Raw genomic sequence first — 47,936 nt, forward strand, 5'->3', positions numbered from 1 at the left:
CTTGCAGCAGCAACGGTATATGTCGAGGCACTCGTGCCTGTTTGAGCCAGGCGATTGCCATTCGCGTCGTACGTGTAACCGATCGTCGTGCTGGTCTTCGAGGCACTGGTGAGACGATCGAGATCGTCATAGCCGTAGGTCCAACTCAACGCGGAATTCGTCGTGTCGGTGATGCCGGTGATGCGGAAGGCATCATCGTAGGCATAGGTTTTCAGACCGCCGCTATCGAGCTGAGTGATCTTGCCGTCTTGATCGAACGTGCGCACGGCCAGTGAGCCATTCGCCCAGGTCCATTGCCGCACCGGGCCGAACGGGTCGTGGAGTATGTTGGAGATCAGCACGGTGCCATTTGCGCTGATGCTGGTCACTTTGCCGTTCGTGTAGCCGTATGTAATCACTTGGCCCGACGGTGTCGTCATGCTTTGGCGTAAGCCGCTCGCGTATGCGTAGCTCGTCGTCTTGCTGACGGCGCCAACAGCTTGCACGGCGGTGAGCACGCGACCTTGATCGTCGTATGTCCAGGACAAGGAATGGTTGGTGTCGGAGACGCCGGTGAGCTTGCCCTTGCCGTACGTGCCAGCGTCGTAGGTATAGGAGAGAGTTTGATCGGTGGTTGCGCCGATCGTGAATGCCGCCGTGGCTACGCGATTGAGCGCATCGTAGGTGTACGTCGTGACGGCGCTGCGAGCATTGGTGCTAGTTGAGAGGTTGCCGCCGGAGTCGTAGGTGTTGTTGGTCGTGCCGGTGTCCGGGCTCACCTGCTGCTCCAAATCACCCAAGCCGTTGAAGGTATAGGAGGTGACCAGATTTCGCGGATCAGTCACTGAGACCAGCTGATCCAGCGCGTCGTAGCCATATTGCGTAACGCCACTCAGCGGATCGGTGACCTGAGTCAGTCGGTTCAGCTGATCATAGACTTGAGCACTATTGCGACCAAGCGGAGCGGCAACGCTGGTTTGATTGCCGTTTTTATCGTACCCGTACGTCGTCGTGACGTTGGCGGTGCCCGCTGCACCTATCTGCTGCGACACGTGATTCAGCACGTTAATTACACGCTGCGAAGTCCTGGTCAGTGCCGACGACGGATCGAGCACGTCTTCTTTGGTGCGATTACCTAGCGCGTCCAATGTGTAGTGAATGTTGTTTCCTTCTGAGTCGACAACATCAGTCAGTCGATGGGCAACGTCATAGGTGTATTGCAGGTATGTCCCGTCCGGCAGCGTCGTCTTCTTCAACAAGCCAGTCGGCCAGTAGTTGAATGCAGTTTGCTCGGAGCCGACCGTCCTCGACGTAAGGCGATACCTTGAATCGTAACTGAGCGCGGTAACGACACCATTCGAGTCAGTGATGGTTAGTGGCTGTCCGTTCGCATTGTATGAGTTGTAAGTGGTGACGTGACCGAGCGCATTAGTCACGGTGTACAGATCACCCTTTCGATAGGTCTTCGGCGTCTGAGTATCGTCAGCGGCATAGTATGTGTACGCCACAGCGTCACTGACATCGGTGCGCGGACCATCGCTGGTGAGCACCTGCCCGCCGGCATTGTATGTGTACGTCCAGACACGTGCTGAGCCGACTAGCGTTGCTGCGAATCCGCTTTGGCCGGTTGTATCAGTGGTTGCCTGCCGCACCTGCTTGCATAGCACGGCGATCGGCTGACCATCGAGCAGCGCGCCACCCGGAGCACACGTGACTATGGTGTTGCCGTTAGTAGGATCTGGTTGACCGTTATAGATCGACCAGGTCATCCGCTTCGGCTCGGAAACCTTTATCGGCAAGCGCCAGTTTGGATGCCAATCGGTGTGCGTCCAGCGAGCGTTTGCCGTGCCGTACGCTTCGATTCGAACGATTTCGTAATTGCGTGTCGGGTCGTACTGAAAGCGGGTTTCGTAACCTTTGTAATCCTTCCGCAACGTCAGATTGCCAGCTGCGTCGTAGTCACGCTGTCGCTGGGCAGTACCGCCACCGGGTAACGGGATCTGCCACGTTTCGGGCAACTTGACCCTACTGGCAAGAGATCCGTCGGACGCGAGCTTGGTAATCGTCCGAGTTCCATAGGAAAACTGCCGACCAAGCGCATCCGTCACGGCCGCTGTCGACGGATTGATCGTGTACGAATCGGCGCCGCCAGCATGTGACGTACTCAGCGCGCTCCGATCGTTGCTGTAACCAAAACTGGCGTACCGAGCACTCACCTCGTCGGTAATCCCCGTCAGCGCCTGGGGTAAGTTAGCACTGCTAGTGAGGGAAGCCTCGTTGTAGTGATAGGTGCGCTCAGAAGCGTCGGCATACGTCACTCGAGTCAACGCGTCGTATCCAGGAAAGGTGCCGCTAGACGTCGCACCGTTGTACTGATAAGTCACCGCATTGCCAGCTGGATCGGTGACCGAAATCAAGTTGCCCGCCGAGTTATAAGCAAAGATCAGTTGACGACCGGTGGTGCTATCAGTCACACAACTAGGCTGCCCCGCACGCCCCGGGCCAGTGCTCAAGCCGGAACAAGATGGCGCCGTGGCCGGGATCTTCATTCCTGCCGACGTCAAGTAGGTGACAAGCACTCCACCCCCATGAAGTTGACTGCGCCGAATCAGGCGACCTTCGCGATCAAAGAATTCCACGGTGTCATTGCCGTCGTACACGACGAGCCCATCGAAAGCTCCGCCGTTAGTTGTCGTATGCGCCACCTCGCGAGCGCCCGCGTCGATTGCACGCTGCGACACGCTTGAGATTCCAACGGTGCGGCCATCACTCCTGTGCACGACCCAATCGGCTGCGCCAGTTCGACCCATGTCCGAGTTACTGGCGTATGGCAGACATACTCGCTCTTTCGGTGCAAACAGACTGACCGTTCCTAAGAAGCAGCCCGGTGATGCATTGCTGGCGAGATTCGCGAGACTATTTAGTTCGAGATTCCAAGCGTTGGTCGAAAAAGTGTGCCGCCACTCACCGGAATTGGATGTGTACACGCGCTCGAAACGCAGCGAGCCCACACCGATATCCAGTTCTTTTTGAACTTTGATCTGCGTGTCGACTTGTATTGGATTGCCAACACAGGCGCCATCGCAAACTGGCGGGGGCAACTGCTGCCGATCCCAAGGAGGGCGGCAATACTCTTTGTAATACACAATCGGCGGTCCCGACAGCATGATAGTGACATTGCTGGGAGCTTCTGCGGGGCATTCTCTTGTAGTGGAGAGAGCGCCGTACTCAGACCGACCCGGTATATCCCAGCACCACGTATGCGCAACGTTATTGCTGTAATAGGAAGCTGCGCATGGTCTGAAATTCGACGGAGTCGGAATCCCTAACCTCGCATACAGAGCCTTTACAGCCTCAAACGCATCCTCAGGAGTCTTATAGGCGCCTTGATCAACGTGATATCTGATGTCAGGCAGAATGCCTTGCTCGCTTGCCTGAGCGGAGATTGCGACAGTGAATAGCAGCAACAAGTGCAAGCAGTGATACAAGCCCCATGCCGAACATCCGTATCGATTCATTCTTCGTTCCTCTGGTCCATGCAGCCAGGGAATCGAGTTGCCTTTCCCTGGCTAAGTGAAGCTCTGATTGTGCTGCGACACTATCCTTAGCAACACAGTGAACTCAATCGGGGAAAGTATGAATGGCGGGAGCTAGACCAGACGCTGTTGTGAGTGCAACAGCAATTTGATGTTGAACAAGCGCCACTAAATCGCGCCGACCTAGTGAATCGAATCGCGGGCGACATTCCATCCCGAGCCCGCTCGTGATGATCTAACGCAACTCGAGTACGCGACGAGTCGACACTGACGGGCGGACTTTATGTGAGCGATGACCTTCAATCGCCACGTTCAGCCTTTCCCCGATTCATCTCACCCACGCTCATTGACACTTCCATGACAAATCCCGCCGGCGTACCCATTTCGGCGCGTGGTTGCGCTCACATGCACACCACGAGTGCATCAAGGGCGGTTCGGCGAATGCACGGGCCCTTATTTTTCGCCATTCTCAGTCCAAGTGGACCTGGCACGGCTCCTGCATTAATGAAACCGAGCGTCTTCGGACGCGAGTCTCTTCGGTTTTAACGTGCTTACGACGATGGTCAATTATCCCCCTGAGCCATCTCGGATGCCGGCGTGCGCGATGTGATGAACCTCGCGCACGCTATTTTTTCCCCCCAGCCAGTGCGGCACCAGTGGCCATAGCGTCTGAGCGAATTGCGGGCGGAAGAAGCCGAAGTGCCCGATGTGGCGTGCGCCGATTTCGCGAGGGGCGATGCGCCGATATTCGACGGGCGCATTTACATACAAACCATGTAGCGACTTGATGCCCTTGGCGGACATCATTTCATCGTCGGTGAAAGACAAGGACAGCATCGGAATTCGCACCGATGCATACGCAGCGCGCACTTGATCGCCTTCGGCGCCGACGACGTATTCGCGATTGAGGCACCAGCGGCGCCATTGCTTCATTACGCCGAACGGCAGGTTGCCGACCTTGCGCAAGCGCTTGCCGGGAAAATAGCCGGCAACACGCAACGCCAACGGCACCAAGAAAAACCACAGCCACCACACCATCGATTTAGTGCGCCAGGTATTCTCGAGCCAATAGCCGCTGCCGGTGGCGACGGTGATGACCCGATCGATGCGTTCGCGATTGGGAATGAGGCCGAGCAGTTGGCCGCCGAGGCTGTGACCGATCCAGTGCAGCGGCAGATCGGGGTACTGCGACTTCACCAGGTCGATGATGGCGGCACAGTCTTCGCGCGCCCAAGCAAACAGATCGACGGGATAGCCACGCAACGACCGCGGCGCTGAGAAACCAATGCCGCGATAGTCGAACGTGGTGACGTGATAACCCTGGCCGGCCAGCCATTCGGCGAACTGAGTGTAGAACTTCTGCGCCACGCCCATCGCAGAGGGAACGATCACGGCCGCACGCGGCGTGTCGGTAGCACGAAAGGTTCGAAACACCAGCGAAGTACCGCCGGGCATGTCGATGTTATCTTGAGCGGACTCCACCACGGACTTCTCCCTCGTCTATGAACATGACCGTCACGGCGGCCGTCGATAGCCGCATCAGCTGCCGCGCTTTTCTCGACAAGCCTGTGCCAAAAGAGACATTGCTGGCAATTCTGGAAAGCGCCAGGCGCGCGCCGTCGGGTGGCAATTTACAACCTTGGCTGGTGCACGTGTTGACCGGCCAGCCGCTGACGGAATTTCTCGCTGCGATCCGCGACAAGGCGTCGCAGCTGCCGATGGGAGAAGGCACGGAATACAACGTGTATCCACCGGAGCTGCAGGATCCTTATCGTGCCCGGCGCTTCAAATGCGGTGAAGACATGTACGCGACGATCGGCGTCACGCGCGACAACCGGCCGGCTCGCTTGCAGCAGTTCGCCAGAAACTTCCAGTTGTTTGGTGCGCCGGTGGGCTTGTTCTTTTGTATCGACCGGCACATGGGTCAGGCGCAATGGGCCGATCTGGGCATGTTCATGCAGACCGTAATGTTACTGGCCCGCGAGCACGGCCTGCACAGCTGCGCGCAGGAGGCCTGGTCGATGTGGCCCAAGACGGTGGCGGAATTTCTGCGACTGCCGGCAGCAACCATGCTCTTCAGCGGCATGGCGCTGGGCTACATGGATGAGAGCGCGCCGATCAATTCGTTACGCACCGAGCGCGCGCCGTTGGAGGAATTCGTGACCTTGCACGGTTGCTGAAATCAGAAGTCGGCGAACTTGGCTTCGAGGATTTCTGCCTCGGCGGCGCAGCCGATTTCGCGCACCGAGTTCGGTCCGGGGAAAAACTGCTCGCGAAGATCTTTGCCGCCCGCTGCTTTCCACCGCACGGTGGTGGCGATGGTCTTGAACGTATGTGAGTTCACCAACCACAAACGAGTGTTCTGCGCATCGCATGCGCCTTCGAGTTTGAGCGTCACGTAAGTGCTCGCCGCCGCTTCTTCCGCTGCTTGAACTGCAATCGTCGCCACTGTCGCCATCACGCCCAAGGCGAAGATGGCCGCGATCTTGGTCGCTTTGCCCACGAACCTATCCTCCCGGCGCCTGTGACCGACCGCGTCCTGCGGACATGCCCCCTGCGCCTCGTGTTGAACGCTTGATGCTCCGTGCCGGTCCTGGGCTTCTAGGGGCCCTGCTGACTCGTGGCCTGCGCAACGGAACGTGTGAAATATAGTCGCTCTCGCCGCGCTGCGCATGATCACTATTGACGGCACGGTAGGATTTCCTGCTGAACCCGGCCACCAGCTCGCAAGGTCCAATGAGCGAGACGTGAACTGATTCACAGTTCGCGCGACAACCGCAGCGACGCGCTTGAGCCACGCTGCCACCGCCACTGCAGGCCGGCCGGTGGTCAAGCGCCTGTCAGTGCAGGTATTCTCCGTTCCCGCCAACGCCCGGGGGCGCCCGGGAACTTCGCTTATCTGCGATACGTTGGCCAACTTATCCCCCTGTTTATCGCTAGCTGGAGCCCGCCATGGCCTTCGAATTGATGCCCTTGCCATTTGCCAAAGATTCCCTCGGCCCGACCATCTCGGCGCGCACCTTGGAGCATCACCACGGCAAGCACCATGCAACCTACGTGACCAAGCTGAATGAGTTCGTGGCCGGCACGCCGCTGGAAAAACAGGACCTGGAAAGCATCATCAAGGCGACTGCCAACAAGAGTGGCAAAGAGCGCAAGATCTTCAACAATGCCGCGCAGGTGTGGAACCACGACTTTTTCTGGAACTCGCTCGCGCCCAACGGCGGCAGCACTCCGCCGGAGCCGCTGAAGAAGCGCATCGAAGCGGCGTTCGACTCGGTCGACAACTTCCGCGACAAGTTCGTCGAAGCGGCCGTCGGTCAGTTCGGCAGCGGCTGGGCCTGGCTGGTGGCGAAGGACGGCAAGCTCGAGATCGCGACCACGCACGATGCTGACAGCCCGTTGATCACCGAAGGTCACGCGCTGTGGACTGTCGACGTGTGGGAACACGCCTATTACCTGGACCACCAGCAGAACCGCGCCGGCTTCGTCAAAGCCGTGGTGGAGAAGCTGGCCAACTGGCAGTTCGTCGGCAAGCGCCTCGACGAAGTCGACCGTTGATCCGACATCGGTAGCGGTGGCAGGGACAGATTTGAAATCTGTCCCTCGACCTCGTTTTGCTACCCGGCCGTTTCGTGACCGTCCGGCCGGGTAGGGATTTACCGCTCTCCCTCACAAGCCGGCTTCAGTATATGTGCCGGTTTTCCTGTGCTCTCGCCGCTCGCAACATGGCAGCTCGCGTGTCCCCATGGTTTTGCGGGACGAACGCATCGAGCAACATGCAGCGCCAGCACGACTCCAGGACCGAAGCCGCTCTGTATTGGGCGGCGGTCAGCCTCATCGTTTGTGAGGGGCTGTCCATTGAAAAGGCCGCGGACCGCCTTGGCGTCGATGGCGAGGACCTCACCCACATCCTCCATCGGCGCCAAAGCCTCCGCCCCACCTCGTTAGGCAGCCCCGCCTCAATGGGTCCCGCTGCCATGGGCCCCACCCAGTTGAGCCCCAGGGGCTTGGCCCAGCCCGCGCTAAGACTGACTCATTCTTAATTGCGAGTCATTCTCGATTGAGAATAAAATCAGGGCGTTCCCGCCGGTGGCGGGCCGCACCTTATTTCTACAAAGCGACCCCTTCTCATGCTTGGATCCGTTTTCAAGTCCGCCGCGGCGGCTACGGTCTGCCTGTCCCTGGCAGCCGGCTGCACTCGCACCCAACCTCCGGACACTCGGGTACCAGTGCTGGAGAACTACGCCGCTATCGTGCTGGCGACTTACGAGGACACCCTCGCCACCGCCCGCGCACTGGATACCGCCGTCGACGCGCTGCTGGCCAATCCCAGCGAGCAGACGCTGAATGCCGCCCGTGACAGCTGGAAGGCCGCGCGCATCCCCTATGGCTACTCCGAGGCGTTCCGCTTCTACGGCGGCCCCATCGACAGCGAGCACGGGCCGGAAGGCCAACTCAATGGCTGGCCGCTGGATGAGAATCACATCGACGCGGTGGCGTTGGACAAGTACAACGCCGCGCCCGGCTTGAACATCATCGGCAACCCCAAGCAGTTCCCGGAGATCACGCCGGAGCTGATCGCCGACCAAAACGAAAACGGCGGCGAGAAGAACATCGCCAGCGGCTATCACGCCGTGGAGTTTTTGTTGTGGGGTCAGGACTGGAACGACCCGCCCGAGTCGGCCGGCCAGCGGCCGCACACCGATTTCATCCCGCAAGGCGACCCGGCCACCGACGTGAATGCTCGCCGCGGCCAATATCTGAAGGCGGCATCGGCGCTGATCGTGAGCGATCTGGAATCGGTGGCCGCGCAGTGGCGCGAGTCCAAGGAAGCAAACTATCGCACCCAGTTCCTCACCGGCGACGTCTACACCAGCTTGAAGCGCATGCTCACCGGCATCGCGGCGCTGTCGGAAGTGGAAATGGCCGGCGAGCGCATGAACGTGCCGCTGCTGTCGTCCGATCAGGAAGAAGAGCAGTCCTGCTTCAGCGATCTGACGGCCGATGAGCTGCGCGCCAATGCGGCAGGCATCGAGAATGTTTACTTCGGCCGTTACAAGCGGCTCGACGGTTCGACCATCAGCGGCCCAAGCCTGGCCGACCTGATCAAAGCCAAAGATGCACGTGCCGCCGAAGAAATCGAAGCGCGCCTGGTGCGCACTCATGAGACGGTGGGCGCCATCAAGAATCCGTTCGATCGCGAAATTCTCGCCGAGAACGTCGAAGGCCGCGCTCGCATGCAGGCCGCTATCGATGCCTTGCGCGCACAAGCACTGTCGTTGTCTCGCGGTGCGCGCTCCATCGACATCTTCTTGTCCGATCTCGAAGGCTTGGGGGACTAGGCGCGTCGATGAAAGCTTTGTATCCAGAGCCCCGCTACGTTGCCAGGCTCACGTTCGTTACCGCGCTAGCTAGCGCGATGGTCTTGCTCGGCGCCTGCTCCAAAGGCAGGTCGCCGGATGAGTTGTTACAACCGAACTCCGGCGGCGCCATGACGGTCAGCGAATCGTCGCGCCATGCCTTCTCGCGACCGGCCACCAACTTGACGGTCGCGCAGCGAGGCGAGTTCTTCATCGGCAACGCGTTCTTCAACAGTCCGTGGGTAGTGGCACCCGCGAGCGCTGGCGCTCGCGATGGCTTGGGCCCGCTGTTCAATGCGCGCAGCTGCGATCAGTGCCACAACAACGACGGTCGCGGACAACCGCCGCTGACCGAAGAAGAGCAGCCGGTATCGCTGGTGATTCAGTTCGCCACCTCCACGCCAGGCGACAACAACGAGCCGCAGGCCGATCCGAACTACGGCGCCAACTTCAATCCGTTCGCCATCGGCGGCGTGCAAGCGGAAGGCAAAGTCCGTATCAAACATCGTGAGATCGCGGGCACCTACGGCGACGGCACACCGTACACATTGCTCGCGCCGGAATACTTGTTCGAAGAGCTGGCGTATGGCGAGATGGCGGCCGACACGAAACTGTCGCCGCGCATCGCGCCAGCCGTGTTCGGCTCGGGCCTGCTCGAAGCGGTTCCGGAACAACAGATCATGGAACGCAGCGATCCGGAGGATACCGACAAAGACGGCATTTCCGGCCGCCCGAATCATGTGTGGGATCCGCTGGTGAACCGCGCCGTGCTGGGCCGTTTCGGCTGGAAACTCAATCAGCCGGACATCGCGCACCAAACGGCGGCTGCGTTCTCGAGCGAGATCGGCATGACGACGTCGATTCGTCCGCACGAAATCTGCACACCAGTGCAGACAGCGTGCCTGGCTGCGCCGACCGGCGGCGAACCGGAAATCAGCGACGAGATCTTCGCTCACATCGTCACCTATCAGCGCATGCTGGCCGTGCCGGTGCGGCGTAATCTGGATGCACCGGACGTGAAGCGCGGCGCCCAGTTGTTTCTGGACAGCGGCTGCGAATCTTGTCATCGCGCCACGTTCAAGACCGGCACCGTCAAAGATCAGCCGTGGCTGAGCGACCAAACCATCCATCCTTTCACCGATCTGCTGTTGCATGACATGGGCGAAGGCTTGGCGGACGGCCGCGCTGACTTCGCGGCCAGCGGCAGTGAGTGGCGAACTCAGCCACTGTGGGGACTGGGACTGCAAAAGACAGTCAACGGTCACACGCGTTTGCTCCACGATGGGCGTGCGCGCGATGTGAGTGAAGCGATTCTGTGGCACGGCGGTGAAGGCGAACGCGCCAAGGAAGCATTTCGCACTCTGTCCAAACAGGATCGCGAGGCTTTGCTGAGGTTCATCGACTCGTTATGAGCAGTTCGACCAACAACCCGTTGAAATTGTCCCGTCGCCAGTTCTTGCTGGCTTCGGCATCGTTGAGTGCGGTGGCAGCCGGCGGATTGCTGTTCTCCTCCGAGAGCAAAGCGCGCACCGGCACGTTGCTCTCGGCGTTTGAAGATGCACGCGGCGATCAATTCGTCGGCGGCCTGTCGTTGCAAACTCAGAAGGTATTCGGCGCTCGCATCCCGATGCGTGCGCACGGTTGCGCCGTTCATCCGACCGATCCGAATCGGGTTTTGTTTTTTGCACGTCGCCCGGGCACGCAAGCGTTCGAGCTCGACCGTGCGAGCATGCAAGCACGCACCGTGTTCACGACGCAGGAAGGGCGACATCTCGCCGGCCATGGCACGTACTCAGCCAACGGTGAGTTGATCTTCACGCCTGAACACGATTTCGAACACGCACGCGGTGTCGTGGTGGTGCGCGACGCACGTAACTTCTCCGTCGTCGGCGAGATCGATACTCAAGGCATCGATCCGCATGAAGTGGCCTGGTTGCCTGACCATAGTTCTTTGTTGGTCGCGAACGGCGGCATCATGACTCACCCGCGCACGTTCCGTCGCAAGCTGAACATTCCCACGATGGATCCATCGCTGTGCGTACTCGACGCCGCCACCGGCGAGCGCAAGGAGCAATGGCGGCTGCCCGATCATTTGCTGAGCATTCGTCACGTCGCCATGACCAGCACCGGCATCACCGCCGTCGGCCTGCAGTACGAAGGCAACAAGGAACAAACGCCTGGCATCGTCGGCTTGTATCGCCCGGCGCTGCCCGGTAGGCAAGCGCAGTTCCGGCTGTTGACTGCACCTGCTGAGGAAACACCGCGCTTCCAAGGTTACGTTGCGAGCATCGCCATCAGCGAAACCCACGACCTGATCGCTGCGGCCTGTCCGTATGGTGGCGGTGTCGCCTGCTGGTCGCTGCACGACGAACGTTATCTCGGCTTCGTGGCCGCGTCGGAAACGTATGGGTTGTCGCGAGTCGACGACGGTTCGATCCTGGCGTCACAACGCGACGGCACGGCTTACGATCTGGATGAAAGTCGACTGCGGTCACACTTTCTAAAGTTTGCCAGCGCCGAACCGATCCGCTGGGACGATCACTGGGTCGCGACTGTGTGAGCACACGGGCATAATCCAGCGCGATCCTAAGGTGGATCAACGCCGGAGTGTCCGCAGTGATTCATGAACGCAAAGTCGCATCGACCCTCGCCCTGAGCTTGCTCGTGGGCCTGCTGCTGGGCGCGAGCGCTGCGCACGCCGCCGACAAGAAGCCCACCAACGACAAGCTGCCGGACTGGGCGCCCCAACCCAAACCGCACGTGATCGAGGATCGCTTTCGCGTCGAAGTCATGGCGCTGAACGCCTACCTCGACACGGACCTGCGCATCGACCCCACGCTGGCCACCCAAGGCACGCTGCTGAATGCCGAAGAGGATCTGGGCCTCGACGACACCAAACTGCTGCCGCTCGCTGAGATCACGCTGCTGCCCGGCGACCGTCACCTGATTCGCTTGAGCGGCTTCGGGCTGCGGCGCTCGGCGCAAAAGATCATCGATCGCACCATCGTGTTCGACGAACAGACGTATCGAGCCGGCGAGCCGGTGGACAGCACGCTGAATCTGACCATGGTCGGCCTTACCTACGGCTACAGCGTGGTGAAAACCCGTCGCTTGGACCTTGCGCTCACGTTCGGCATTCAGGTAGTCGAAGTGGAAGCGAATGCGGTGGTCCGGCGCCGTGTGGTGCGTGAATCGGAGAACGGTGTGACGCCGCTGCCGTTGGCCGGCATCGAAGGCCGCTTCGATTTCAACGACCGCTGGTCATTCGAAGCGCGCGCTCAATATCTATCAGTGGAGTTCGATGAAATCGACGGCTCGGTGTTGGATGCGCGAGCCGCGCTCACCTGGCGCATGAATCCGCACTTCGTGTTCGGCTTGGGTTATCGCAACTTCAACGTACAAGTGGATTCGCGCGACACCGACACGCCCGGCCTGGTCGATCTGACGATGGCTGGCCCGCTGTTGTTCATGCGGGCCAGCCTCTAGTCAACTGTCAGATCTTGGCGGTCAGGTCTTGGCCCGCAGCGGGATGACCTCGGCCTGCTGGATGACCACCGGCGCATCGTCGTCGTCCCCATGGCCGTCGTCGCCATGCGGATGGGTCGCGCCCCGCATGTCATCAATAAAAATCTTCGACGCGTAGTGCAGCCAGGACAGCGACGAACGCACTTTCACGTCAGTGGATGGCGTGCGCAACGTGCGCGAGGGCGATTCACCGAACAACGCTTTGTAGTTGCGTGCGAACAAGCTGAAATCCCAAATGCCGAAGCGCGCGGCAATACGCGTCACCGTGTCGCGTTGCGGATCGGCACGTAACAACGCGGCGCGAATTTCACGCAGCTGACGAACCTTGAGCAGCCGCATCGGACCGACGCCGAAGAACTCGTGAAAAATGTTTCTCAAGGTGCGCTCACTGACTTGAGTCACTCGACACAAATCGTCGATGAACAACGGTTGACCTTCGTTCGCTTCGATCAGTTGCAAAGTACGTGCAATCACTCGACTGCGTGAGAACTGCGGCCGGCCGACGTGCCGGTCCAGCACTTTCATGCTGCGTTCGAGCACGTGAGCGATACAGATCGCCACTTCTTCTTCAGCCGCCGCGATCGCCGCCGCTTCGCTGAAGTCGATGTTGCTGGAGACAGCACGCTCGGTGACCCATCGCAGCCGATCCAAGTAAGGCAACGCGGCGCGCGTCCGTGGACCGTGTCCAGCACGAGCTGTCAGCAACAGATCGTGCGAGATCAGTTTGGTATCCGTCGGCACACTCACGCCCGCCCACCGCACCACGTCCTGTCCGGTGAAAGTGAAGGGCTGATCCTCGTGCAACATGATGAATGCATCCGGTTCGAGGAAGTGGCCGTCGATCCGGATTTGGGTTGGGTCGGTCATCGGCAGGCCGAAGGTATAGCGCCCCGGCTCGCCGTCGCCGGCAAACGTGGTCGCGCTCCCGATCTGGATCTGCTGTAACGAAACCGAACCCGGGCGCACCGCTTCGGTCCACCATTCCGAAACCGAGCGTGCGGTCGGAATGAAGCGTCCGTCTACCCCTGTGATTGCTTCGGCAAACTCATCGAAGTCCCGAAATACCAGTCGTGCCATGGCGTCGCCTCCCTTTGCCTGACTGAGGTCCAATCAACGATCCGTCGAAAGATCCATATTGCCGTAATCTGGCGTTAACTTGTTATGGGCCGGCGCAATTGTTGCCGAATCCTCACAGCCGTACATACGCGGATTGGGCAAAGTCGTGTGTTTTCGTGGCCATCCCACTAACGATAATTTGCGGCATTTCCCGTGCGGCATCCGGCCCTGTTGTCATTGCTGGTGTTGTTGGTGGTGGCGCAAGGCGTCGCGCTGGCCTATTGGGCGCTCCGGCAGCGACGTTTCCGCTCATTGCAACACGTCGACGGCACGCCGGCTCAGCACCTGCAATGCGCCGACACCCATGCCGGGCGCCTGGCGTTGGTCGGTGAAATCGCCGGTTCCATCGTGCACGAAATCAGCCAGCCGCTCAGCGCCATCCTGATCAACGCCGACGCGGCCGACAGCTTACTCAGTCAGCCACATCCGCCGCTCGAAGAAATTCGCCGCATGCTCGCCGACATCCGTCGCGACGACCTGCGCGCCAACGATATCGTGCGCCATTTGCATTCGCTGCTGAAGCGCCGCGAACTGCAGACTACGATGCTGGATCTCAACGAGGTCGCCGCGACCGCATTGAGCCTGATTCAGCCGGTGGCACGCAAACGCTTGGTGACAATACGCAGCTCGCTGGATGGCTCGCTGCCGCCGATTCATGGTGACTCGATACATCTGGAGCAGGTTCTGTTGAATTTGATGATGAATGCCATGGATGCGATGGCCTCTAATACCGCAAATGGCGCTGCGGAGCGTATTCTGGACGTCGCCACTTTTCGTTATGACAAATACTCCGCGGCCCTTACCGTTGCCGACACCGGGCCGGGGATCGCGGCGGCGTATCGACCGAAAATTTTCGAATCGTTTTTCAGTACCAAGCAGGAAGGCATGGGGCTGGGACTGGCCATCGCGCGCACTATCGTGCACGCGCACGGCGGCAAAATCTGGCAAGAGGGAACCTCGGCCGGGGGCGCCGTCTTCAAGTTCACAATTCCACTGCAAACGGTGTGATCGCACCGGCGACAGGGAGAGGGGACGGCGGCATGGACACAGGCAGCGGTCGCACGGACGACCAGGAATGCAGTGCGGGGCAGAGCTTCGTCATTCATGTCGTCGACGATGACGACAGTTTTCGTAGCAGCCTGCTGCGCTTATTCAGCTCGAAACATATGTCAGCGTTGGGCTATGCCACGCTGGCCGAATTCGAACGCGCCGACCTCACCGGCACGCTCGGCTGCGTGCTGCTGGACATTTGTATGCCTGACGGCGACGGCCTGGAGCTGTTCGAGCGACTGATCGGCGACGACTCCATCCTGCCGGTGATCTTCGTCAGCGCCTACGCCGACATTCCCATCAGCGTACGCGTCATGAAATCCGGCGCACTGGACATCCTGGTCAAACCGGTGGCCGCGGACAAACTGCTCGAGACGATCGAACACGCGCGCCAGATTGCCCTACAAAGATATGCCGCGTATTGCCAGGTTCGCGAACTGCTGGCGCGTTATAAAACGTTGACTGCCCGCGAGCGCGCCGTTTTCGTCGGCGTCGCCGAAGGCAAGCTCAACAAACAAGTGGCGGTGGAAGTCGGCGCTTGCGAACGCACCATCAAGTCCGAGCGCGCCAAGATGATGAAAAAACTGCAGCTCACTCGTCTAGTGGATGTGGTGCGCGCTGCCGAGATGGTGGGCTTGAAACTCTGGTTCGACGACGGGCCGACTACAACTGAAAGGCAACCGTAAGCAACACGCCTTCAGCGATGTCGCGTAACAGCCCGGGCGGCTCGGCGCGATAAGCACTGCCCTGCTCCGCCATCGCCGCGATCCAGCTCGCCAGCCACTCGATGGTATCGCGGCCATAAAACACCACCGCCGCTTCGTGGTTCAGCAGCAGGCTGCGCAGATCCAGGTTGATCGAGCCGCACATTGCCAATGTTTCATCGATCACCACCGCCTTGGCGTGGACCATTTGCGGCAACAAACGAAACTCGACGCCGGCAGCCGCCAGATCTCGCATCGGCCGCGAGCGTACGAAATCCGCTAACCTATGATTCGAACGGCGCGGAATCGCAATCGTCACCTTCACGCCACGGCGCGCTGCCAGTCGCATCGCCGCACGCAAACTATCGTCGGGAACGAAATACGGCGTGACGATCATGAAGCGTCGGCGCGCGCGATAGCAGCCGTCGATCAACAAAGATTGCGCCGTGTCTTCCACCTGATCCGGGCCGCTCGGTAGAAATTGCGCGAGCTCGCCATCCTTGACCGACGTTTGCTGTCGTTCACGCAGCGGTGTTCGCAGCGGCGTAGTGTTCCAATCCAAATCGAATTGACGTCCGGCCGCGGCCGCCACCGGGCCTTCCAGATCGAACGAAAGATCCGGCCACAGCGTGCCGCTGTCGTCGCCCAAGAAATATTCCGCCGCCAGATTGCGACCGCCGCACCACAGATGACTGTCGTCGGCGACCACCAGCTTGCGATGATTGCGCAGATTGCGTGGACCGAGACGATGCAGACTGAAGAACGGACGAAAGACGGCGACCTGCGCACCAGCCTCTCGCAACTCGCGCATGAAACGTCCGGGCGCCAGGATGGAGAAAAAACCATCGAGCAATAAACGAACCTGCACACCTTCTTTAGCTCGCCGCGCCAGCCGAGCCACGATGTCACGACCGAAGGCGTCGTTACCGATGATGAAGGTGCTGATATCTAACGTGTGGCGAGCGCCGTCGATGATCTCGAACAGCGCTTCGCGTGCGTGCTCGCCGTCGGCATGCATTCGGACTTTGCAGGCGGACGGTGGCGCCAGCCCGAAACTCTCGATCAACTCGGCCGCCCAGTGCGGACCTTCGACCACCACGCCGACATACGGAGTCGCGACCGGCTTGAGCTTGCGCTGACCGAACAGCAGGTACAGCGGCAACATCAGGTAGGGCACCAGCGCCAGGCCCAGCACCCAGGCAATCGCCGACGTCGGCGCACGACGCTGATCGCGAGCGCGACTCGTAAGGATGTAGACGAGGAGCGCAATGGCGCTGACCAGGAAATGCTGCGAAGGAGTCGGCAGCCAATCTACGATCATTAACCGTATCCCTAACCCCCGGGCGGGGCCGCAGGGTAGCAGAGATGCCCTACGACGATGCGGGACGGCGACTCAACTGGTGCACTAGTTCTTGGCGGCGGCGGCCGGATCGGCAGGCTGCGCCTGAGCCGCCGGCGTTTCTGGCGCCCGCAACGGCTGCAACAGGATCACACCCGGCTCGTTGGACTGCAGCGGCAGGGCCGCCTCGGCGGCAGCAGCTGCCGCTGCGGCCGCGGCTTCCGCTTCAGCCTGTTGCTGATTGGCCTGCTCGACGGTGATATCCAGATACTTATGGAAAACGCGCAGGAAAGTGTCGACCGCGCTCAGGGTCAGCACGATGGGAATGGCCGCAATCATGAGCGCAATCGCCCACTTGAGCGGTTTGGGCCGGCGCTGTTCGTGATCCAGGGCCGCTTCGCGTTCCACCGATTCCTGCGCCCGCTGCTGAATGGCCTTCTGCAAATCGAACTGACGCGCCTTCATGTGCAGGATGCGCGCGCCGGCCGCAGCATTCGGCTCGGCCGAAGCCGACTCGGGCGACAGCTCTTCGGACTGTTGACTCATGAGGGGTGCACTTTCGGTGACAGTCGCGGACGGGACACGCCGCAGCATAACGCGGCGGGCCCGCCGATCAACTACTGAGGCCAGCCGCAGCGAGGAATATTTGCCAGTACTTAACAGACCCCTCGCAGCGGTTTGGGTTCCTTGGGCGCGGCCTGGCTAGTACCTACGTCCAAGGTTGCCCGACAACGCTTGACGGCCGGGCATCCAGCTGGCGACGATGCCGCGGTCAAACGCTTTGGCGGTGAGAACATGAACGGCAAAGCCGTGGCATCGTTGGTAAGTTTATGTGTGGCACTGACCTGGCTCGGTGTCGGCAGCGCCGATGATGCCGCCGCCGAACGCACCACCAAGCAACCTGCGCCTGCGCCCGCACTCACCGCTCGCCAAACCTGTATCAATCAATGCGAGCTTGCCAACGGAACTTGTAACAGCGAAGTGCGCCAGGCGCGTCAGGAATGCTCACGCAAGGCCGCCAACAGCGGGCGCGATCCGATGACGATGCGCAACGACTACACTTATTTCTGTAGCTACTTCCGTAACCCAGGTCGCAATGGCCCGGGCAATTTCAGTGCGCGCTTCACTCAGCACTACAACGTCTGCATCGATGTCATGCAACAGAACATCGCATCGATGCGCTACGACTGTTATCGCAACGAGCGCGATGCGCAGAATATCTGTCGCACCGAGCTCCGTGAGTGCCAGACCGTCTGTCAGTAATTGCTCAAACGCGTTCGATCACCATCGCGATACCCTGCCCGACGCCGATACACATCGTGCAGAGCGCATAACGACCGCCGGTCTTTTCCAATTGATTGAGCGCGGTGGTCACCAAACGTGCACCGCTGGCGCCGAGCGGATGACCGATGGCGATCGCGCCACCATTCGGATTCACATGAGCAGCGTCGTCAGGTAACCCGAGCTGACGCGTCACCGCCAAGCCTTGCGCGGCAAACGCTTCGTTCAGCTCGATCACATCCATCTGACCGATTTCGAGCTTGGCCAGTTGTAACACCTTGCGCGACGCCGGCGCCGGACCGATGCCCATGATGCGAGGAGCGACGCCCGCCGTTGCGGTAGCAATGACTCGAGCTCGCGGCTTCAAACCATACTTGGCGGCGGCGGCTTCGCTCGCCAACAACACCGCACAGCTGCCATCGTTGACGCCGGACGCATTGCCCGCAGTCACCGTGCCATCCGGCTTGACCACCCCTTTCAACTTCGCCAGCGCTTCGAGCGAAGTCTCACGCGGATGTTCGTCGGCCCAGAACCTGATCGGGTCGCCCTTCTTCTGCGGCAATTCCACCGGCACGATTTCCGATTCGAAAAACTTGGCGGCGAACGCCTTGGCGTAACGCTGCTGGCTGCGCAAAGCGAACGCATCCTGATCGGCGCGTGCGATACCAAACTCGACCGCGACGTTTTCAGCCGTCTCGGGCATGGAGTCGACGCCGTACTTGGCCTTCATCAACGGATTGATGAAACGCCAGCCGATGGTGGTGTCTTCAATCTTGGCGGTACGTGAGAACGCACTGTCGGCCTTGCCCATCACAAACGGAGCGCGCGTCATGCTTTCGACGCCGCCGGCAATGATCAGCTCCGCTTCTTCAGAACGAATGGTGCGCGCGGCCAGATTGACTGCGTCCAACCCCGAGCCGCACAAACGATTGATGGTCGCACCCGGCACCGACTCGGGCACGCCGGCGAGCAACGCCGCCATGCGCGCGACGTTACGATTGTCTTCACCCGCCTGATTGGCGCAGCCGTAATAAACATCGTCCACCGCCGCCCAATCCACTTTGGGATTGCGTTGGAGCAGCGCCTTGATGGGAATGGCACCCAGATCGTCGCTACGAACATTGGCCAGGGCGCCGCCGTAGCGGCCGATGGGAGTGCGGATGGCATCGCAGATAAACACTTGGCGCATGACTTCGTCTCGGCAAACAAATAGCAAGCTTCATTCTAGCCGCCTTGCTCGGCGGCGCGTTAGCATGCGTTCTTATGCCCGCAAATAATGTCCGAGGAATTCTGTGCATGCTGGCCGCGGTCGCCGCTTTCGGCGTCCTGGATGTCTGCATGAAGCGCATGGCCGAGACCTATCCCGCCATGCAGGTGACGTTCCTTCGTGGCGCGCTGTCGTTGCCTTTCATTTTGCTGGCGGTCGGCTGGTCGCGACGCTGGCGAGATTTGCAGCCGAACCGCTGGGGCTTGCATCTACTGCGCGGCATCCTGCAAGTCGCGACGCTGTACGGTTTCGTCTACGCAGTGAGCAAACTGTCGCTGGCGAACGCGTACACCATCTTCATGTCCGCGCCGTTGCTCATCACTGCGCTGTCGGTGCCGTTCTTCGGCGAGCGCGTCGGCTGGCATCGCTGGCTCGCCGTGGCGGTCGGCATGACCGGCGTGCTGGTGGTAGTGCGACCGGGCGCCACCGGCATGGAGATGGGAGGAATGGCGTTGCTCGGCTTCCTAGCGGCCATCGGCTCCGCCTTGGCATACGCGCTGGGCGTGCTGCTGATCCGCGTGCTCCAGCCCACCGAAACCAGCGCCGCGACCATGTTCTGGGCGCTCTCGCTCACCGCGCTATTCGCCGGCGTGATTTCCAGTACGCAGTGGGTGCCGGTGTTGTGGGATCACTGGCATTGGCTCGCCGTGATGGGGCTGAGCGGGGCGCTCGGTCAGCATTTCCTGACCGAGGCATTTCGACTCGCGGCACCCTCGGTGGTCGCGCCGCTGGAATACACGGCGCTCGCCTGGGGCATGTTGTTCGATTGGCTACTGTGGCTGACGGTGCCGAGCTCGCGCATGTTGACCGGCGCCGCCATCATCGTTGCCAGCGGTCTCTACGTCATTCACCGCGAGCGACTGCGGTCGAAGATCGACGCGTCACGAACGACCGCAGCCGTGAAGGCTTGAGCAGATCCTGGAACAACACCAGCGCCACGCCGACCAACACTAACGCCGCAGCTGTGATCGCCAGCGGCGTCAAGCGCTCGTTCAACAGCCACGCGCCGAGTATCAACGCAACCACCGGGTTCACCAGCGCGTAAGTGGCTACCTTCGGCGCAGCCACCTTCGTCAGCAACCATAAATAACAATTGAGCGACAGGATGCTGCCGAACACGATCAGATAAGCGAGCGCCGACACCGAGCTCCAGGTCACCGCCGACGGATCCCAGCCACCCCACTCGCGGTCGACCACGGACATGGCCAGCTGAAACAAACCGCCGAACAACATCTGCGCACAAGTGAAGCTCAGCACCGTGCCCGGCTGCACCGCTCGCTTCTGGATCAGCGTGCCGAAGCTCCAGCCCACCGTCGACACCAGCAACGCCAGCAAGAACAACGGATGCGCGTTACCGGAGAGCGAACGCGTGTGAGTAACGATGGCCACGACACCGATCACTGCGATGGTCGTTCCCAGCAAAGCCTGACGGCTCGGCGCGCGTTTACTGAAGAACGCCCAATCCAACAACAACACGATGATGGGCACGGCCGTCACGATCAACGCGGCAATTCCTGACGGAATGCCCTGCTGCGACCAAACCACCAGACCGTTGCCAAGCCCGGACAACAACACGCCGGCCAACGCCGCCATTTTGATATCGACATTGGCGAGCGGTTTCGGACCGCGCCAACGCAACCATACATACATGGCCGAACCCGCCAGCAAGAAACGAATGCCGCCGCTGATGAACGGCGGAATCTCACGGATGACCACCGCGATGGCGAGGTACGTGGTGCCCCAGACAAAATATAAGGTGGCGAAAGCGGCAAGCATGCCTGCCGACAACCGCGGGGTGCTGGAAGAAGACATGAAAAATCCTATGGCGGCGGTTACGTACTTTACCCAACACTAGCCAGCAGTACAGATTCAGGTAGACTGATCAGCGACCAATACAGTTGACACCGTCCCAGAACTTTGTTTCAGAGGTCGTAAGTGGCTGCTGCCGAAGAACCTTTGCTGTACGAACGCGTCGCCCGCATGGTCGAGGCGCAGATTTCGAGCGGCGCTTTGCGTGGTAACGAGCGCATTCCGTCGGTGCGCTCCATGAGCCGCACCGCCAAGGTCAGCATCTCGACCGTGGTGCAGGCTTATCTGCATCTTGAAAACATCGGTTTGATCGAAGCGCGGCCGCAGTCGGGTTTTTATGTTCGCCCGCCGGCGCGAGCCGCAGTGCCGCCGCCTCGCCCCAAAGTCAGTCGTTCGCGACGCCCGTCTTCCATCGCAACCGAAACTCTCGACACCTGCCGAGAAGCCCTGGCGCGTCCGGACGTTTTGCAACTGAACGGCGCCTTCACCTCGCCGACGCTGTATCCCAATCAACGGCTCAACAATTTGATTCGCGAAGTGTTGCGCGACCATCCCGCGCACGCCGGCGAATGTTTGCTGCCGCCCGGGCACGAAGAATTGCGGCGCCAGGTCGCCAAGCGCATGACCTTTGCCGGCGCGCCCGCCGATCCGGCGCACGTCGTCATCACCAGCGGCACGATGGATGCGATCACCTTGTCGCTGCAGGTGTTGTGTAAGGCCGGCGATACCGTGCTGGTGGAATCGCCCACTTACTTTGGTGTGTTGCAAGTGGTCGAGTATCTGGGCCTGAAAGTCGTGGAAGTACCCAACCATACGAGCACCGGCATCGATGTCGACGCCGTTAGAAACATCGCTCGCAGCACGCGGCTCGCCGCGGCGGTGCTGATGCCTAACTTCAACAATCCCACCGGCAGCGTCACGCCCGACGACGCCAAGCGTGAGATCGTCTCGATTCTGACTGCGGCCGAAGTTCCCATCATCGAAGACGACATCTACGGTGACTTGCACTACGGCAACGTGCGACCGAGCTCGCTGCGCGCTTACGACGACGCGGGGCTGGTGATCTCCTGCGGCTCGGTGTCTAAAACCATCGCGCTCGGCTATCGCATCGGCTGGGCGGTATCGCCGCAGTTCTGTACGGATATCGCGCGCGCCAAATTCTTTTCGTCGGTGGCTTGCCCGACCTTGCAACAACTGGTGCTCGCTCGTTACTACGCGAGCGGTGGCTACGATCGTTACTTGCGCAGGGTGCGGACCACACTGGCTGCGAACTCGCAAAGCGCGGTCGACGCGATCGTTCGTTACTTTCCGCCCGGCACTCGCGTGTCGCGGCCGATTGGCGGCATCGTGCTGTGGATCGAATTGCCTGCAGGCGTGGATGGCGCGGAGTTGTTTCGTACCGCGCTGGCCAGTCGCATCGGCATTGCGCCCGGCCTGGTGTTTTCCGCCAAGGCGGACTATCGCAATTACATCCGCATCAGTTGCGGCATGCTGTGGACGGCCACCATCGAGCGCGCCATCGAGAAGCTCGGGCGGCTGGTGGCCGGAATGGCCAAAGCCGCCTGAGTCGGCGACGGCGCGCATGCCTGACAGCTCAGCACGGTTGCTGGCCGCGCGCGCCATCGTTCAGTCCAACTTTGAGCGCGGCCAACACCACTGCGTCGATGATCAGGACCGCCGCCAACGAAACCAACACAATAGTCATGACACTTCTCCTATTAAATGACTGAGGCCGTTACAGACTGCGAGTCCGCGCGACCTGACGTTCGACCTGCACCTGCGCCAGCGGCGCAAGCGGGGTCGGCTCTTCGATCTGGGTGATGGTGACTTCACCCGCCGGCGGCAATTGCGCCTGGGTGACGTTCCATTCCAGCGCAGCCAACGCGGCCAAATTGATGACCGCCGCTGCTGCCAATGTAAGTACCGTTCTCATACTGTTCCCTCCGTTAGGGTTGCTGCGAAAACCAGCGGGCTCACGACGCTGACTGTTGGCCGGGCGTGCCAGCGGCAGCCGGTCGGCCTTCGTCTTGGCCATCGTGATGAACAGGTACTCATCCATGGAAACCTCCTTTGAGATATACGTCTCGGTAATGGAGGCATAGTGTGAACCTGGCCTTTTCCCGCGAATAGCGATAGTTTGTGCCCCTGATCTATGATTTAAAGTCATACCAATAGCCATCCTTGCGACCCCATGAAGCGCATACCGGTAGGGCCCTTGCGGGCCTTCGATGTCGCCGCTCGGAACCTGAACCTGAGCGCCGCGGCCGAAGAAATGAACGTGACCCACGCGGCCGTGAGCCGGCAGGTGAAGCAGCTGGAAGAGCGGCTGGGAGTGAAGCTGTTCGAGCGGCTGCCCCGGGGGCTGCGGCTAACGGCTCAAGGCGCCCTCTTGGCGGAAGGCACGCGCGCGGCCTTCGATCGGTTGGCGTCTGCTTTGGAAGATGTATCGACGCCGACCGTGCGGCGGAAGCTGACCATTTCTACTTTCTCTTCATTCAACGCGCGCTGGCTGATGCCCCGCTTACGCTCCTTCTCTATGTTGTTCCCAGAAGTGGATCTTCAAGTGAATACGAGCGCCCAATTGGTCGATTTCGCGCGGGAGGATGTGGATATCGGCATTCGTTTCGGCACCGGCAATTATCCGGGCCTGCATGTCATGCCATTGTTCAGGCCGCGCGAGATCGTGGTGTGTTCGCCCAGCTTGCTAAAGGGCGGCCCGCCGCTGAAAACCATTAACGACCTGCGGCATTTCACCTTGCTTCATGACGACTCGCATCGTTCCTGGATACGTTGGCTGGAAGCCGTCGGCGCCAAAGACATCAACGCGCGCCGAGGCATCGTGTGCGGCGACCGAAACTCGATGCTGCAAGCCGCGCTGACCGGCCAAGGCGTCGCTATCGCCTCGGAAGTATTCGCCGCGAGCGAACTGGCGGCCGGACGACTGGTGAAGGTGTTCGAGAACGAAGTGACGTCGGAGTACTCGATCTACGCCGTGTGCTTGCCACGACGACTCACCGACCCGATGGTGTCCGGCGTGATGGCCTGGCTGGAACAGGAATCCAAGAGCTCGCACGACGTGCATCCGCCACCGGCGGAGTGAGTTCGCTCAGTGTTTCTTGCCGAACAAAGCCTCGAGCTCGGCCCGGGCTTTCTCCGCCGCCGTGGGCTCGGCAGGCGTGCCGGCTTGTTTGGCGCCGCCGCCGAACAAGGCATCCAGGTCCGATTTCGCCTTGCTTGCCGCGTCGGTGCCGACGGCTGAGTACGCGTCTTCGCGAGGCTTGAAGTAGTCGCAGAAGTTTGCCCGCTCTTTGTCTTTGACTTCCTCGGCAACGGTCTCACGGCAATGCTTGGCGACCGCGACGCTGTACCACTCACACAGCTTGCAGACGTGCAGCTCGGAGTGGCATTGGCGGCATTCGTCCAAACGGCGCAGCGGCAGACTCAGGTCTGCCAGCGAGTTGCCGCATTTCCAGCACACCAACGTCACATCTCACCTCAGCGATGCTTCGGATCGGCCGGAGTGGCGATTTCGTCGTAACCGCGCCCGATGAATTCGATCAAACAGATGCCGTGGCCGAACGGATCGGCCAGCATGGCGATCTTGCCCCAGTTGTTGGTCTTCACCTGCGTCTCCAGGCGCGCTCCGGCATTGCGTGCGCGATCCACCGCGCCTTCGATTTCTTCGACCACGAAATCCAGATGCACCGGCGTCCAATGCCGAGCGTAAGAACGCAAATGCCGACTGGTGGCCGAGGCCGTGGTGCCGTTGGGCTTCACCAGCAAATAAATGGGCGCACTGCCGCCCAACAGCTCGATGGCATCGGCGCCGAAGCGACGGCCGACGTGCAGATTGAACGCCTTGCAATAAAAATCGGTGGCCTTGGCCAGATCGTCAACGTCGATATTGACGAGCATTTTGACGGTCATCGAGAACCCTCGGTCAGCGGCGCGAAGCGCGCAGAGTAAAAGCGGAAGATTAACGCGTCGGGGTGCCGAACACAGTAGTCGCCGGCGGACGACTCAGCTTGGTTGACCCCGGCGCGTGATAACACTCATGCCTTGTGGCCCGCAGATGCGCCTCCATAAAGCGTGTCAGGATACTGCCATGAACGCCATCAACCCTTTAGCTTCAACGACTTCTTCTCAACCCGCCGAGCCGCGGCGCGTCGCCCGCCTGGTCCAGTCGCTCAGCACGCTGGAAGGCGGCGGCTTTCCGGTGCGCCGGCCGTTCCCCGTGCAGGGCTTCAGCCACTTCGATCCGTTCCTGCTGATCGATCACCTCGGCCCGGTCGACTGGCCGGCGGGCGGCCCGATCGGCGCACCCGATCATCCGCATCGCGGCTTCGAGACCGTGACCTATGTGCTCGCCGGTGAGAATGAGCATCGCGACTCGTTCGGCAATGCCGACGTGCTGCGCCCGGGCGACGTGCAGTGGATGACCGCCGGTGGCGGCGTGATCCATTCCGAAATGCCCACCGATCGCTTTCATCGCGAAGGCGGGGTGCAGGAAGGCTTTCAGATTTGGGTCAATCTGCCGGCCGTCGACAAGATGATGACGCCGCGCTATCAGACGTTGCGCGCCTCGGACATTCCGCAGGCCACGACAGCGGATGGTCGCGTGCATGTTCGGATCATCGCTGGCGAGTCGCTCGGCAAATCAGCTCGCATCGACACGCGTGTGCCGATTCAGATGTTGCATTTCACCGTCCAGCCGGGCGGTGAGCTGTTGCAGTCGGTGCCTGCGGAGCAGAGTGGTTTGTTGTATGTGTTCAAAGGTGCCGCGATCATCGGCAGCGATGAGCGCGAAGTTGCGGAAGGTCAGGCTGCGTTACTTGGCTCAGGCGACTCGGTGAAGTTAAGCGTGGCCGCCGATGCGGCCGGCCCGGCGGAGATCTTGTTGCTGTCGGGCAAGCCGCTGAATGAACCTGTCGCGCGTTACGGCCCGTTCGTGATGAACACGCGAGAGGAGATTGAACAGGCCTTCCGCGATTATCAGAGCGGCAGGTTTGGATTGATTCCGCCGCGGACGTGATAGCGAACCGGCGCAGCTACTCGGAGCTGCGCCGGTATCGAGCGCCACGCAGGCGGCGTGGGTTTGGCCAGCGCGAACTAACTCTTTGCAGCTGGCGGTTCCAACGAGGCCGGCGCCGTGCCAATAGTCACGGTCTTGCGATTATCGTCCGGTAGGCGGTCGATCAACTTGTTGTACGGATCGAAGCCCACTTCGTACGGTTTGGCATCCACCGTCACCGTGAACTTCCCTTTCGCCTGCGTCACGCGCAGGCGTTCCAAATAAAGGGGCTTCTCCGTTCGCTCACTCTCGCCCTCCTCCCTAGCGAACACGCCCACCTCAATCCAATCGTCCAACGCGACGTCCGTCTCCTTGCCCATGCCATCGCTCTCACGCTTGGCAGCCTCGTATTCAATCGTCACATCGTACTTGCCAGCGTGCGGCGTCACCGACGCCGATATCACCCGGTTGTCATAGAAAATAATCTTGGCCAGCAGTTCATCAATAAGACCCTGCTTATCCGACGAGGTCTGCGCCCGAAGATAGTCGACCAGCTCGAGCGTGGTCGTGTACGGCGCCTGCTGATAAGCCTTGTCCCGAATATAATTCGCTAAAGCTCGATTGAGGGCTTCCTCGCCAATCTCGTCACGCAGCCGATACAAAATCAACGACCCCTTGGCGTAATGGATGTACGGCTGATCCTCGACTCGCATCAGCGGCAACTCCTCGATCAACTCGCCGCCGCGGCCTCGCAAGTACCGATCCAACTCATACTTCAGAAAACGCCGCATGTGCTCGCGGCCATACTCCTTCTCCATGACCATGAGCGCCGAATACTGCGACAGGGATTCCATCAGCATGGTCTGACCCTGCACGTCAGCGCCAATGACCTGATGACCCCACCACTGATGCGCCATCTCGTGCGCGGTCACATAGAACACATAGTCGATATCGTCCGGATCGCGGAGATCGGCAATGAAGCCAATACTCTCCGAGAACGGAATAGTGTTCGCAAAGCTTTGCGCAAACTTGGCGTAGCGCGGGAACTCGAGAATCCGCACCTGCTTGTGCTGGTACGGCGAGAAGTTGGCCGTGAAGTAATCGAGTGACTTACGAGTCGCGTCGATCATCCGATCGACGTTATAGGCGTGTTTGGGATCGTGATAGATCTCGATGGGCAAGCCATGCCATTCACCGCGCTTCACCGCCCAACGCGCCGACAGGAAGCAATAGAACGGCAACATGGGCTGATCCATCTTGTATTGGAAGTAACGCCGGCCGTTCTCGGTCCACTCCCGCTGCAAATAGCCGGGTGCCAGCGCGATCTGATCCGCGCTGGTGCTGACCGTCGCCTCGAAGTTGATCCAGTCCGAATCGACGATGCCCATATTGAAACGTGCCGACTCATCTTCGAGCTTGGCCTTGCGTGGCACGTCGCCAAGGTCGCGCTTGCGACGTTCGTTCCGATCCAGAATCTGGCGCGACTCGTCGTACCCGAAGCGCGGCATTTCGTTGCTGTTGAAGAACGTGCCGTTGGCATTCAACGTCGAGCGCAAATCGCCAGCACCGGTCGAAGGCGGCATACCGCTGTTGGTGAAGCCGCGTTCCGCTCGCTCCAAAGTGAAGTCGAAGTCGAGCGAAGCGCCCGGAGCCAGTGGCTCACGCAGCGTGTAGATAGCCAAGCCGGCCTCAGCATCGCGACTCTTCACGGTCGCATCGGCCGGCGCAGTTACCGCGAGGTGCGCATACACGGGCGTGTACACATGCAGCTCCGAAATCGGCGCATCGTGTTTGTTGACCAGACGATAGTGACCACGAATGAACGAGCGTCGCTGTTCGGGATAAATATCCACATCGGCCCGCACGTCGACCACGCGCGGCTGCGGCAGGTGATTGAACTTACGATATTGCTTTTCGGTGCGCGCCTGCCGGTCCAACGCAGCATCCTTGGGCAGGTACTCATTCAGCACGTTGGTGTTATAGAAAATCCAAACACCGGTGGCCACGAACGCCACTGCCAAGGTTCCGAACGCAACACCTTGCGGCCCGCGCATGCTCGCGAACGCTTGCCGCCAACGCCTGCTCCAACGCGATGCCGTGCCACGCACCCAGAACGCGCTCGCCAACACCACCAACATAGCCGCGAACAAGGTCCAGTAGGTCTGGAACCAAATCCACGGCTGCAGCAGATGACCGTAGCCGTTCATGTCCGAGTACGTCATCTGCGGCGCGCCGGCGTAGTTATACAAATTGTGTTCGTAGCCGATCTGGCTCAACACGATCTGCGCCAGCATGGCCAGGATCAGCACCAGGTAGCCGATGAACTTTTGATTGCTGACGATTTGCACGAACAGCGCCAGCACGCCCATCAACACGAACCACCAGGCATCGATGAATGCGGCCTGCAGATAGACGCCCGGTTCCAGGTTGGTATAGCCGTGCGCGAGCTGGTAGCCCATCGCAGCCAGCACGCCGATCAGGATGAAGGCAAACACCACGGCCGTCACCGCGCCCAACTTGGCCAACAGCGGCACCCAGTTCGGCAACGGCAGCGCATCGGTCACTTCAGCCAGCTTGGCATCGCGCTCTCGCCACAACACATCGCCGGCGTAAAACGTCACGATGACGACCAGCAAGAACTGATAACTGCCCTGCATGGACTGCATCAGTAACGCGGTGACCGGATACATGGTGGTCCCGTAAGTGGGATCGAGCACCTGCGCGCCACCGAGGAAATTGATCAGACCGAAGGCCAGCAACACCAGGAACGGCAGGCTCCTGAGCACCGACTTGGTGTCGAACCACACCAGATGCACGAACTGACGAAGCGCTGTCGAAGTATCGAAGGTGCGCGTCGCGACTGGCAGGGCCGGCACAACCGGACGCGAGTGAACAGGCACCGATGTCTCTTCGACTTTGACCGTGCGCTGCCACCAATGCTTGGTCGCTCGCTGTCGCTGCGGCTTGAACAGCAACTGCGTCGCGGCCAACAGCGCTACAGCCACGCCCGCCCAGATCGCTCGATTCAACAAGATCAGCTCGGTCACGTCAGGCAGCTGCGTATTACGCTCAGCAACCGACCAGTAGCGCATGATTCGTGACACCGCTTGGCCGCCGAACGGATCGATCAGCGAAGCCAGCGTGTCGTATTGAATGTCGCGAGTCAGCACACTGGCGATGGACCACAACACCAGAAACGCGGCCACACCGAGGAACACCAGCAACAACCGACGCGTGGTCACCGCCAGCAACGCCAAGGTTGCTCCCACGAAGAGCAGATTCGGCAGCACGATCACGCCGAAGCCCCACAGATACGGCTGCCAGGAAAACGGCCCGAGCCGCGCCGGATCGATCCAGGGCATGAACGAGCCGAGCATCATGCCGCCCGCGGTGATCGCCATCACGATCAGCCCCATGAGCGAACCAGCCGCGAACCGGCCCCACAGATAACTCGATTTACTGAGCGGCTTGCTGAAAAACAACTCTTCGGTGCCCAGATCGAAATCGCGCAATAGCGGCTGAGCGATCAAGGCGACGGCGACCAGCAGGCCGAGCGTCGAGAACACATCGAGGAAAGTGAGAATGACGTACGGCGCGTTGCGATTGACGTTGCCTATGCCTTCGCCGATGGAAATCATGTCGGTAGTGGTGGCGCCGAAGGCCATCAGCGCAAACGCCAGCGCAATCACCCAAGGCAATGGCGAGCGCAACTGATACCGCAGCTCGAAGCGAAAGAACTCCCAGAGCATAGGCAACTCCCTTTGCGCTCAGGCGGCCGCAGCGTTGACCGGCGCCGCGCCGTGCTGGCGCAAACGCTGGAAATAAACATCCTCCAGATCCGGATCGACGGCCGCGAAGCCTTCTTCCGGCCGCGTCTCGCTATACACATGAATCAAAGGCTCGCCGGCGATCAGGCGTGTCGACAGCACCGTGAAACGTGACTGGTATTCCGGCAACGAAGCCTTGCTCACCAGCTTGCTCCACACCCGATCGCGCATCGCTGCGATAGCCTCGTGCGGCTCACCGCTCATCAACACCTCGCCGCGGCAGATCATGGCCATGCGCGGACACAGGTCGGTCACGTCTTCCACGATATGAGTGGAAAGAATCACGACCACTTGCCCGCCGATGTCGGCGAGCAGGTTCAAGAATCGATTGCGCTCTTCCGGATCCAAGCCGGCGGTGGGTTCATCGACGATGACCAACTTGGGATTGCCGAGCAACGCCTGCGCGATGCCGAAGCGCTGACGCATGCCGCCGGAAAAAGTGCCGAGCTTACGTTTGCGCACGTCCCAGAGATTCACCTGTCGCAACAGGGTTGCGACCACGTCGGCGCGTTCGCCGCGATTCACGAAACCTTTCAACACCGCCAGGTGATCCAGCAGATCGAGGGCGCTGACTTTCGGATACACCCCGAAGTCCTGCGGCAGATAGCCCAGCGTGCGCCGGATGGCCGCTTTGTTTGCTATGGCATCGATGCCGTCGAACAAGATGCTGCCGGTGTCCGGCTCCTGCAAGGTGGCGATGGTTCGCATCAACGAGGATTTGCCGGCGCCGTTGGGGCCGAGCAGCCCGAACATGCCGGCCGGGATCTGCAAAGAAACATTACGCAGCGCGGCCACAGTGCCGTAGGACTTCGACAGGTTACGAATCGTGAGCACGAGACTCTCCCTCGGCGCCGGCGGGGAGCCGGCACACAACCTTCGAGCAATCTAGAAAACTAGTTTTGTGAGATGCGCGCGGCGTCTACAGGGTTGCAGAGCCCTGCGCATAGCGGCCATTGCGCTCGCGCTGTTCCTGTTCGAGCTGGCGCGCTTCGACGTGACGGCCTTCGACGGCGTAGTAGATGAGATATGCGATACCGATACCCAGCGGCACCAGGCCGAAGACCACCGGCAGGTCGTCGCCGCTGCTGAGCGAGCCAGCCACCATGGCCAGGCCGATGAAGAACCACACCAGGCCCGGCAACAGCGAGGTACGGCGGCGGTTACTGCGACCGTCGATCAGTTCCAGCGGCAGCGGCGGCACTTCCATACCGCGCTCGATGGCGGCCATGCGCTCGGCATGATGCAGTTCCATCAGGCGGCGGCGCTTCCGGTAGTTCAACGAGATCCAGACGATGGGAATGGACAACGGCAGCCCGACCGCGAAGATGATGCCTAGGATGGGGATGAGATCGGTGAGCATGTTGCCTGCCTCGAAAGACTGAACTTATCTAACCAGTGGGGTTACGACGCCGCAGCCCCCCTGAAAGGTTGCACCGGACCCGATGTCGGCCAACAGCCGGTTGTAACCGGTCGATGGCGGCCGTGTTAGGACTAATAAATCGCTCACATTGTTAAAGTGAGCCCACTGCAACCTTCCAGTCACCTAACACGTCCCAACAGCCAATGACGTCCTCGTCAGCTTCTCAGGCAGACGCCGACATTCAAGAGCGGCTGCAGGCCAAGCAATATCGCGAGGCGTTCGCGTTGTTGTTACCACGCTATCGGGACAAGGCTTTCCGCCTGATATTCAGTATGTTACGTGACCGCGCATTGGCCGAGGATACCACCCAGGACGTGTTCCTGAGGATTTGGCGCGCCTTGCCGGGCTTCGCCGGACAGTCGGCCTTGTCCACTTGGATCTATGCCATCGCCAAGAACGGCGCGCTGTCCGAGATCCGTAAGCGTAAGCCCACCGTGTCGCTGGACCAGAGCGACGACGAGGACGGCTACAACCCGGCCGTCGCCGCCCTGGCCGCTCCGGAAGCAGACGATTCGGCGACGGTGAGCGTCGGCCAATTGCTGGACCAGTTGCCGGAGCGCTACCGCCAGGCCGTGGTGCTGTTCTATATGGAAGACAAGTCCTACGAACAGACCGCCGCCAGCCTGGGACTGCCGCTGGGCACGGTCAAAGCCTTGCTTCATCGGGCCCGCAAGCGCCTAATCGAGCTCAATAAGGAAGCGGAAGCCAGTTCGGCGGCCGCCGCCTGACGCTCATGAAACAGGTTATGCAACAACCCGGCGATCATTCTCACTGGCAGGACAGTCTGCAGGACTGGCTGGATGGCGAGCTGAACCCGGCCGATAGCGCCAAGTTCGAAGCTCACCTGGCCGGCTGCGCGGACTGCCAGGGCAGCCTGACCCAGTTCGAGCAGCTGGACGAAGCGCTGATCGACGCGGCCCCGGCCCTGCAGCTGAACGACGCTTTCGATCAGAACCTGTTCGCGCAGATCGACGCCATCGACGAGAGCAAACGCATCGAGGCACGGCGCCGGCTGGAACAGGAATGGCAGCAACAGATGCAGGCGCTAGCGCGTAACTGGCGACGAACCCTGGCATTTGTCATTCCCGGCATCATCGGCGGCATCGTGCTGGCGGTGGCCATGATGAGCTGGCTGGATAGCTCCGGCATTACCAACAATCTGGTGGCCCAGGGCGCGGCCGAACTCGGTGGCCGGTCCGTCGACTACCTGCGACTGGGCATCACTGCCGTGGTCGGCGGTGCCTTCGGCATGCTGGTCGCCCCTTGGCTGGCGCGACTGGCCGACTGAGCTTTGCTACACGCACTTCAAGGAAACTGACAGCCACGACTGTTCGTTAGGCCGGAATCCTCTAGAATCCCGCGCCTTTGGCCCATTCGGCCAAGCTAGCGTGTAAACAACAACATCATGGGCACCTCGTCCCACTCCGCCGACGGCGATCGTAACGGCGCGGATCGCAAACTCGTCCTGGTCGCCCTGGGCGTAGTGTTCGGCGATATCGGCACCAGTCCGCTGTACGCCTTGCGCGAATGTTTCAATCCCGAGCACGGCATTGCTGTCAACGAAGCCAACATCCTGGGCTTGCTGTCGTTGATCGTTTGGTCGCTGGTGCTGGTGATCTCGATCAAATATGTCGGCATCGTGCTGCGCGCCGATAACCGCGGCGAAGGCGGTGTGCTGGCACTCAGCACCTTGGTATCGACGGCCACCACCAATTGGAAACTTTGGGCACCGGTGAGTGCCGTGGGTTTGTTTGGAGCGGCGCTGTTTTTCGGCGACGGCTTCGTCACACCCGCCATCTCGGTGCTCAGCGCCATGGAAGGTCTGACGATCGCGACCCCCAAGCTCGAACGCTTCGTGTTGCCGGGCGCGGTGATGATTCTGACCGGGCTGTTCATGATGCAACGTCATGGCACCGGCGCGATGGGTCGTTTGTTCGGCCCCATCACTCTCACCTGGTTCCTGACCCTGGCCGGCTTGGGCGTGCTGCATATCGTGCAAATGCCGAGCGTGATATTCGCGCTCAATCCGCTGTACGCCGTGCACTTCTTCATCAACAACGGCGCGATGGGTTTCGTCACGTTGGCTTCGGTGTTCCTGGCGGTGACCGGCGGCGAAGCGCTGTATGCCGACATGGGGCACTTCGGTCGCTCGCCCATCCGCAAAGGTTGGTTCATGGTGGTGTGGCCAGCGCTGGTGTTGAATTATTTCGGCCAGGGCGCGCTGCTGATCGCCAATCCCGCGGCCATTCAGAATCCGTTTTATTTGCTGGCGCCGAGTTGGTTGCTGCCGATCCTGATCGTGCTCGCGACCTGCGCCACGGTCATTGCTTCGCAAGCCGTGATTTCAGGCGTGTTCTCGATCACGCGGCAGGCGCTGAACCTCGGCTACCTGCCCCGCCTGCGCGTCACGCACTCCTCTGAAGAAGAGATCGGCCAGGTGTATGTGCCGACGGTGAACTGGCTGTTGTTCGCCGGCACCTTGACGTTGATCCTGACGTTCCGCTCTTCGAGCGCACTGGCCGGTGCTTACGGCATCGCCATTTCCAGCACCATGTTGATCGACACCATCCTGGTGATGATGCTGCTACGAGTGCGCAACGAACCTCACAACCGCAAGATCATTGCGCTGCTGTCCTTGATCTTGATCGTCGAGCTGGCGTTCTTCTTTTCCAACCTGCTCAAGTTCGATGACGGCGGCTGGCTGCCAGTGTTCGTCGCCATCGGCATCTATGTGTTGATGAGCACATGGCAGGAAGGTCGTCGCACGCTCGCGTGGCTGATTGCTCGCGAACAAATGCCGGTGCGCGACTTCATGGCGATGATCGAAAAGGATCCGCCCCACCGCGTCGAAGGGACTGCCGTATATCTCGCCGCCGAAGCCGGCGGTATGCCGCGCGCGTTGTTGAACAACTTGAAGTTCAACCGCGTCCTGCACAAGCGCAATGTGTTGCTCACGTTCGTGCGGCCGGAAATGCCGTTCGTACCGCCCGAAGAGCGCATCGACGTACAGACTTATGGCGAAGGCATGTGCCGGGTCACCGCTCGCTACGGCTTCATGGAAACGCCCAACGTCGTGACGGCGCTGCGCGGCGCTGAAGAAAAAGGCGTGGCCTACGAGCCGGATCAAACCGTGTACGTGGTGGGTCGCGAGAATCCGACCTTCACCACCGGTTCGGGCATGCCGCTATGGCGCAAGCGACTGTTCGCGCTCATGGGCCGCAACAGCCAGCTCGCCGCCATTCATTTCGGCGTGCCCAGCCATCGGCTCTTGGAAGTCAGCAGCCAAGTACGACTGTGACAGACGCGTCACAACGGGCCGTTGTGGTGCACGCCGCGTTCGGCATGCACCGTCGTTGCCCGTGAGCTAGTTGAGCAGCTCGGCCATTTCGATGACCGACTTGGCGACGTCACCCATGCGGCGGTTACGTTCCATCGCCATGCGCCGAAGCGTGTGATACGCCTCGTCTTCGCTCAGATTGCGCGCCTTCATCAACAAACCCTTGGCGCGCTCCACGAATTTGCGCTCGGCCAGCTTCTGCTGAGCCACGCCCAACTCGCTTCGCAGCCCAGAGATGTAATCGAAGCGCGCGAGCGCCACTTGCAGAATCGCCGGCACGCGCGCCGCTTCAAGGCCATCGACGACGTAGGCCGCAGCGCCTGCGCGCACGCCATTTTCAATGGCCTGCGACGACGCATCGCCGGCGAACACCGCGAACGGCACCGCCGTCGGCCCCATCGCATCCAGCAAGCGATCCAATAAATCCACTGAAGGCGAACGCGCCTCCAGCAACAAGACGTCGGGCCGGCCGCGTTCCAGCGCGGGCGACAACGCACTATCCAAGGGCAGGATCTCGGTCAGCTCATGGCCGCCGAGTTCCACGCCAGTACTCAGGATCTGCGCACGATCCGCCGATTCAGCGATGACGAGCACACGCACGATGCACGCTCACTTCCGTTGGTAGAAGGAACACCTGTTCCGATAGCTACCGCGTTGCAATCAGTGTGCCAGCCCGTTGTTACAATTCTGGTGACGACCTGGGGGCGAGGGTCAGTCAGCTTCCAGACGCGGCCCCGGATCGGTGAACGCGCTGGCCAAGCCCAACAAGGCAGGCAGCTCGGCTCGGATAACGAACGTGGGGATGCGCGACACGTAATCGGTGAAGCGGCCCTTGTCTTCGAAGCGATCGCGAAAGCGCGAGCTGGTGAACATCGGGCCCAGGCCTGGCGCAATACCGCCGCCGATGTAAGCACCACCGAGCGCGCCGAGCGTGAGCACCAGGTTGCCCGCCATCGTGCCGAGCAACGCGCAAAACATCCCGACCGTTTCGAAACACAGGCGGCACGTGCCTTCTTGTGCACGCTTGGTGATTTCCGGCGGCGTGAGCACCTCGGGAATCACACCTTCGACGCCGCACAACGCGTCGTACAACGTCACCAATCCCGGCCCGGACAACACGCGCTCCGCCGAGACGTGCGAGAAGCGTTGTTGTAACTGCTGAAGCACGGCGACTTCACGTTCGTTCATCACCGACAACGTGACGTGACCCCCCTCACCTTGCAGCGGGATCCAATGTTGCCCTGAAGGAATCAAGCCGGAAACGCCCAGGCCGGTACCCGGACCGATCACTGCGATGGGTGCATTGGGTTGCGCTTTGCCGCCGCCGATCTGTTCGATATCGGCGCCTTGCAGATGACGCACGGCCATGGCGAGCGCAGTGAAATCATTCAGTACGATGAGACGACGCAAGCTGAGTTGCTGCCGCGTGTGTGCCGCTGAAAACTGCCACACATGATTGGTCATGCGCACGATATCGCCAGTCACTGGACCGGCAATCGCGAGCGCCGCTTCCAACGGCCGACCGCGCGTAGTGGCGCCGACACGTTTCAAATATTCCTCAGTGGCCGACACCAGATCGGGATAGTCCGCGCACGCCAACACGATTTCATCGCGACGCTGCAGCCCATCGAGCAAAGCGAAGCGAGCGTTGGTGCCACCGATGTCCGCGATCATCCGCGGGGCCATGTCTGCTCGGCTCATGATCCCGTGCTCACGGTGCCCAGTAGACGTCGATGGGCACTTCTTTCTGCTGCAGCACCGAGCGCACCGGCAACTCGGCCACCGGCCCGGCCGCTTTCGCCCGTTGATAAACCTGCCACTTCGACTCCCCCTCGATATGCAAAATGATACGGCGCGAGTCCAGCAACGCCGTCAAATTCAAACTCAACCGCGCATGCGGCGCCGTCAATGCATTGATGGCAACGCAGCCCGACGGCGCGCCGCGATCCAGCGCCTTGTTCAACGCCAGCGAGCCGGGAAACAGCGACGCGGTATGCCCGTCGTCGCCCATGCCCAGCAGCACCACGTCGAACGGATGCGGCACTCGGGTTAACGCACGAGTGGCCCAATCGGCACCGGCCTCGGGCGCCGGCGCGGGGTTTTTCAACCCGACGAAATGAGCCGCAGCGGCAGCCCCGGTGAGCAGCGTTTCGCGCACCAGCTTTTCATTACTGGCCGCGGAATTGGTCTCGACCCAGCGCTCATCGGCCAGGGTCACCCACACCTTGGACCAGTCCAGCTTTTCGGCTCGCAATTGCTCGAACAGCTTGGCCGGCGTGCGCCCGCCCGAGACCACCAGGCTGGCCACGCCGCGTTCCTGGATGGCTTCCTCGAGATCGACTTTGATCTCACCCGACAGCGCGTGCGCCAGCGCCAGCGACTCGGGGAAGCGATGTTCGTGAAGCCAACTCATGGATCTCCCATTACAGCTCGTTGCGCCAGGCAAAGCCGTCCCGGCCCAGCAGCGCGCTGGCTGCCGCCGGGCCCCAGCTCCCGGCCGTGTACGCTTTGGGCGGCTCGTCGGCCTGATCCCAGGCCTCGCGGATCGGGTCGACCCACTGCCAGGCCGCGTCCAGCTCGTCACGGCGCATGAACAGCGTCAAATTGCCCTTCACCACGTCGGTAAGCAAGCGCTCGTAAGCATCCAGCCGCGGCGCCTTGAAGGTTTCGGAGAAATCCAGGCTCAGCTCCACCGGCTTCAGGCGCATCACCTCGCCCGGGAACTTGGCCAGCACGGTGAGCGAGATGCTTTCGTCGGGCTGCAGCTGGATCACCAGGCGGTTCAGGGCCTGCGGCGTGTCCGGCCGTTCATAAATGGACAGCGGCACGTCTTCGAAGGTCACCACGATTTCCGACAGCTTTTCCTGCAGCCGCTTGCCGGTGCGCAGATAGAACGGCACCCCCACCCAGCGCCAGGAATCGATGTCGACCCGGAGCGCCACGAAGGTCTCGGTGTTGCTGTTGTTCGGCACATCCTTTTCGTCGAGATAGCCGACCACCGGTTTGCCGCCGGCCGCGCCGGCCTTGTACTGACCGCGCACCGATTTATGCAAAACATCGCGACCCTTGAGCGGGCGCAGAGCGCGCAGCACCTTCAGCTTCTCGTCGCGCATCGCGTCCGGATCGGACGTCGCCGGCGGCTCCATTGCAATTATGCAAAGCAGTTGCAAGAGATGGTTCTGGACCATGTCGCGCAACGCGCCGGTGTCGTCGTAGAACTGTGCTCGGCGTTCGACGCCGAGTTCTTCGGCGACCGTGATCTGCACGTGCTTGACGCGACCCCGCCGCCACAGCGGCTCGAACAGCGTATTACCGAAACGCAGGGCCAGCAGGTTCTGCACTGTTTCCTTACCGAGATAGTGGTCGATACGGAAGATCTGCTGCTCGGTGAAGATGCGACCGACGCGCTCGTTGATTTGCGCCGAGGAAGCACGGTCGTGGCCGAGCGGCTTTTCCAGCACGACGCGCGAATTCGACGTCACCAGGCCGTGTTGCGCGAGGCCTTCGCAGATGGACGCAAACAAATCCGGCGAGGTGGACAGGAAGAAGGCGCGCACATGGTCGTCACACCCCTTGAGCGACTTGGCCAGGGTGGCGAAATCGTCCGGGGACGAGGCGTCGACCTTCAGATAGTCCACGTGTTGTGAAAATTCTGCCCAACGTTTTTCGTCGTAATCCTTGCCCAGATGGGTCTGGCAACTGGCCTGGACTTGGGCCAGATAGTCCTCGCGAGACAACTCGCTGCGCGCCACGCCCAACACGCGTGACTTGGGAGACAAATATCCGGAGGCCTTGCGCCGATACAGCGCCGGCAACAGCTTGCGCATGGCCAGATCGCCGGTGCCGCCGAACAACACTAAATCGAAGGTGGGAAGAGCTTGCATGAATACTGACGCCTTGCAGGAAATCCTTGATCGCGTCCACCAAAATAGCGTCCTACGATGCTCCGAGCAAACCACTGTTGCTCATTCGCATGAGCCGCACTGGGGCGCGCGACGAGACATTTGTGGACATTTGTTTCAGTGAGCGGACCGCGATTCCAATTTTCGCGCCAGATGATAGCGTGAGCGCTTGTCCCGAGGCGATGCGGCGCACGAACCGCTAGAATCGCAACCATGATCGAGCCGACGCCAATCGCCAACCAACACATATGAAGACCAGCGCACCTCTGCATGAACGCGTGCGCGCCGTAACCGAGAGGATTCGCGAGCGCAGCCACCCAACCCGCAGCTCTTATCTGGAGCACATGCGTGAAGCGCAGCGGAGCGATCAGCCCACGCGCGCCGGATTGGCGTGTACCAATCTTGCGCATGGCTTCGCCGCCATGGACACGCAGGACAAAGACACTTTGCGTGGTGCGCGTTGGCCTAATTTGGCTATCGTTTCCTCTTATAACGACATGCTGTCGGCGCATCGGCCGCTGGAGCGTTATCCGGAGCTACTCAAACTCGCCGCGCGCGAAGTCGGTGCAGTCGCGCAGTTCGCCGGTGGCGTGCCTGCGATGTGCGACGGTGTCACGCAAGGGCAACCTGGTATGGAGCTGTCGCTCTTCAGTCGCGACGTCATCGCGATGAGCACGGCCATCGCCCTGTCCCACAACATGTTCGACGCCACGCTGTGTCTCGGTGTGTGCGACAAGATCGTGCCGGGCTTGTTGATGGGTGCACTCACGTTCGGTCATCTGCCGACTATCTTCGTGCCCGGTGGGCCGATGACGTCCGGCATTCCGAACAAAGAGAAGGCGCGCATTCGGCAGCTGTTCGCCGAAGGCAAAGTCGGTCGAGATGCGTTGCTCGAATCCGAAGCGCAGAGCTATCACTCGCAAGGCACGTGCACGTTCTATGGCACAGCCAACAGCAATCAAGTGATGATGGAAATGATGGGCCTGCATTTGCCGGGCTCGGCCTTCGTCGCACCGAACACGCCGCTGCGAGATGCGCTCACCAGCGCTGCTGCTCGACGTGCCGCGAAGATCACGGCGCTCGGCGATGAATATCTGCCACTGAGTGGCACCGTCGATGAGCGAGCCATCGTGAACGCCATCGTCGGCTTGCTCGCGACCGGTGGCTCGACCAATCACACATTGCATCTCGTCGCCATGGCACGCGCTGCTGGCATCAATATCAACTGGGATGATTTCAGCGAACTGTCCGAGATCGTGCCGCTGCTGGCGCGCATCTACCCGAACGGCGCGGCTGACGTGAATCACTTCCACGCGGCTGGCGGCATCGGCTTTTTGATTCGCGAGCTGATCGGTTCGGGCTTGTTACATCAGGACACGATCACTGTGATGGGCCAAGGCATGGACGCGTATACGCAGGAGCCTTGGTTGTCACCGGAAGGATTGCGTTGGCGCCCGGCGCCGGAGCACAGCGGCGATCATGAAGTGTTGCGGCCGATTACCGATCCTTTCGGGGCCGATGGTGGCCTCAAGGTATTGCGCGGTAACTTGGGTCGCGGCGTGATCAAGACGTCAGCGGTCCAGCCGCAACATCGCGTCGTCGAAGCGCCGGCGCGCGTGTTCGACGATCAGGAAGATGTGATCAAGGCGTTCAAGGCCGGCGAGTTGGCTCGCGACTGTGTGGTCGTGGTTCGTTATCAAGGGCCGCGCGCCAATGGCATGCCGGAGTTGCATCAGCTGACGCCGACACTGTCGTCGCTTCAGAGCAAGGGATTCAAAGTAGCGCTCGTGACCGATGGCCGCATGTCCGGCGCGTCGGGCGCGGTGCCTGCGGCTATCCATGTGACGCCGGAATGTTTGGCCGGCGGCCCGCTGGAGAAAGTTCAGGACGGCGATGTGATTCACTTGGACAGCTACACTGGCGTACTCGAAGTTCGCGTCGACGAGGCTGTGCTGCGTGCTCGCACTGTGCCGCGGCCGAATTTGAGTCGCAATGGGTTTGGCGTGGGACGGGAGTTGTTTGCTACGTTCCGCGCGTCGGCCGGCGATGCCGAAGCTGGCGCGGCTTCCGTTTACGCCGACCTCTGATATTCACTGCTTTCGTAAGACTCCAGATATCATCACTGCGTATGAATATTCGTTCCATCCTGGCGCTGGCTCCGGTCATTCCTGTGCTCACCATCGAGCACCTCGATCACGCTGTGCCTTTGGCTCGCGCGCTCAGCAATGGCGGGTTGCGCGTTTTGGAAGTTACTTTGCGAACGCCGGCGGCTCTGCCTGCTATCGAGGCGATGCGCAAGGCTGTACCTGAGGCTGTCGTTGGTGTGGGCACGCTGGCGCGGCCTGGTGATTTTGTGACGGCTGGGAATGCGGGTGCTCAGTTTGGTGTTAGCCCTGGGCTCACTGCCGAGATGGCTGCCGCTGCGCGCGCTGCTTCGTTTCCTATGCTGCCCGGGATCATGACGCCTACGGAGTTGTTGGCTGGGTTGGGCTGGGGGTATGACACCTTCAAGCTATTTCCTGCTCAGCAGGCCGGTGGCATTGCGATGCTCAAGGCGCTGGGCGCGCCGTTCCCTGAAGTTGTTTTTTGCCCGACGGGCGGGATTTCTCGCGCTACCGCGCCGGACTTCTTGGCTCTGCCTAATGTGGCCTGCGTTGGTGGGTCGTGGGTTGCACCCACGGACCGCGTGCGAGATGGAGATTGGGCCGGGATCGAACAGCTCGCCCGCGATGCCGCGTCGCTGGCGAAGAAATAGAAGCTCTCGCTAAGGGTTGATTGCGCGCTTCGGCAGCCGCGCTTGGCTGCTTGCTTCAGCGATTGCTCGATTCGTCGAAGGAGATTGGCTCCGTGCTCGGGTGAGCGTGTGCTTACTTGCCGTTGGCGGCGCGCTTCGGCTCGACGTTAGCTGGAGCGGTGGCGGCGCCCTGCACGGGCGTGGAGATCAGCGATAGCGCTTCCTGGCCGTTGAGCTCGTGCGAGCCCGTGCCGTCAGTCTTGGCGCTCAGTGCTTTTGGGTCGGGTTTGTTCTCCGCCGCCCGCTGCATGGCCATCCATTCGCCGGTGGCCAGCAACGCCAGCTCACCGAACTCTGTCATCGACGAGGATGTTTCGACTACCGGCTTTGCCGTAGCCGGCGCTTCCAACGCACGGGCGCTAGTCGTCGCGCTGCCTGGCGGGAGAATGTCATCTGGTAGTTCGAGCGCCTGCGCACGGGCCTGAGCCTGAGCGAGCTCCGATTTGGATTCTGTCTTGGTCGCGGCCGGCGCAGTAGCGCCTGGCGGCAGAGCGGAGTTGGCAAGCTCTTGCGCCAATATTCCTAACGGCTGTGTGCTGTTGATGTCCGGCTTCGCTTCGCTTGCCGGCAAGAGTGTCACTTCGCTTGCAGCTGGCTTCGCCGCTGCCGCCGCAGGCGTAGCTGCCGGCCGCGTAACAGGCGACGAAGCACCACTCAACGACGGGGCTTGGCTCGAAGCGGGCGACGAGACCGCCGGTCGCGTCGCTGGTGACGAAGCTTTGGGTGCCGGCGCAATCGGCTGCAACGCAGCCATGCGCGCGGCCTTCAGTGCAGCTTGTTTCGCGGCATCCAGCTGAGGCGCGCTCGGCGCCGCCGCAGAAGAAGCAACCTTCTTAGTAACAACAGGTCCAGCAGAAACACGAGGCGGCGGCGGAGCGTCGATCTCGAGCAGGTCCTGCGACAACAACTCTTCCGAATCGTCAGCAACACCGCGCGCACGCTCGGTCATCGGCGACTCATTGGAGCTCGCCTTGACCTGGCTCTCGAACACCTGCAACACATCGCCAACCGTCTTGCTGGCAGCGACCTGCGCCGCCAAATCGGCCTCGCGTTTAGTGCGCTCCTGCTCTTGCTCGATGCGCCACTTCGGCAGCTCTTCCGACTCCCGCGTGGACACTTTGGATTCCAACGAATCCGGATCGTCCAGATCGATCACCGTCACCGGCTTGCGCTTGCCCGCATTCATTTCCGCTTCGCTCGGCAGAGCCGGCGGCACGGTCAGCGCTTCATCGATCTCCGGCGTCGGCAGGTCCTTGGCGACCAGCGACTGCCGCCCAATCAAATCGTAATAAAGCTGCAAGTACTTCTGCAGCGACTTCACATACACGAAGTTGGCCAGCGCATGTTTGCGCGCGCCCTGCGCCATGTGAGTTCGTTTCTCCGGCGTCAGCTGCATCACTTTGGTGATGGCCTTGATGAACGCACCCGGATTGCCGGGCTCGATCGCGACGCCGTGCTGAGCAATCACTTCACCCTGCGCACCCATGCCGGTAGCGACGACCGGCACACCGCACAGCATCGCCATCACGATGTTCATTCGCGACTGATCGTTGGTCGCACTGGAGCAAACCACATCGCAAGCGTTATACAAACCGGAAATGTCCGACCACTCGCCGAGCAGATGCACGCGCGTGGCCATCGAGCCCCCGCCCACCAAGGCCATCAACGGCGCATTGCCCTTCTGCACCCCGTGGCCCGCGAGCACCACAGCGATATTGGGATTGGTCTTGACCAACTCGCCCACCGCCCGAATCAAGGTCGCATGATCGAAATCGGGTTGGAACGGCGCGGCCATGCCGATCACGAAGGTCTCGCCCGGCAGATTCAATTCTTCACGTAACTTCCGGCGAGCGGCGAAATCAGGTTTGAAGCGCGTGGCATCGACGCCAGGCGGCACGGTTTCATGACCGCCATCGGGGAAACCGACGCGACGATGTTGAGAAGCCGCCGACTCGGAGGTGTAAACGATGCGATCGGCACGCGAAGCAAACTTCGCGGCGTACTTGAGCTTTTGCCGATCGATCAAGCCGGCGTTCTTGGCAATCGGCGTTGTATCCGCAACGCTCCACACCAATCGCGGCTTCCATTCGCAACGTTTACGCAGCAGCGCCGCGATCACCTGGGCCGTATGACCCCAGGCCTGAATCACATCGGGCCGGAAGTGACGGGTGGACGTGAGCAGCTCTTGGAACGCTTTGGGAGAAAACCGTTTACGAGACAGCGCCAGATCGAAGGTCGGCACGCCGTTCTGGCGCAGCACCGCAGACGGCACGGCGCCAGGCGACAGGCACGCGACCTGCGCCTTCACGCGCTGGCGAGGCAGACGCGTCAGCAGCGGCATGAATAGCGAGGGTTGCAGGCTGGCGGCGATGCCGCCGGCGCTCACAACATGCAAAACACGAATTTGTCGAAGGTTGGCTTCGGACACGACAAACCGTCGCTGGTAACCGTTTCGGGGATGATGGTGAAATCGTAACAGTAGTTCACCATCGGGCGCGCCAACCACAGTGTGAAATTGTTAAACCCGGCACAGTTCGTCGCCGCGTTTTAGGTGACAAGAATTGACACCCCACCGGCAGGAATTGGCAGGTCGAGAGTCAGATCACAATCAGGCGGGACATTCAGGGTTTGACTGCCGAACTGTCGTGGTGACTGACTGGCTGACTGGTGACCCCGCCGATCAGTACCAGCCGCATCGCTTCCTCCACCGAAAGTTCGGTTTCGCGCAACTCATCTTTGTGCAAGTACAGGGTGTAGCCGCCGATCTGGTAGCTCATGGGGAAATACACCGCCACCAGCTCGTCATGATTGGCACCGAATAGTTTCGGATTGACCTGCTCCTCGGTCACGAAGCCGATCAGCTGCGCACTGCCGAAACGCCACAGCACCACGCGCTTCAAATCGCGAGCCTTGCCGCCCGCCGGCAGGAACCGGCTGAAATCTTTGAAGGCGCCGAAAATGGTTTTGACGATGGGAATGCGCGCAAAAACCGCTTCGCCGTAACGAAACACGCGGCGCACGATGTACGCATCCACCAGCACGCCGACGATCAGGATCAGGACGAAAGCCACCACCAGCCCGAGCCCCGGCCAGTAACGATCTTCCGGCAGCCAGGCACGCAGCGGCCCGCCCAGCACCGATTCGGCGGTTTTGGCCAGCCAGAACACGACATACACGGTGAGCGCCAGGGGCAGCACCGCCGCCAGGCCTTTCAGAAAGGTATTCCACAGTCGCCGCATCGTCGTAGAGCCCGTCAGTCCCCAGCCGCTGATGCGCGGAGTATGCGGCGTACACGTACAGAAGAACATCGCGAGGCGAAGTTGCAGCGCTACACGCCGGCCAACGCTGCTAAAATTCGCCGACTCTACGCCGCAGCTCGTTGCTTCGTCCTCGAATGTTCAAACCTGCTCTCGCGCTGGTCGCGCTCATCGCCATTGCATTCCACCCGCTCGCGCTGGCCCGCGATTCGCAGCTGCCGCCGGCAGTGGTGCGCGTCATGAATCGCGTCGGCATCCCGGTCAAGGGCGTCAGCATCTATGTGCGCAATGCCAATACCAACGAGGTGATCCTCGAGGTCAATGACGAGCAGCCGCGTAGCCCGGCTTCAGTGATCAAGGTGCTCACCACCTATGTGGCGCTGGATTCGCTCGGCCCCAGTTACACCTGGAAGACCCGCGCCTATCTCAAAGGCCGCATGGCCAACGGCGTGTTGAACGGCGATTTGTTCGTGGTCGGCGGCGGCGATCCGTACATGACGGCCGAGCACTGGTGGCGTTTCGTACAGAGCCTGCGAGAGCAAGGCCTGGCCAAAATCACCGGCGACCTGGTCATCGACCACAACTACTTCGCGCCGGCGGAAGGCCATCGCGCCGACTTCGACTCGCAGCCGTTCCGTAGTTACAACGTGTTGCCTGACGCGTTGATGGTGAACTTCCAGACCTCGCGCTTCACATTGATTGCCACCGACCAACGCGCGCGACCGTTGATCCTGGTCAATCCGCTGCCAGCCAACCTGCAGATCCAGAATCAGGTCCGGTTGACCGAAGGCAAGTGCTACACCTCAGGCGTCACGTTCGACACTCCAGATCCCATCGGCAATCCCAACACCATCGTGGTGGGCGGAGCATTGCCTGCATCTTGCGGCACGTACTCCATCGGCCGCGCCATCATGAATGCACCCGACTATGCATACGGCACGTTTCGCACGCTGTGGACTCAGTCAGGCGGCTTGATGGACGGCGCGATGCGCATGGAAACATTGCCGGCCGACGCCAAACTGTTTTACGAACATGATTCGCTGCCCATGACTGAAGTCATTCGGCTGGTGAACAAATATTCCAACAACGTCATGGCGCGCCATTTGATGCTGACCTTGGGCGTAGAAAAGTTCGGCCCACCGGCGACGGTCGAGAGTGGCCGCAATGCTGTTCGCTCATGGCTGTCGACTCGCGGCATCAACATGCCCGGCTTCGTGTTGGACAACGGCTCGGGTTTATCACGCGCCGAACGCGTGACCGCGCGCGGCCTCGGTGAGATGCTCGACATGGCGTGGCACAGCCCGTTCATGCCCGAGTTCGCCGCATCGCTGCCGTTGTCGGCAACCGATGGAACTTTACGCAATCGTTTCAAATCGCCCGGCATGCAAGGCCGCATCCGTTTGAAGACCGGGCATCTGGACAACGTCAGCGCGCTGGCGGGTTTTGTAAATGCCGCCAGCGGCAAAACTTACGTTGTGGTCATCATGGTGAATCATCCGGGCGCCCAAGGCGGCAGCGGCGAGGCCGTACATGCCGAATTGATTCGTTGGGTGTTTGGACAGTAGCGCGGACGCCGCAGGGAACTGCCGCATCCACAAAGCGTTTTGCACACGCGAGTTGCGAAAGCGTAACGCTGCAGGCCGGCCGGCAAGCAGCTCGTACTTTTAATACTCACAGGAGAGTGTGCATGAATCGCGCAATCGTGGCGGCAACGCTGCTAGCACTAAGCTCAGGAGCTGCTTACGCGCAGTCGCCCGAGAACGACTCAGGTTTATATATCGGCGGCGGTGTCGGCCAGTTCGATATCGAAATCGACGGCGTCGATGGCATCGACGAAGCCATCGGCCGCTTGGACGACAGCGACACCGCGTGGCAGGCCTTCATCGGCTGGCGCCTGAATCCATACATTTCGCTACAGGCAGCGTATGTGGACTATGGCGGCCCCAACGATGATTTCAGCACCAGCGGTTCGAGCGGCAATTACAGCGCTTCGCTGTCAGGCTTCGCGCCCTCGATCATCGGCACGTTACCGCTCGGCCCGGTGGAGCTGTCGGCCAAGCTGGGTTATTACTTCTATGACCTGGATGTGAGCATCGACATCGACGATCCGCTCGATCCGGACTCGTCCTCCAGCGATAGCGGTGAAGACGTGTTCTATGGCGTGGGCGTCGGCATGACGTTCTTCGATCGACTGCACGCCAAGTTGGAATACGAAAAGATCGATCTGAAAGGCGTCGATGATTCGAATGCTTTCTGGTTCACTGGCCAGTGGCGCTTCTAAGTTGACGAGCTAGCCCAATCGAATCGGCAGGCGCTTGGCACCCCAAGCGCCTGCAGCTCCGCGGAACACGCCAGGCAGTTGCGTCCCACAACGCGAACATTTGCCGGTTGCATCCAGCTGCCATTCGCCCAGTTCGAACCAATCGCGCTCGATGACGCGCTTCTTGCATCCGGTGCAATACGTGCTCGCGCCTGCTGAATCGTGCACGTTGCCGGTGTAGACGTAGTGCAAGCCATTGGCGCGCCCGATGTTTCGAGCGCGGGTCAAAGTCGAGGCCGGCGTGCGAGCCTTATCCATCATTTTCCAGTCGGGATGAAACGCCGTGAAATGCAGCGGCACGTCCGCTCCGAGCTGGTCCATGATCCAGCGAGTCATCTGGTCCAGCTCGGCGTCCGAATCGTTCTCGTCCGGAATCAACAGCGTGGTGATTTCGAACCATACCGAGGTTTCGCGCTTCAGGTATTGGAGCGTCTCCAACACCGGGCCCAACTCGGCACCGCAGATCTTTTTATAGAACCGTTCAGTGAATCCTTTGAGATCGACATTGGCGGCGTCCATGTGTTTATAAAACTCGACGCGTGGCGCAGCGCTCATGTAGCCAGCGGTCACCGCCACACTCTTCACGCCGACTGCGCGGCATGCATCGGCGACATCCATCGCATATTCCATGAACACCACAGGATCGTTGTAGGTGTACGCAACGCTGGCGCAACCGAGCCGCTGTGCCGCTGTCGCCAAGGTCTCCGGAGAAGCTTGATCGGCGAGCGTATCCATCTGTCGCGATTTGCTCATGTCCCAGTTCTGGCAGAACTTGCAGGCGAGGTTGCAACCGGCAGTGCCGAACGACAACACCGACGTTCCCGGCAAAAAGTGATTCAGCGGTTTTTTCTCGATGGGGTCGACGCAGAAGCCGCTGGAGCGGCCGTAGGTGTGGAGCTTGACCTGGCCTGCTTCGACACCCCGAACAAAACACAGTCCCCGCTGCCCTTCATGCATGCGACATTCGCGCGGACAAACGTCGCACTGAACACGCCCATCCTCCAGCACGTGCCAGTACCTGGTCGGCCAATGCTTACTGGTTTCGTCTTTCATCACCGCGGACACAGGGGTATACATTAGCGCTCGTTCGGCATCATGC

At 60.8% G+C, this 47,936-nt stretch carries 42 protein-coding genes; 21 read left to right on the forward strand and 21 right to left on the reverse strand.

Annotated elements, in window-relative coordinates:
- On the reverse strand, nt 1-2,453 hold a 2,453-nt coding region (locus tag JNL55_RS16905; RefSeq protein ID WP_415923094.1), incomplete at its 3' end, for a hypothetical protein.
- 114 nt (nt 2,454-2,567) lie between these two features.
- Here JNL55_RS16905 and JNL55_RS16910 point away from each other — a divergent pair.
- Nucleotides 2,568-2,726, forward strand: coding sequence for a hypothetical protein (locus JNL55_RS16910; RefSeq protein WP_293855986.1), 159 nt, complete (start codon nt 2,568-2,570; stop codon nt 2,724-2,726).
- 1,356 nt (nt 2,727-4,082) lie between these two features.
- Here JNL55_RS16910 and JNL55_RS16915 read toward each other — a convergent pair.
- Nucleotides 4,083-4,970 carry an alpha/beta fold hydrolase gene (locus JNL55_RS16915; RefSeq protein ID WP_415923095.1) on the reverse strand — a complete coding sequence of 296 codons (888 nt, stop codon included), beginning with the start codon at nt 4,968-4,970 and terminating at the stop codon, nt 4,083-4,085.
- Between the two features lie 53 nt (nt 4,971-5,023).
- On the opposite strand from JNL55_RS16915, the gene JNL55_RS16920 reads away from it, so the two are divergent.
- The gene (locus tag JNL55_RS16920; protein WP_415923096.1) at nt 5,024-5,695 is read left to right on the forward strand and encodes a nitroreductase; all 672 of its coding nucleotides are present in this window, start codon (nt 5,024-5,026) and stop codon (nt 5,693-5,695) included.
- Nucleotides 5,696-5,697: 2 nt separating this feature from the next.
- Here JNL55_RS16920 and JNL55_RS16925 read toward each other — a convergent pair whose 3' ends face one another.
- Nucleotides 5,698-6,018 carry a hypothetical protein gene (locus JNL55_RS16925; protein WP_293855993.1) on the reverse strand — a complete coding sequence of 107 codons (321 nt, stop codon included), beginning with the start codon at nt 6,016-6,018 and terminating at the stop codon, nt 5,698-5,700.
- Between the two features lie 449 nt (nt 6,019-6,467).
- Between JNL55_RS16925 and JNL55_RS16930 the strand changes: the two genes are divergently transcribed.
- From JNL55_RS16930 to JNL55_RS16950, 5 genes are all read left to right on the forward strand, one after another.
- Nucleotides 6,468-7,076, forward strand: coding sequence for a superoxide dismutase (locus JNL55_RS16930; protein ID WP_293855996.1), 609 nt, complete (start codon nt 6,468-6,470; stop codon nt 7,074-7,076).
- Nucleotides 7,077-7,648: 572 nt separating this feature from the next.
- Nucleotides 7,649-8,860 carry an imelysin family protein gene (locus tag JNL55_RS16935; RefSeq protein ID WP_293855999.1) on the forward strand — a complete coding sequence of 404 codons (1,212 nt, stop codon included), beginning with the start codon at nt 7,649-7,651 and terminating at the stop codon, nt 8,858-8,860.
- Nucleotides 8,861-8,868: 8 nt separating this feature from the next.
- Nucleotides 8,869-10,290 (forward strand): di-heme oxidoredictase family protein, encoded by a 1,422-nt coding sequence (locus tag JNL55_RS16940; protein WP_293856002.1) that lies wholly within the window; start codon nt 8,869-8,871, stop codon nt 10,288-10,290.
- Nucleotides 10,287-11,438 (forward strand): DUF1513 domain-containing protein, encoded by a 1,152-nt coding sequence (locus tag JNL55_RS16945; protein ID WP_293856005.1) that lies wholly within the window; start codon nt 10,287-10,289, stop codon nt 11,436-11,438. Before JNL55_RS16940 ends, JNL55_RS16945 begins: the two co-directional genes overlap by 4 nt.
- A 47-nt stretch (nt 11,439-11,485) precedes the next feature.
- Nucleotides 11,486-12,364 (forward strand): DUF481 domain-containing protein, encoded by an 879-nt coding sequence (locus JNL55_RS16950; protein ID WP_293856008.1) that lies wholly within the window; start codon nt 11,486-11,488, stop codon nt 12,362-12,364.
- Between the two features lie 21 nt (nt 12,365-12,385).
- On the opposite strand, the gene JNL55_RS16955 is transcribed toward JNL55_RS16950, so the two are convergent.
- Entirely contained in the window at nt 12,386-13,480 is a 1,095-nt protein-coding gene (locus tag JNL55_RS16955) for a helix-turn-helix domain-containing protein (RefSeq protein WP_293856011.1), read from the reverse strand.
- A 192-nt stretch (nt 13,481-13,672) separates the two neighbouring features.
- On the opposite strand from JNL55_RS16955, the gene JNL55_RS16960 reads away from it, so the two are divergent.
- Both JNL55_RS16960 and JNL55_RS16965 read left to right on the forward strand, forming a co-directional pair.
- On the forward strand, nt 13,673-14,527 hold the full coding sequence (locus tag JNL55_RS16960) for a sensor histidine kinase (protein WP_293856014.1): 855 nt from the start codon (nt 13,673-13,675) through the stop codon (nt 14,525-14,527).
- 32 nt (nt 14,528-14,559) lie between these two features.
- Nucleotides 14,560-15,255 (forward strand): response regulator transcription factor, encoded by a 696-nt coding sequence (locus tag JNL55_RS16965; protein ID WP_293856017.1) that lies wholly within the window; start codon nt 14,560-14,562, stop codon nt 15,253-15,255.
- Here JNL55_RS16965 and JNL55_RS16970 read toward each other — a convergent pair.
- Nucleotides 15,233-16,594 carry a phospholipase D-like domain-containing protein gene (locus JNL55_RS16970; protein ID WP_293856020.1) on the reverse strand — a complete coding sequence of 454 codons (1,362 nt, stop codon included), beginning with the start codon at nt 16,592-16,594 and terminating at the stop codon, nt 15,233-15,235. The two genes, JNL55_RS16965 and JNL55_RS16970, sit on opposite strands and share 23 nt — an antisense overlap.
- An 84-nt stretch (nt 16,595-16,678) precedes the next feature.
- The gene (locus JNL55_RS16975; RefSeq protein ID WP_293856023.1) at nt 16,679-17,158 is read right to left on the reverse strand and encodes a hypothetical protein; all 480 of its coding nucleotides are present in this window, start codon (nt 17,156-17,158) and stop codon (nt 16,679-16,681) included.
- A 249-nt stretch (nt 17,159-17,407) separates the two neighbouring features.
- Between JNL55_RS16975 and JNL55_RS16980 the strand changes: the two genes are divergently transcribed.
- Nucleotides 17,408-17,875, forward strand: a complete 468-nt coding sequence (locus tag JNL55_RS16980; RefSeq protein ID WP_293856026.1) for a hypothetical protein — start codon at nt 17,408-17,410, stop codon at nt 17,873-17,875.
- 4 nt (nt 17,876-17,879) lie between these two features.
- Here the strand turns inward: JNL55_RS16980 and pcaF are convergent, their stop codons facing one another.
- Nucleotides 17,880-19,082 (reverse strand): 3-oxoadipyl-CoA thiolase, encoded by a 1,203-nt coding sequence (pcaF, locus tag JNL55_RS16985; RefSeq protein WP_293856029.1) that lies wholly within the window; start codon nt 19,080-19,082, stop codon nt 17,880-17,882.
- A 74-nt stretch (nt 19,083-19,156) separates the two neighbouring features.
- Here pcaF and JNL55_RS16990 point away from each other — a divergent pair, with 74 nt between their 5' ends.
- Entirely contained in the window at nt 19,157-20,071 is a 915-nt protein-coding gene (locus tag JNL55_RS16990) for a DMT family transporter (protein ID WP_293856032.1), read from the forward strand.
- Here JNL55_RS16990 and JNL55_RS16995 read toward each other — a convergent pair.
- Entirely contained in the window at nt 20,004-20,972 is a 969-nt protein-coding gene (locus JNL55_RS16995) for an EamA family transporter (RefSeq protein WP_293856035.1), read from the reverse strand. The two genes, JNL55_RS16990 and JNL55_RS16995, sit on opposite strands and share 68 nt — an antisense overlap.
- Before the next feature lie 123 nt (nt 20,973-21,095).
- Between JNL55_RS16995 and JNL55_RS17000 the strand changes: the two genes are divergently transcribed.
- Nucleotides 21,096-22,535, forward strand: a complete 1,440-nt coding sequence (locus JNL55_RS17000) for a PLP-dependent aminotransferase family protein (RefSeq protein ID WP_293856037.1) — start codon at nt 21,096-21,098, stop codon at nt 22,533-22,535.
- A 169-nt stretch (nt 22,536-22,704) separates the two neighbouring features.
- On the opposite strand, the gene JNL55_RS17005 is transcribed toward JNL55_RS17000, so the two are convergent.
- Nucleotides 22,705-22,902 (reverse strand): hypothetical protein, encoded by a 198-nt coding sequence (locus tag JNL55_RS17005; RefSeq protein ID WP_293856039.1) that lies wholly within the window; start codon nt 22,900-22,902, stop codon nt 22,705-22,707.
- 258 nt (nt 22,903-23,160) lie between these two features.
- Here JNL55_RS17005 and gcvA point away from each other — a divergent pair, with 258 nt between their 5' ends.
- Nucleotides 23,161-24,069 (forward strand): transcriptional regulator GcvA, encoded by a 909-nt coding sequence (gcvA, locus tag JNL55_RS17010; RefSeq protein ID WP_293856042.1) that lies wholly within the window; start codon nt 23,161-23,163, stop codon nt 24,067-24,069.
- 6 nt (nt 24,070-24,075) lie between these two features.
- On the opposite strand, the gene JNL55_RS17015 is transcribed toward gcvA, so the two are convergent.
- Both JNL55_RS17015 and JNL55_RS17020 read right to left on the reverse strand, forming a co-directional pair.
- Nucleotides 24,076-24,456, reverse strand: a complete 381-nt coding sequence (locus JNL55_RS17015; RefSeq protein WP_293856045.1) for a hypothetical protein — start codon at nt 24,454-24,456, stop codon at nt 24,076-24,078.
- Nucleotides 24,457-24,464: 8 nt separating this feature from the next.
- A complete protein-coding gene (locus JNL55_RS17020) occupies nt 24,465-24,896 on the reverse strand; it encodes a VOC family protein (protein ID WP_293856048.1) in 432 nt (143 codons plus the stop codon).
- 178 nt (nt 24,897-25,074) lie between these two features.
- On the opposite strand from JNL55_RS17020, the gene JNL55_RS17025 reads away from it, so the two are divergent.
- Entirely contained in the window at nt 25,075-26,001 is a 927-nt protein-coding gene (locus JNL55_RS17025) for a pirin family protein (protein ID WP_293856051.1), read from the forward strand.
- 77 nt (nt 26,002-26,078) lie between these two features.
- On the opposite strand, the gene JNL55_RS17030 is transcribed toward JNL55_RS17025, so the two are convergent.
- From JNL55_RS17030 to JNL55_RS17040, 3 genes are all read right to left on the reverse strand, one after another.
- Nucleotides 26,079-29,729, reverse strand: a complete 3,651-nt coding sequence (locus JNL55_RS17030; RefSeq protein WP_293856054.1) for an ABC transporter permease/M1 family aminopeptidase — start codon at nt 29,727-29,729, stop codon at nt 26,079-26,081.
- An 18-nt stretch (nt 29,730-29,747) separates the two neighbouring features.
- Complete coding sequence (locus tag JNL55_RS17035) at nt 29,748-30,641, reverse strand: ABC transporter ATP-binding protein (RefSeq protein ID WP_293856057.1); 894 nt, start codon at nt 30,639-30,641, stop codon at nt 29,748-29,750.
- Between the two features lie 85 nt (nt 30,642-30,726).
- Nucleotides 30,727-31,167, reverse strand: coding sequence for a DUF6249 domain-containing protein (locus JNL55_RS17040; protein ID WP_293856060.1), 441 nt, complete (start codon nt 31,165-31,167; stop codon nt 30,727-30,729).
- 203 nt (nt 31,168-31,370) lie between these two features.
- Here JNL55_RS17040 and JNL55_RS17045 point away from each other — a divergent pair, with 203 nt between their 5' ends.
- From JNL55_RS17045 to JNL55_RS17055, 3 genes are all read left to right on the forward strand, one after another.
- Nucleotides 31,371-31,955, forward strand: a complete 585-nt coding sequence (locus JNL55_RS17045) for an RNA polymerase sigma factor (RefSeq protein WP_293856063.1) — start codon at nt 31,371-31,373, stop codon at nt 31,953-31,955.
- Between the two features lie 5 nt (nt 31,956-31,960).
- A complete protein-coding gene (locus JNL55_RS17050; RefSeq protein WP_293856066.1) occupies nt 31,961-32,515 on the forward strand; it encodes a zf-HC2 domain-containing protein in 555 nt (184 codons plus the stop codon).
- Between the two features lie 117 nt (nt 32,516-32,632).
- Complete coding sequence (locus JNL55_RS17055) at nt 32,633-34,525, forward strand: potassium transporter Kup (protein WP_293856069.1); 1,893 nt, start codon at nt 32,633-32,635, stop codon at nt 34,523-34,525.
- Nucleotides 34,526-34,591: 66 nt separating this feature from the next.
- Here JNL55_RS17055 and JNL55_RS17060 read toward each other — a convergent pair whose 3' ends face one another.
- The 4 genes from JNL55_RS17060 to zwf form a co-directional block, all read right to left on the reverse strand.
- Entirely contained in the window at nt 34,592-35,164 is a 573-nt protein-coding gene (locus JNL55_RS17060) for an ANTAR domain-containing response regulator (RefSeq protein ID WP_293856072.1), read from the reverse strand.
- A 111-nt stretch (nt 35,165-35,275) separates the two neighbouring features.
- The gene (locus JNL55_RS17065) at nt 35,276-36,265 is read right to left on the reverse strand and encodes a glucokinase (RefSeq protein ID WP_293856075.1); all 990 of its coding nucleotides are present in this window, start codon (nt 36,263-36,265) and stop codon (nt 35,276-35,278) included.
- A gap of 10 nt (nt 36,266-36,275) precedes the next feature.
- A complete protein-coding gene (gene pgl / locus JNL55_RS17070) occupies nt 36,276-36,977 on the reverse strand; it encodes a 6-phosphogluconolactonase (RefSeq protein WP_293856078.1) in 702 nt (233 codons plus the stop codon).
- Nucleotides 36,978-36,987: 10 nt separating this feature from the next.
- A complete protein-coding gene (zwf, locus tag JNL55_RS17075) occupies nt 36,988-38,448 on the reverse strand; it encodes a glucose-6-phosphate dehydrogenase (RefSeq protein ID WP_293856081.1) in 1,461 nt (486 codons plus the stop codon).
- A 266-nt stretch (nt 38,449-38,714) separates the two neighbouring features.
- Between zwf and edd the strand changes: the two genes are divergently transcribed.
- Nucleotides 38,715-40,553, forward strand: coding sequence for a phosphogluconate dehydratase (gene edd, locus JNL55_RS17080; RefSeq protein ID WP_293856084.1), 1,839 nt, complete (start codon nt 38,715-38,717; stop codon nt 40,551-40,553).
- Between the two features lie 41 nt (nt 40,554-40,594).
- Nucleotides 40,595-41,221: a bifunctional 4-hydroxy-2-oxoglutarate aldolase/2-dehydro-3-deoxy-phosphogluconate aldolase gene (eda, locus tag JNL55_RS17085; protein ID WP_293856087.1), complete on the forward strand. Its 627-nt coding sequence runs from the start codon at nt 40,595-40,597 to the stop codon at nt 41,219-41,221.
- A 112-nt stretch (nt 41,222-41,333) separates the two neighbouring features.
- Here eda and JNL55_RS17090 read toward each other — a convergent pair whose 3' ends face one another.
- Both JNL55_RS17090 and JNL55_RS17095 read right to left on the reverse strand, forming a co-directional pair.
- A complete protein-coding gene (locus tag JNL55_RS17090; RefSeq protein ID WP_293856090.1) occupies nt 41,334-43,688 on the reverse strand; it encodes a glycosyltransferase in 2,355 nt (784 codons plus the stop codon).
- 193 nt (nt 43,689-43,881) lie between these two features.
- Nucleotides 43,882-44,499 (reverse strand): DUF502 domain-containing protein, encoded by a 618-nt coding sequence (locus tag JNL55_RS17095; protein ID WP_293856093.1) that lies wholly within the window; start codon nt 44,497-44,499, stop codon nt 43,882-43,884.
- A gap of 155 nt (nt 44,500-44,654) precedes the next feature.
- Between JNL55_RS17095 and dacB the strand changes: the two genes are divergently transcribed.
- On the forward strand, nt 44,655-46,082 hold the full coding sequence (gene dacB / locus JNL55_RS17100; RefSeq protein ID WP_293856096.1) for a D-alanyl-D-alanine carboxypeptidase/D-alanyl-D-alanine-endopeptidase: 1,428 nt from the start codon (nt 44,655-44,657) through the stop codon (nt 46,080-46,082).
- 122 nt (nt 46,083-46,204) lie between these two features.
- Nucleotides 46,205-46,798, forward strand: a complete 594-nt coding sequence (locus tag JNL55_RS17105) for an outer membrane beta-barrel protein (protein ID WP_293856099.1) — start codon at nt 46,205-46,207, stop codon at nt 46,796-46,798.
- Between the two features lie 9 nt (nt 46,799-46,807).
- Here the strand turns inward: JNL55_RS17105 and amrS are convergent, their stop codons facing one another.
- Entirely contained in the window at nt 46,808-47,890 is a 1,083-nt protein-coding gene (amrS, locus tag JNL55_RS17110) for an AmmeMemoRadiSam system radical SAM enzyme (RefSeq protein ID WP_415923097.1), read from the reverse strand.
- Nucleotides 47,891-47,936: the final 46 nt, after the last annotated feature.

The sequence above is a fragment of the Steroidobacter sp. genome (assembly GCF_016790065.1).
Taxonomy (GTDB): domain Bacteria; phylum Pseudomonadota; class Gammaproteobacteria; order Steroidobacterales; family Steroidobacteraceae; genus Steroidobacter.

Bases quoted from the DNA above. Each gene is read 5' to 3' on its own strand.
- JNL55_RS17065 (WP_293856075.1), bottom strand. From the start codon at position 36,265: ATGAGCCGAGCAGACATGGCCCCGCGGATGATCGCGGACATCGGTGGC.
- dacB (WP_293856096.1), top strand. From the start codon at position 44,655: ATGTTCAAACCTGCTCTCGCGCTGGTCGCGCTCATCGCCATTGCATTC.
- JNL55_RS17040 (WP_293856060.1), bottom strand. From the start codon at position 31,167: ATGCTCACCGATCTCATCCCCATCCTAGGCATCATCTTCGCGGTCGGG.
- gcvA (WP_293856042.1), top strand. From the start codon at position 23,161: ATGAAGCGCATACCGGTAGGGCCCTTGCGGGCCTTCGATGTCGCCGCT.
- JNL55_RS16990 (WP_293856032.1), top strand. From the start codon at position 19,157: ATGCCCGCAAATAATGTCCGAGGAATTCTGTGCATGCTGGCCGCGGTC.
- JNL55_RS17045 (WP_293856063.1), top strand. From the start codon at position 31,371: ATGACGTCCTCGTCAGCTTCTCAGGCAGACGCCGACATTCAAGAGCGG.
- JNL55_RS17050 (WP_293856066.1), top strand. From the start codon at position 31,961: ATGAAACAGGTTATGCAACAACCCGGCGATCATTCTCACTGGCAGGAC.
- JNL55_RS16945 (WP_293856005.1), top strand. From the start codon at position 10,287: ATGAGCAGTTCGACCAACAACCCGTTGAAATTGTCCCGTCGCCAGTTC.
- JNL55_RS16930 (WP_293855996.1), top strand. From the start codon at position 6,468: ATGGCCTTCGAATTGATGCCCTTGCCATTTGCCAAAGATTCCCTCGGC.
- JNL55_RS16965 (WP_293856017.1), top strand. From the start codon at position 14,560: ATGGACACAGGCAGCGGTCGCACGGACGACCAGGAATGCAGTGCGGGG.
- JNL55_RS16940 (WP_293856002.1), top strand. From the start codon at position 8,869: ATGAAAGCTTTGTATCCAGAGCCCCGCTACGTTGCCAGGCTCACGTTC.
- JNL55_RS17095 (WP_293856093.1), bottom strand. From the start codon at position 44,499: ATGCGGCGACTGTGGAATACCTTTCTGAAAGGCCTGGCGGCGGTGCTG.
- eda (WP_293856087.1), top strand. From the start codon at position 40,595: ATGAATATTCGTTCCATCCTGGCGCTGGCTCCGGTCATTCCTGTGCTC.
- JNL55_RS17105 (WP_293856099.1), top strand. From the start codon at position 46,205: ATGAATCGCGCAATCGTGGCGGCAACGCTGCTAGCACTAAGCTCAGGA.
- JNL55_RS17020 (WP_293856048.1), bottom strand. From the start codon at position 24,896: ATGACCGTCAAAATGCTCGTCAATATCGACGTTGACGATCTGGCCAAG.
- pcaF (WP_293856029.1), bottom strand. From the start codon at position 19,082: ATGCGCCAAGTGTTTATCTGCGATGCCATCCGCACTCCCATCGGCCGC.
- JNL55_RS17005 (WP_293856039.1), bottom strand. From the start codon at position 22,902: ATGAGAACGGTACTTACATTGGCAGCAGCGGCGGTCATCAATTTGGCC.
- JNL55_RS16935 (WP_293855999.1), top strand. From the start codon at position 7,649: ATGCTTGGATCCGTTTTCAAGTCCGCCGCGGCGGCTACGGTCTGCCTG.
- JNL55_RS16955 (WP_293856011.1), bottom strand. From the start codon at position 13,480: ATGGCACGACTGGTATTTCGGGACTTCGATGAGTTTGCCGAAGCAATC.
- JNL55_RS17055 (WP_293856069.1), top strand. From the start codon at position 32,633: ATGGGCACCTCGTCCCACTCCGCCGACGGCGATCGTAACGGCGCGGAT.
- JNL55_RS16915 (WP_415923095.1), bottom strand. From the start codon at position 4,970: ATGCCCGGCGGTACTTCGCTGGTGTTTCGAACCTTTCGTGCTACCGAC.
- amrS (WP_415923097.1), bottom strand. From the start codon at position 47,890: ATGAAAGACGAAACCAGTAAGCATTGGCCGACCAGGTACTGGCACGTG.
- JNL55_RS16975 (WP_293856023.1), bottom strand. From the start codon at position 17,158: ATGAGTCAACAGTCCGAAGAGCTGTCGCCCGAGTCGGCTTCGGCCGAG.
- edd (WP_293856084.1), top strand. From the start codon at position 38,715: ATGAAGACCAGCGCACCTCTGCATGAACGCGTGCGCGCCGTAACCGAG.
- JNL55_RS17025 (WP_293856051.1), top strand. From the start codon at position 25,075: ATGAACGCCATCAACCCTTTAGCTTCAACGACTTCTTCTCAACCCGCC.
- JNL55_RS16995 (WP_293856035.1), bottom strand. From the start codon at position 20,972: ATGTCTTCTTCCAGCACCCCGCGGTTGTCGGCAGGCATGCTTGCCGCT.
- JNL55_RS16920 (WP_415923096.1), top strand. From the start codon at position 5,024: ATGACCGTCACGGCGGCCGTCGATAGCCGCATCAGCTGCCGCGCTTTT.
- zwf (WP_293856081.1), bottom strand. From the start codon at position 38,448: ATGCAAGCTCTTCCCACCTTCGATTTAGTGTTGTTCGGCGGCACCGGC.
- JNL55_RS16980 (WP_293856026.1), top strand. From the start codon at position 17,408: ATGAACGGCAAAGCCGTGGCATCGTTGGTAAGTTTATGTGTGGCACTG.
- pgl (WP_293856078.1), bottom strand. From the start codon at position 36,977: ATGAGTTGGCTTCACGAACATCGCTTCCCCGAGTCGCTGGCGCTGGCG.
- JNL55_RS16910 (WP_293855986.1), top strand. From the start codon at position 2,568: ATGAAGTTGACTGCGCCGAATCAGGCGACCTTCGCGATCAAAGAATTC.
- JNL55_RS16970 (WP_293856020.1), bottom strand. From the start codon at position 16,594: ATGATCGTAGATTGGCTGCCGACTCCTTCGCAGCATTTCCTGGTCAGC.
- JNL55_RS17030 (WP_293856054.1), bottom strand. From the start codon at position 29,729: ATGCTCTGGGAGTTCTTTCGCTTCGAGCTGCGGTATCAGTTGCGCTCG.